Origin of the sequence: Cerasicoccus sp. TK19100 (assembly GCF_027257155.1) — a bacterium.
Taxonomy (GTDB): Bacteria; Verrucomicrobiota; Verrucomicrobiia; order Opitutales; family Cerasicoccaceae; genus Cerasicoccus; species Cerasicoccus fimbriatus.
The window spans coordinates 685,962-743,632 of record NZ_JAPWDU010000002.1; the positions used below are offsets into that span (position 1 = coordinate 685,962).

The window sequence follows — 57,671 nt, forward strand, 5'->3', positions numbered from 1 at the left end:
GCAAACTCCTCCACGGTGAGCCCATCATCGAGGCCGACAAGCAGCTCAAGCTCAAGGCCGACGCCCGCAAACAGCCGAACTACTTCCAGTGCGATGGCAAACCACTCGGCGAGCGCAACCCCAAGTGGCTCAACGATGACTACGTAAAGTTCATTCGCTTTGCCCAATGGCGCATCGACCGCACCGGAGAGGGCGTCGTCGGCTACATCACCAACCACGGGTATCTGGACAACCCCACCTTCCGCGGCATGCGCCAGGCCCTCATGCAATCATTCGACGAAATCTACGTCCTCGACCTCCACGGCAACGACCGCAAAAAAGAAAAGGCACCCGACGGCTCGCGCGACGAGAACGTATTCGACATCCAGCAGGGCGTAGCGATCCTTCTCGCCGTCAAAAAGCCCGCCGACCCAAACAAAAAGCAAAACTGCCGGGTCTTTCACGCCGACCTTTGGGGTAAACGCACCATCAACGGCGGCAAATACCGCTACCTCTATGACAACGACGTCGATTCGACGGAATGGACAGAGATTGAGCCAGAGAAACCACGCTATCATTTCTTTGTGCCCAATGAAAAGTCTGTTGAATTCAAAGACTATATGTCAGTTGACTCAATATTCATGGAAAAATCCATGGGTATGAACACACACCGAGACAGTCTCATAATTGATCCCAACAAAAAGGCGCTGTTAGGGCGCCTTGAGCATTTATTCAGTCAGCACCTTTCGGATGAGGAGGCTATCAATCGATTCAAGCTTAAGAAGACGTCGGATTTTGATCCGATTAAGGCACGCAAGGCATATCTCAATGTGGAAAACTGGTCTGATAAGATAGTTGAATGCCTATACAAGCCATTTGACCGACAATTTCTTTTCTATGCAGAGGAGTTTATCGATAGACCAAGAAAGAAACTGAATGACCAACTACTAAACAGGAACCTTTCACTGCTTACAACTAAGCAAACAAAGGAAGACTTTGCGTGCTTATGCAGTGATAAGATTGCCGGACAGCATAAAATTTGCGCTCGCTACGACGGTAGCTTGTTCTTCCCCCTCTACCTCTACGACGACCCAAGCAACCCCGAGGCGCGGCGGCCCAACTTCAGCGAAGAATTCCTCAAAACCTTGGCCAGTCGACTCAAGCTGCCGCGCGTGGATACCCCCCAGCCGGAAAACCTTGCTATCGTCGGCATGTTGCCGCCCAACGCGGCGGACTCAAAATCCTCTGCCTCCACCGAGCCGACCGCCCCGCAATACGCAGGCATGCCCGAGGGCATCTCGCCGGAGGATGTGTTCCACTACGCCTACGCCGTCTTCCATTCGCCGACCTACCGCACGCGCTACGCGGAGTTCCTCAAGATCGACTTCCCCCGCCTGCCGCTCACACGCTCCATCCGCCGCTTCCGCGCACTGGCCGACTTGGGCGCACAGCTGACCGCGCTGCATTTGCTGGACGCCGACGCCGCCCCCGCGCTCGCCCAGGCCGCCTCACGCCACCCCTACCCAGAGTCCGGCAGCGGCCTCATCGAAAAGCCGGTCTTCAAGCCGTCCAAAGAGAAGGACCAGCCGGGCCGCGTCTACATCAACGCACACCAGTATTTTGACCACGTGCCATCAGCTGTCTGGCAGTTCCGCGTAGGCGGCTACCAGCCCGCCGAAAAGTGGCTCAAGGACCGCAAACTGCGCACCCTCACGCACGAAGACGTCGCCCACTACCAAAAGATGCTCGTCGCCATGGCCGAAACCCAGCGCCTCATGCCCGAAGTCGATACCCTCATCGGCGAATGGCCCATAAAGTAGCCGCCAAGTCGCTGCCTATCAGCCGTAAACCATGACTTTACGCCTTCTTGATAAGCCACGTCGTCATGTAGGGCTCGCGCTTGCGCGACGCCGCTTCTGCTTAAGCTGCGTTGCCTAATCCATATGCTGGGCCACCTAATGCGGCATCGCGCAAGCGCGAGCCCTTCAGCAGGACGCATTCTCCACATTATTAGAATGATAGTCCTCAACCATCCAAGTTTCATCATGCCACATTTATAACCGCAACGGACGGTTACAACCAATGACTTTGCGCCTTCTTGATAGGCCACGTCGTCATGTAGGGCTCGCGCTTGCGCGACGCCGCTTCCGCTCAAGCTGCGTTGCCTAATCCACTCGCCGAGCCACCTAATGCGGCATCGCGCAAGCGCGAGCCCTACAGCAGGACGCATTCACCACATAATCGGGGCGGTTGCCCTCAAGCATTCACGTTTCAGTTAGCTGGCAAAAGGTAGGGCACCAGCCTGTCCCGCCAAGCGGTGATCTCTAGATAAGCCGCCCGCGTCCAGTTGGATACCATAATGCCGACTCAACGCAATTACCACTCTACTGTTGCGGCTTGTCTGGAGACTGCGCCCTACCTCTAAAACGAATGCAGGACTTGTCTTCGCGATCTTCGCGTGCTTCGTGGTTAAAAGATACATCGGACATGCGGTTGGATAGAGTAGTCATGCGCTTGGGTGGCTAGTTGATTAGAAATGCTTAACGACAAAGGATACTGAGCAGACAAAGCAGCTCATAAAATTTTAATAAACCTCACTCTCAGTTATCTACGGGTAACTGGGTGATGCATACAACTGCGTGGTTGAGGCATCTTTTTAACTAAATGTGCTCTGCGGCTTACTGGATGTGCCTTATAGCTAAGTGGACGAGTCATAAATCCAACAAGACCCGCTATAAATCCAAAAATACGTGCCATAAATCCAACAAGACACGCAATAAATCTGACCCGACGAGCCATAAATGCGCATACTTATGCGGGTTGGGCGGCGATTGTTCATTTTTAACCATCTGTGCGCTCACTGCGGACGGCCCATTATATTATAGGGGTTAAAATTAGGTTACAGCAGGCGTTTTTAATTGTCTCTTACTCGTATTCTGTATTTTACAATGAGACATGGCAATTAGCGGTCCCAGCTCATACATTCCTACGACTAACGAATTCATTGCCCATTGGGAGTCGGTGAACGCCGATCTCGGCGTGGGCAACGAAGTAACCCTGGCTGGCGGCGTGGGGATTGCGGATTTGACCGCCTTGCGCAACAGTTTGCAGGCCCAGCGCGACGCCGTGGAGGGCACGCTCAACGGGCAGGAGATTGCGAGCGCCACAATCAAGCAGCAAAAAGGCTCGTTGATTGAGCGGTTCCAGCAGCTTGCCGCCAATGTGCGCGCGCTTTATGGCGGGCAGCCCTTTGAGGCCGCCCTCCCCGACCAGCCGGGCCCGTCGGACGCTGAGTCGAAGTTTCTCAAGCCCATGGTCGACGCCCTCAACCTGTGGACGCGCATCAATGCCAGCGGCACGCCCATTACACTCGTCGATACCTATGACGATGGCGACTTCTCGGACGCAATCGACGCCTTGCGCGTGGAATACATCACCTGGACCAAGGCTGGCAGTGACTTGAAGATCGCCCGCGCCCAGCGCAACAAGCTGCAGGACGAAATTTATCCGATTCTCAAGCAATACCGCCAGATCATCCCCGGCAAGTTCGCCGCGGGCAGCGTGTTTATCGAGACCTTGCCGCGCCTGTCGCCCCTGCCCGGCGCGACGCCCAAGGCCGTCAACGCCTCCGGCGTCTGGGATGCCGCCGAGGCGAAGGCCCGCCTCACCTGGGAGGCCAGCGACAACGCCGACCTCAAGGAATACCAGGTGCGCTACACCCCCGGCGACGACTACGACGAGGACGACGAAGCCGTCGTGGCGACCATTTTACCCGGCTCACCGCTGGAGCTGCTGACCGACGCCGGTCTCACCCAGCCCGGCGCGAGCTCATCCTTCAAGGTCTACGTGATCGTCAACACCGGTAACGAAAAAGGCAGCGCCACGATGGTGATCACCCGCCCGGTGGAAGAGTGAGGGAGTTGATGGCGCAAGCGGGCGGACGGAGAAACGATCGCGAAAGGATCGCGAATTTCCACATTCGCATAAAATCCTTCACTTTTTCCATCCAACTGAGTCGATTTTAGATCGTTAGAAGCGAATGTGGAAATTCGCGATCCGCCATAGCAATGCAGCATTCCGCCGTGGCAGCGCTAAGCTACCCTTAGCCCAGGCGGTCCGTCGCCACGTGGTATTGCGGGTCTTCGGACATGTTGACCTCCACCATGTCGCCGGCTTTGTCGAGGAGTTTACGGCATTCGGGCGAGAGGTGCGTCAGGTGGAGGGTCTTGCCGAGGCTGCGGTATTTTTCGGCGAGGCCGTTGATCGCCTCGAGGCCCGACTGGTCGTAAACGCGGGTGAAGTAGAAGTCGATGACGACGTCGTCCGGGTCGTTGCGCGGGTCGAAGAGTTCCTTAAACGACTGCACCGAGGCGAAGAACAGCGGGCCGTGGAGCTGGTAGGTCTTGCTGCCCTTTTCGTTGATGTATTCCTCGGCGCCGAGGTGCGTGGCGTGCTGCCAGGCAAAGACGAGGGCCGAAATAATCACGCCCAGGATCACCGCCGTGGCGAGGTCGTGCGCGAAGACCGTGTAGCCAGCGACCGTCAGCATGACGAGCACGTCGCTCTTGGGGATCTTCTTCCAGGTGTTCAGCGTGGCCCACTCGAAGGTGCCGATGACCACCATGAACATCACGCCGACCAGCGCCGCCATGGGGATCATTTCGATCCACGGTGCCAGCACGAGCACGAACAGCAGCAGGCAGACCGCCGCCGTGATGCCCGAGGCGCGCCCGCGACCGCCGGAGTTCACGTTGATCAGCGATTGGCCGATCATCGCGCAGCCGCCCATGCCGCCAAACAGGCCGCTCACGACGTTGGCCAAGCCCTGCCCCAGGCACTCCCGGTTGCCATGGCCGCGCGTTTCGGTGATCTCGTCGATCAGCGTCAGCGTCATCAGTGATTCGATCAGGCCGACGCCAGCCAGCGTCAGCGCGAAGGGTAAAATGATCCAGAGCGTTTCGAGATTCATCGGCGGGAGGAACTCGTATTGGTCATCGAGGAAGAACAGCTTGGGCAGGCCTGCGGCGATGCCGGCGTTTTCCTCGACTTCTTCCGCGACGTAGGCGTCGACGGCTTCGGGGGTGGCGTCTTCGCCCAGCTCGACCGGTGCCTCGGCGGTGGCCTTGGCAATGGTGTTCGTCTTGAGCATGTCGCCGACGGTCAGCAGAATGTTAGTCTGATTCTCGGCAGCCCAGTCGTCCGGCGCGGCTTTGTTCACCGCGATCGAGAGGCCCGTCACCACGAGAATTGCCGCGAGAGAGGCTGGCACGGCGCGGGTCAACTTCGGCAAAAGCCAGATGATGGCCATCGTCAGCGCCACAAGCGCGAGCATGATCCACAAAGCCGGGCCGCCCATGGAAACCAGCTCACCCGCATCGTTAACGGTGTTGAAGCTGCCAAACTGCGCCATGAAAATCACAATCGCCAGGCCGTTGACGAAGCCCAGCATCACGGAATGCGGCACCATGCGAATGAATTGCCCGAGCTTACCGAAGCCCGCCATTAACTGGAAAATACCGCATAGTATGATCGCCGGGAACAGATACTCCACGCCGTGGATGGCCACGAGGCCGACGACCACCACCGCCATCGCGCCGGTCGCGCCGGAGATCATACCCGGGCGGCCACCAAAGATCGCCGTGAGCAGCCCCATGAAAAAGGCAGAGTAAAGACCGATGATCGGCGACACCCCGGCCACGAACGCAAACGCGATCGCCTCCGGCACCAGCGCCAGGGCCACGGTGAGGCCCGAAAGCAGGTCGTCTTTTAAATTGGCGGTTCTTTTACGGAAAAAATTAAGCATGTCCTTCGTGCGTTGAAAGTTCGTCTCTGGGGCAGGATCGACGAAGCAAGCGAGCAACAGAAGGGGCGAAGTAGTTAAGGGAGGCTACTAGGCATGTAAAGCATTAATGGGCCTCCGCCCAAGAGCGAAGACCGATGTTGACGGCTAAAGCGCCGTTGCTGGAAGCGTTAGCCCTTCGGATAGAGCACCTGCATGACCTCGTCGTGCAGGCTGGCCTTGGCCGCAATGATGCAGCGCTCGTCGAAGGCGTCGCCGCCCTTCCACCCGGTTGCCTTGATGCCGGCACCTTCGAGGCAAGGCAGGATTGCGGCGCAGTCCCAGATTTCCATCAATGGGTCGCACATGATGTCCGTAAAGCCGGAGACGAGCAAGATGTAGCCACCGGCGTCACCCCACGAGCGGTAGAGCGCGGTCTTCGGCGGCAGGTCAGTCCACTGGGCGTTGTTTTGCCAGAGTGATTCGCGGATCGGGTCCGTGGTGCAAAGCGTGGCTTCGGCCAAGGTGCAGGCCGGGCGACCATTGACAGGTTTGCCGTTGAGCGTGGTCGTCTCACAGTCGCCGATGACCATTTGCTTGAGCACGGGCTGGTTGATGGCCCCGATCACCGGGCGGCCCTTGTGCAGCAGCGCGATCAGCGTCGCAAACAGCGGCACGCCGGAAATGAACGACTTCGTGCCGTCGACCGGATCGAGCACCCAGACAAATTCGGCGTCATCACGCTCGCGGCCATATTCCTCGCCGATGATGCCATGCTCGGGATAACGCTCGGCCAGGATTGCGCGGATGCGCTTTTCGGCGTTGCGGTCGGCCAGGGTCACGGGCGTGGCGTCCGACTTGCGCTCGATCTCGACCTGCGGGCCGTAGTGCGGCAAGATTTCCTTCGCGGCTTCGTCGCAAAGGTAGGCGATAAATTCCTTAAATTCGGCTTTCTGTTCGCTGCTCAGTTCTGACATGTCGGGTTTCCCTTAAAAATTCAAAACAGGGAAATTGGCCACACTTTCCCCACGACGCAACCGTAGATTCTCGCATCGTGATTTGTTGATAACAAATCTCCTGCCCTACTTCGCCTTTGGTGCGAGGGTGTCGGGGGGCGGGACCTGAGCGGTGGATTCGGTTTGCTCAAGTTGGGTCAGCTCGACATCGGTCACCTTGACCTTGGGGAAGTCCTTGATCGAGGTGAGGCTCTTCTTTTGCTTCTTGTAAACGAGCTGGCTCTGCACGTAGGCGACGATCATTTGCGTGACAGAGATCAGCGAGTCGATGTGGGTGCGCTCATAGCCGTGGGAGGCATCGAGGCCAAAGGTGACCAGCGCCGTGCGGATGTCGTTGCCCGCTTCCAGGGCCGAGGCGCTGTCGCAACGGTAATACTTGAAGATGTCGCGCTGGTGGTTGATGCCGTTCTTGCGGCAAAGGTTCAGCAGGTGGTGCGTCAGGTGGTAGTCGAACGGGCCGGAGGAGTCACCCATCGCGATGGTGGCCCCCTTTTCGCTGGAGTTCTGTCCCGGCGCGCAGGTGCCGTTGTCGATCGAAACCAGCTCAGCAACGTCGCCATGCAAAACCGCCGAGGCACCGGAGCCGACCTCTTCCGAAATGGTGAAGAGCAGATGGCACTCTACAGGTAGCTCGATCTGGTGGTCCTTGATGTATTTTGCCGCGGCAAGCATCGCGGCCACGCCGGCCTTGTCATCGAGGTGGCGGGAGTTCAGGTAACCGTTGCTGAGAAATTCCGCCTGCGAATCCACGCCCACGTAATCGCCAATCTGGCAACCCAGCTCGTGCAAATCATCGACTGAGGCGGAGTCCTGATCCAGGCGCAGCTCGACGTGCTCCCAGTCGGTCGGCTGGGTGTCAACTTCGTCGTTGTAAACATGCCCCGAGGCCTTGAGCGGCAGAATCGTACCGCGGTAAACGGTCTTATCCGTATAAACTGAGACGCGGGCACCCTCGGCAAAACGCGACGACCATGTGCCCAACGGCACAAGGCGCAAGCGACCGTTATCCTTAAGGCCCTTGACCATGGCACCCAGCGTGTCGACGTGGCCAACGATGGCGCGGTCGGGGCTGTAAGCGCGGCCCGGCAACGTGGCGCGCACAGCACCGCGGCGGGTCAGTTCGTATTTCAGGCCAAGCTCATCGAGTTCGTGGCAAAGCTCGCGCACGATCGGGTCCGTGTAGCCGCTGGGGCTATGGATGCTCAGCAGCTTAAGTAGCGTCTTCTGCAGGTAAACCTCATCCACAATCAAGGGTGTCGGCTTGGGCTTTTTCTCCTTGGCGGACTTGGTTTTGGCCGCAGGCTTGGCGGCTTCTTTTTCGGGTGTCTTTGCTTTGCTCATGCAGTGGGTAAGTGTTCTTCGTCGACCTGTTCAGGCGCATTGGGAATGATGCTCTGCGGGAACAGGAAATCGATAAATTTTTCCGCCGTCGGCTGCGGCTCATGGTTTGCCAGGCCGGGGCGCTCGTTGCCCTCGATGATGACATAGTCCTGCTTGTCGGGTGCCTTCACCATCAGGTCCAGACCGATGACGGGCATCTCCAGCACCGTGGCCGCACGGATCGACGCCTCGGCGAGCACCGGGTGCAGTTTGTCCGTAACATCGTGGATCGTGCCGCCGGTGTGCAGGTTGGCCGTCTTGCGCACAGCGATGATCTCCTCCTTTTCGAGGACGTCATCCATCTTGTAGCCGGCCATGCGGACGCAGCGCTCGGTCTCTTCATCGAGCGGGATTTTGCTCTCGCCCCCGGTGGCGGCTTCGCGGCGGCGGCTCAGCTTTTCAATGAGTTCGCGGACGGTATGTTCGCCGGTGCCAATGATACTCGGCGGACGCCGAATCGCAGCGGCAACGACCTCTTGGTTAATCACGATAACGCGCAGGTCGTGCCCCTCCACATATTGTTCGATGATCACCTTGTCCCCATGCTCATAGGCCTTGGCGACGGCCGCGGCCAGAGCCTCATCCGAGCGGACGTCCACGGAAATGCCCTGCCCCTGCTCACCCGCTACCGGCTTGACAACGACGCTCTTGTAGCGGTTTAGAAATTGCAGGTTCTTGCGCGCATCTTCGGCGTCGATCTGGTCGGGCACCGAGAGCCCGGCCTTGGCCAGTACCTCGTGCGTAAACTGCTTGTCTTCGGCGCGTTTGAGCGCGATGGCAGAGGTCATCGTGGTTAGCGATTCCCAACAGGTGACCGAGCGACCGCCCAGGCTTAGGCGGAAGTAATTGCGCTCGGGTGAAATCGGGTCCACGGCGATACCGCGGCGCAGAGCTTCGTTGATAATGATCGCCGCATACGGATTGTAGCCCTCGGGCGCGGGAGCCCCGACGAACAAACGCTCGTTGATGCGGTTGCGGCGCTTGGCCGCAAAGATATAGCAGCGCTCGAAGCCCATCTTCTCGTAAAGACGCTGGGCCATCTCGTTATCATGGATCACGGAAACGTCCATGAAGTCACGGCCAAGCCCCTTGTAATACTCGATAATGTGGCGACACAGGTGCGTGCCAACACCGGGCAGCTCGGCCTGCGGATCGACGCCCACGGCCCAGAGACTGCAGCTGTTGGGCATTTGCTCGCCGCAGGCCTGGTGGTCTGCGCCCATGGCAACGCCCAGCACTTCGCCAGTCTCATTCTGAATAGCAATAAAGAAGGTAAACTGCTCGGCGTGACGGTTCTCCCAGACGTAATCCGCCTTGAGCGGCACCATTTTGAGCGTTGAGTAAATGCGGTTGATTTCGTCGAGCTGTTCCTTGTGTTCCAGCTTCTTCACGGTGAAACCGACCGGCTGCTTATCCGAGGCCTGATAGTCGGCCATGTTGAGCCGGTAGGTGTTCGACGGATCGAGGAAGATTTGCTGCGGCGCGCAGTTGAGCACCAGATGCGGGTCCACGATGTAGAGGGCGATATCGCGCTGGTCTTTGTGCTCGGAGAGAATGGCGTCCGCCAGCGCTTCCGCACTGGGAAAGGTATCCGCAAAGATGAGTCGGCCCCAGCCGCATTGCAGCATGGTGCCAGGTTCGGTCTTAAGTGTTTCCATGGTAGAAATTGCTAATGGTTAACTTGATTTTCGAACGACTCTCACGGCTTTAGGATTTTTAGCGTCCATGAAAAATAAACTTCTTCCATAAAGAGCTTTCATACCAAACTCATCAAATTTGTTCGGACCCATAGGTGTCATTAATACCTCGCTTTGTGTTAATCCGTCTAAATGCCTATTTCGGATTATACCCATCTGTGGTTCTAAGTCTTTAACAATTAAAACGGTATAGGCCGGATGATTATAAAAAATCAAAATGTTTCCGTCATCCATCTGCTTCGGATTCATGTCTGGATGATATCCAAAAATATCTGCCAGAATACCATCGGCAGCATTAATTGCTTCAGCATCCGACAAGCTGTCGGGCACGATTACACAAGTGCCGTTTCCATAAACAACAAAGTCATTCTTGCCGTCCGTGTAATACTTGAATCGGTCTACGACTGCTTCTATCGTCATGTAGTTCTCAGGCTCCCAGGCGGGCACCGGTGGGAATTTTTTCTCAGGCTCTTCCTGATTGCCAAATAAACCAGTGAAAATGCCCATTACAGAAAGAATGATGATAGTGAAGTAGAGCTTGCTCATGGTGAATTAACCCACGCCATGCGTTTGCAACCACAACTCAAGCAATGCCAGTTGCCAGAGCTTGGAACCGCGCAGCGGCGTGATGTGCTTTTCTGGATCGGCGAGGAGTTTTTCCACGTAGGCGGGCTGGAAGAGGCCACGCTGCTTGGCGGTGTCATTGAGCACGGCGTCGCGCGCGAGGTCCAGGAATGGCCCGCGCAGGTATTTCAGCGCCGGCACTGGAAAGTAACCCTTGGGCCGGTCGATCACCTCGTGTGGGATCACCTTGCGCCCGGCTTCCTGCAAAATGTATTTGCCGCCGTTTTGGATCTTGAGCTCCGCGGGCACGCGGGCGGCGAACTCCACCACCTCGTGATCGAGGAACGGTACGCGCGCCTCCAGGCTGGCGGCCATGGTGTTATTGTCCACGCGCTTGACCGGATCGTCGACGAGCATTACGAGCGCGTCGATGCGCATGGCTTTGTCGATCGGCGCTTCGGCACCCGGCATCGAGAAGTGCGTCTTCACAAAGTCGCGGGCGTAATCTTCTTCCACCCACTTGCTTTGCATCAGCTCCTTGTATTCGGTGAAGTCGCGGTCGAAGAACGCCTTGCTGTAGCTGTCGAGCGGATCGGCTGCGGTCATCATCGGCGGATACCAGTGATAGCCGCCGAAAATCTCGTCGGCCCCCTGCCCGCTTTGGACCACCTTGACGTGCTGGGCAACCTTCTGACTGAGCAGGTAGAAGCCGACGTTGTCGTGGCTGACCATCGGCTCGGACATTTGCCCAATGCAATCCTTCAGCGCGGGCAGTGCTTTCTGCGAATCGATGTGCAGCTTGTGGTGGCTCGTCTTGAATCGGTCGACGATGATGTCGGAGTATTTAAACTCGTCGCCGACTTCGTCGCCCACGGTTTCAAAGCCAATGGAAAAAGTATTGATCTGCTGGCTTTCGTGCTCGGCGAGCAGGCCCACGATCAGGCTGGAATCGAGGCCGCCGGACAGCAGCACGCCGACCGGTACGTCGGCTACGAGGCGGCGTTTTACCGCGGCGCGCATGACATCGAGCGTGGCGTTTTCCCAGTCGTCCTTGGTCCAGGATTTTTGCTCTTCAGTCTGGCCGTATTCGAGCGTCCAGTAGGTAGACTGCGTCATCTCGCCATTAGGCTCGACCACGGCCACCGTGGCGGGCGGCAGCTTCTTGACGCCGTTCAGGATCGTGCGTTCGGGCGGCACGATCGAGTGGAACGTCATGTAGTAATTGAGCGACACCGGATCGAGCGACGTATCGACCTCACCCGCTTTAACCAGGCCCGGCAAGCTGGAGCACCAGCGCAAACGCTTGGCATCCTTTGTGAAGTAGAGCGGCTTAATGCCCACGCGGTCACGCGCCAAAATCAGGCGACCAGTATCGCGCTCATAAATCGCAAACGCAAACATGCCGTTGAGGTGTTTCACGCAATCAACACCCCACTCTTTGTAGGCTTTTAAAATGACTTCCGTGTCGCCATGGCTAAAGAAGCGGTAGCCCTTGGCGCTGAGCTCTTCGCGCAGTTCCGGATAGTTATAAATGGCACCGTTGTAGACAATGGTCAGGCCATTCTCGGAATCGACCATCGGCTGCTGAGCAGCCTCGGACAGGTCGATAATTTTCAGGCGCCGGTGCCCCAAGGCAACAGGCCCCCGAACCACCATACCATCGCCATCCGGTCCGCGGGGGACCATTTGGCACATCATACGGGCCACAGCCGCCGTGTCCGGTGACTGGGCATCAAAACGCATTTCTCCTGCTATTCCACACATAATGTTTTCATACCGCGCCAAGATGATTGGAGTTGGCGCAGGGTCGAAAAGACCATCATCAAAACAGTGCGGGGTGTCAAAGGCTAATGGGCTTTTTTGCCCAGTTCATTGCCCCACGTTCGCTTGAAAACAGTGAGTTAATCCAAGCAAAAAGCCCGGCATGTAGCCGGGCTTTCCGAATTAGCTTTTGGTAGTGGTGGCCTTCTTTCGGCGCTGCCATAGCAGCAAACCGAGTCCGGCAAAACCGAAAATAGCCAAGTAAATCGACGGTTCAGGAATCACCGACGCTCCCACCGTAATGCTCAGAGCTTGGTCGGACCCAGGCCCCCAGCTAACGAGCGCCAGTGGATTGACGTCAAGCGAGGTCAAATCCGTATTTGCCATGGTCATCGTACCATTAATTGTCCCGCTGGTGAAACCTGCCGGGACATAAATATCGGTGTAACCAAAGAGCTCATCAGTATACAGACCGAAACTGTCACCAGCACTCACCGCATTAGCAAAGGGCACATTAGAATTAAATAAGCGATGGAGAACCGGAAGTTCGTAATTTTGATCACCGATGTCCACCGAACGAAAGAATCCTTGATCAGCGACAGTGCTGAAGACCTGACTCACCGAGGTGGGTCCCATGAAAGAACCATAAAGCGTCAGGCCTGATACATTCAGTGTGCCTGAGGCTGAAATAACAACATCCGGTCCGACTTGCGAGAAGTTAATCACCAGAGCCCCGTTAGCCATTTGACAGGAGAAAAAACTGGTCAGTGCCAGCACAGTAGTATTGAAAGCAGCTCTCATTAGCAGTTCGATTTGCCCCAAACGAACAGGTCCGTCAAGACCTAGCGGTAAAGAATTATCAACTAGGGTGAAGTTTAGGAAAATTGCATCATAATTCTAGGGTTACGACACCAACTCGGGCGGTTAAAATTGCATAAACCCTTGCCATCACTCCCCGTGGGCGGGTATCACGCACCATGGCCTCCCCGGAACGACAACTCACCGTGCGCGCCATCGCAACCGGCGTCTTGCTGGGCGCGTTGCTGGCCCCGTGCAATATCTACACCGGTCTGAAGATTGGCTTTTCGTTCAATATGTCCATCGCTGCGGCCTTGGTCAGCTACGCCTTTTGGAACAGCCTCGCGCACTTCGGCAAGTCGCCACGCTGGGGCTTATTGGAGAACAATATCAACCAGACCGCGGCCTCGGCGGCGGCCTCGATTTTGTCTGCAGGATTGGTTGCACCGATCCCCGCGCTCCAATTGATCAGCGGAGAACCGTTTCATTATCCCATGCTGGTCGCGTGGGTGTTCGTGGTCAGCTTTGCGGGTATTATATGTGCGCTTGCCGTGCGTCGACAAATGCTCGACCGCGACGGCCTGCCCTTCCCCAACGGCGTTGCCACCGCTGAGACCATTACCGAGATATACTCACGTGGCAAGGAAGCCGCCTACCGCATCAAGCTGCTGATGGCGGCGGGCATCATCGCTGGTGGCGTCAAGCTGTGGGATGCCTTCATCTTCAAGATCACCCTCCCCCAACTCCCGGCAAGCTGGGGCTATGCCGCGCCGCCCAATGTCGTGCAAAAAGGACTGGATTTCATTAGCTGGCGCGCGATTGGGCTGAACCTTTCGCCATCGCTGTTGCTCTATGGCTTTGGCGCGATTGTCGGACCACGCGTGGGCATCTCACTGCTGCTGGGCACGATAATCGGCTGGATGATTCTCCCGCGCGAGCTGCTCGCCGAAGGCTGGATCGAGCCCGCACTCGACGGCCTTTGGTATGGCAAAATTTACGAGTGGACCATCTGGCCGGGCGTCACACTGATGGCGGCTGCGGCACTCATGTCGTTCTTCATTTCGCTGGCACGCATCTTTTGGCAAAAACAGCAGGCTGAGACCGCCGCCGAAGCGGCCGCCGTCGACGAAAACGCCGACTACGAACCCGGTGGCGAACGCCATTTCCCACGCAGCTGGTTTATTGCGGGCTGCGTCATTGCGTTGATCTTAAGCGTCATTGCGCAACAGGCGTTCTTCGATATCCCCATTTGGCTCGGCGCGGTGGCGTTTATGTTATCGTTTGTCCTGGCCATTATCGCAGGCCGCGTCTCTGGAGAAACCGGCATCCCGCCCATCGGTGCACTGGGTAAGATCACACAGGTCACCTTTGGCTTTCTGGCACCAGCCAATACTACCATCAACCTGATGGCCGCCAATGTGACCGGTGGTGCGGCGGGCCAATGCTCGGACATGCTGCACGATTTAAAGACCGGCAAGCTCATCGGTGCCAACATGAAGGCCCAGGCCATCGCCCAGGTATTTGGCATCATTTCCGGCTCTATCGCTGGTTGCGCCGCGTATAAAATCCTGATCAGCGACCCACAAAAGCAGCTCCTCACCGAAGAATGGCCGGCACCTGCCGTGGCGGCCTGGAAGACGATTGCCGAAGTGCTCGCCGAGGGCTTTCACGCCGTGCCCGAGGGCGCAACATCCGCCATGGCGATAGCAGGTGTCATTGGCATCATTTTGGCCGTCGCCGAGGCGATGTTACCCGAAAAAGCCAAAGTCTTCGTGCCCAGCGCATCATCGCTCGGCTTTGCGTTAATTATCCCGCCGTTTATTAACATAGCGATGTTCCTCGGCTCGATGATCGGCGTCATCGCCAAGCTCATTAACAAGCATTGGGCGGCAAAATACGTTATCGTGATCGCGGCCGGGCTGGTAGCTGGCGAGAGCCTTGCCGGCGTTATCGATGCGCTGGCCCAGTTCCTGGGATTGAAGGGATAAGGCCCGGATGTGTATCGGATTGCTGGGAAGGATCGCGACGAAGATGGCGCAGCAATTTCCACATTCGCTTACAATCTATCTTAATTAAGAAAGGCGGTTCTTTGGGCCACACGATAGATGCGCGGGATTTTTGAATAGTCGTAGATCGTAAGCGAATGTGGAAATTGCTGCGCCATCTTCGTCGCGATCCGTCGTCCCCGGATGCAACCGCAGGTTGCCTACTCGGCTTTGAGCTCGCGGCCCATCAGGTTTTTGACGGCTTCCACGGGGGCGGCACCTTCGTAGCAGACGCGGTAAATTTCGCCCAAGATTGGTGCATCGACGCCGGCCTTCGAGGCAATTTCTTTGACGCACTGCGCGGCCCAGTAGCCTTCGACCACCGTTTTGCGGCCTTCGAGCAACTTACTAATGCCCTGCCCCTGCGCGATGGCTTCGCCAAAGGTGCGGTTGCGGCTCCACTCGCCGTTGCAGGTGGCCACGAGGTCACCGAAGCCACTGAGCCCGTAAAAGGTTTCCGGTTTACCGCCTACGGAGGCACCCAAGCGAACGAGTTCTGCCAGCGCACGCGTCAGGAACGCGGCCTTGGCGTTGTCACCCAGCTTGAGCCCATCGCAGAGCCCCGCGCCGATCGCGTAAACATTCTTGAGGCAACCGCCGAGCTCCACACCGCGCAGATCGTTGCTGCGGTAAACGCGCAGGCTCTCACTGCTGATCGCGTGTTGGGCGTCGGTTAGCTGGTCGATATCGCCCTCGGCGGCCAGGACGATGGCCGTGGGGTTGCCCGCCGCCACTTCACCCGCAAAGGTCGGGCCCGAGAGCACAGCGGCGGTCAGCTCGGGCAGCACTTCCTGGATGATTTCTGCCGGCGCGCGCAGGCTTGAGCGCTCATAGCCCTTGCACAAAGCGATGGCCATCTTGAGCTGCACCGCGCCCGCGAGCGCAGGGCGGATTTTCTCGCAAAGCTCGCGCAATCCCGTGGACGGACAAGCCAGGATCACGTAATCGGCCTCCATGAGCACGGGGGCAATCTCGCAGCCGATCTGGATATCGTGCGGCAAGCGGTAGCCCGGCAGGTAGTCCTTGTTTTCCCGGTCGGAAGCCAATGCAAGGGCGTGCTCCATGCGGCGGGGCGCGAGGGTGACGCGCCGCCCTGCCCGGTGTAAACTAATGGCCATAGCCGTGCCCCAGGCACCGGCACCAAGTATCGCAAAATTCATGCACGGAACTAAACACGGCGAGCCTTGAGAGTCGCGCAAATTTTTTAATCGGATAAGAATTCTTACAAATCCGATGCTCCCGGCAGATTGGTCTGGAACACGCTTTAACAAATTCACACTGTGTTTCAAACGCTCTGGTTTTCATGAGTGCACACTACGACATCGCCATCGTCGGCGGCGGGATCATTGGTCTCGCCTGCGCCTACTACTTACGCCAAGCCGGGCGCGAGGTGTGCGTGGTGGACCAGGGGCGCATCGGCCGTGGCGCTTCCCACGCCAACTGCGGGCTCGTGACACCCAGCCACGCTCTGCCGCTCACTCAGCCGGGCATGGTCACGAAAGGGCTCAAGTGGATGCTCCGCGGCGACTCCCCCTTCTACATCAAGCCCGACCTCGATCTGGGCAAATTCCTCTGGCTGCTCAAGTTCGCCAATCGCTGTAACACCGGCGACATGCTGGCCGCAATGCACGGGCGCAAAGCCATCCTCGACAGTTCCCGCCAGCTTTACGACGAGCTTTTTGCCGCGCACGATATGGACTGCGAGTGGCACGACGAGGGCGTGCTCTTCGTTTTCAAGCACGCGGCGGGTATGCACGGCTATGAGCAGACCAACGCCCTGCTCGCCGAGCACAACCTCGCCGCCACGCCGCTAACCGGCACCGCGCTCCACCAGCGCGAGCCCGCACTGCTCGACGATGTTTACGGTGCCTGGCACTACCCGATGGACGCCCACTTGAAGCCGGATAAGCTCGTTAGCGAATGGCTGCGCGTTATCCGTGAAATGGGCGTCACCATCCGCGAAGACTTTCGCGTGGGCGGGATTGATCGCCACACGCTTTATGCCGCGCGGGATGAAATTCACGCCGACCGGATCATCCTCGCAACCGGTGCGTGGTCAGCCAAGCTCAACCGCGCCCTCGGCTGCCGCATCCCCATCGAGCCCGGCAAAGGCTACAGCATGACCTTTACCCAGCCGAGGCAGCCGGTGAAAATCCCCTGCCTTTTCCAAGAGGTAAAGATGGTCGCCACTCCCTTTGACACCGGTTACCGCCTTGGCGGCACCATGGAGTTTGCCGGCTTCGATGAGTCGATCAACGAGACCCGCCTCGGCGCGATCCGCCGCAGCGCCGGGCAATACCTCCGTGAGCCCGAGGGTGCCGAAATTACCGAAACCTGGCACGGCTGGCGCCCCATGACGTGGGACGGCCTCCCGATCATCGACCAGGCCCCGCGCCGACCGCACATTCTGATTGTCGCCGGGCACAACATGCTCGGCCTTAGCATGGCTCCGGCCACCGGCAAGCTCGCAGCCGAGCTGATTACGGGTGAGGCCCCTCACATCGACCGTGAGCCCTACCGCTACGCCCGCAAATTTGCCTAGGCGCCCACCGAGCCCTAGTTCCAGCAGCCTGAAGGGCTGCCAATACGTAGCGAGGGGCAACGTCCCTCGAACAAACGCCTCATCAAGCTCAAGGCTGGAGGCCTTGTCCTAATCACCCCGGCAACCCGCGCATTGGACAAGGCCTCCAGCCTTGCCAACGGCCCCAACACGTAACGAGGGGCGTTGCCCCTCGCTACGTAGGATAAGCCCGTTGGGCTTACGCCGCCCATCCGACAAACGCGCTCCCCATACGGTAGCCCGAACCCACTGTCAGCAACTCGCGCCTTTCATCCAGGCGCTCAAATGACCGCCGCTGTTTGCCGTGGACGCAAGGCCGGTATCGAAACGGCCCCCCTTTGACTTGGAAGAGGTATTTTTACCGCAAATATGGCTCGTCTGGCCGAAAATATGGCTCGTCTGGTCGAAATAATCGCTCATCTTGTTGATAAAATGGTCCGTCCACTTGCTGGAATGGATCAACTTGTTAAAAAAATGACGCAAATAGTTGATGGAAGGCTCTGTCGAGTCGCCCGCAAGGCTGATCATGTGCGTTAATGTTGCATACAATCGAGAGGATATGTTCTTCGTCGTGCTGGCGGATCGCGACGAAGATGGCGAAGCAATTTCCACATTCGCTTACTATCTATCTATTTTACACTACGTTTTGGCAGAAAGATGGAGTGGTAGGAGAGATGGATGAGCCGGTTGCCGACGAATGTGTCAGGGTGGCGTATGAGGTAGCTAATTTTTTCTAGATAGATAGTAAGCGAATGTGGAAATTGCTTCGCCATCTTCGTCGCGATCCGCCACTCCATCGCATTCCATCTACACCCGCTGTCCCCGCCGCTTGCCCAGCGCATCACCTCGATTTTTCCGGTTTCATGTAAGAGTTTCCGTTGCTATTGCGACGCAAAGGGATATTGAAAGAAAAGGTCTTACATTTCCCCCTTCGTTCACTCACTGCATTATGACACCCAAAGTCCTTATTGTCGGCGCCGGCCCGGTTGGCCTCTGTCTCGCGTGCGAGCTGGCGCGCTATAACGTGCCGTTCCGCCTGATCGAAAAACGCCCTGAGCCCTCCAAGAACAGCAAGGCGCTCGGCGTGCATGCGCGCTCGCTGGAAATGCTCGAAGACATGGGCATCGTCGAGCGCTTTATCGAGCGCGGGCTCAAGGTGCACCGAATCAATTTTTACGCCGAGGGCAAGCAGCTGACCCACGTCAACCTCAGCGAAGTGGACAGCCCGTTTAACTTCACCCTCGACATCCCCCAGAGCCAGACGGAGGGCCTTTTCATCGAGCGACTCAAGGAGCTCGGGCACGAGGTGGAGCGCTACGTGGAGCTGCAATCGCTAGAACTTTACGAGGATGGCGTCGAGGTGGAGCTGCTCAAGAAAGGCGGCGTCATCGAGAAGAAAGCCTACCCCTACGTGGTCGGCTGCGACGGCGCACACAGCGTGGTGCGACACCAGTTGGGCCTCGACTTCAAGGGTGAGGCGTATGAGGAAAATTTCGTCCTCGCCGATGTGCACATCGACTGGGGCCTGGCCCCCGACGAGATGCACATGTTCTTCCACGGCGACGGTTTCGTCATCCTCTTTCCAATGAAGGAAAAGCGCTACCGCGTCGTGGCGACCGACCGCAGCAAAACCGAGCCTGAGCTGGATGAAGCCTACTTTCAGCGCCTGCTCGATGACCGCACCAAGCACCAAAGCCACGTCAGCGAGGGCGTGTGGTTTTCCAATTTCAAGATCCACCACCGCATCGTGGAGAACTACCGGCATGGGCGGGTGTTCCTCGCCGGGGACGCCGCGCACATCCACAGCCCGGCCGGGGGCCAGGGCATGAACACCGGCATGCAGGACGCCTACAACCTCGCTTGGAAGCTCGCCCTGAAGCTGCAGGACAAGTGCGACCTGCTCGACAGCTATTCGCCCGAGCGCCTACCCGTGGGCAATGACGTCGTCGAGCTAACGGACCGGATGACCAAGGTCGCCACGCTACAAAATCCCGTGGGTGCCGCCATCCGCAACCGGCTCATGCCCATCGTCGCCAGCCTCGGCGTCGTGCAGCACAAAATGGTCGACTCCATTGAGGAGGTGAACGTCCACTACCGCGAGACAAAGTGGGTCGACGAATTCATGGGCGAGATCAACACCAGCTCGCGAGCCCCCTTTTCCCACGGTCCTCAGCCCGGTGACCGCGCGCCGGACGCCATCGTCACCCACAGCGTCAGCGGGAAGCCCATGCGACTCTATGATATCTTCAACGGCCCGCATTACACGCTACTTCTCTTTACCCACAGCGATGCCAAGGAAGAGCAGATGGTCCGCCTGAAGGCCGCCGCACAAAGCGCTGAAGACACGCTGGGCGACTGGGTGAACTGCGCCTACATCAGTGGGCGCAAGCCGCCCAAGCTGCTCAACGAGCGAAGCGTTTATCTGGACGCCCGCTCGACCGCGCACAAAAACTACGGCGTCTCCGCGTCGCAGGCACTATATCTGATCCGCCCGGACGGCTACATCGGCTTCCGCAGCATGCCGATCAACCTCGAAGCGCTCGAAGTGTATTGGAAAAAGCTTGGTCTGCGGTGAGGCTTCGACAGTAGCATGACTTGGATCGCGATATGTCTTTCCGGCTTTGGCCTATGCATCGCAATAGGCAATTACGCGGGCATCATTACAGCTATGCGCAACCAGAGACGAGGCATAGACAAAAATTTTTCCGTAACACCTTTTATAGCACTCGTATCTTGCTCGTTAGCTTTGATTTTTGCCCCAGCAGAAAACCGCTGGCTTTACTTCATACCTGCACTAATCGATCCTGCGACATATCTGATGCCGCTTGGCATATGGCACACGTTTAGGAATACTAGAAAAGACCGAGAGGATCTTTAACTAAAGTTGGCTGAAACCGTTTCTAGAACCAACCGCCGTCGCGGACCACACCGTGCTCGTCGGTGTCAGTGGAGGAACAGCCGGAACCGGCAACCAGCAAAGCGGCGGCGGTCAACAGAAGAAGGATGATGCGCTTGATCATGGTCATCAAAAGCATCGACGGCACCTGATTCGTCAATGCCGAAATGCAGGGCGGGCGTTCATTTTTCACCGGCTGCTATCCGGCGTGGCGAATCTGCCGCAGTGCCTCATAGACGACAATGCCCGCCGCTGTGGAAAGATTCAGTGAGCGGAGGTTGGACGCAAACTGCGGGATCGTAATCCGCGTGGCGTCGAGCTCGTCGTGAAGCCAGTCCGGGGCACCATGCCCCTCGTTGCCGAAGACCAGGGCGTCGCCATCGGCAAAGTCGGCGTCCCAGATCGTACGCTCAGCCTTGGTCGTGAGCAGCCAGGCCCGCGGCGGGCGGACTGTCTCCCGGAAGGCACCCCAGTCGGCGTGGTGGTGGATGTCCAGCTCGCGCCAGTAGTCCATGCCGCTGCGCTTGAGCTGCTTGTCCGTGATGACGAACCCCAGCGGATGCACCAAATGCAACCGGCTCTCCGTGATCGCACACATACGGCCAATATTGCCCGTGTTTTGCGGGATTTCAGGCTGATGCAGAACGACGTGGAGCATGCTATGGATAAAAATTATGAATGATGAAAGTCAGACCGTAGCGAAACCATCTAATTTAGCTCTGGCTGGAAATGGTCATAATTCTGCATTCATAATTACCCCGCGTTACCGACGCGAGGAAACGTAGCGGTCGGCTTCGCGCATTTGCTGCTTCTTCTTGAGCGTGTCACGCTTGTCGTGGAGCTTCTTGCCTTTGCACAAAGCGATTTCCACCTTGATCAGGGCCTGCTTGAAGTAAAGCCGGGTTGGGATCAGCGCCTGGCCACCGGCTTCCATTTCGCGTTTAATGCGGTCGATCTGCTTCTTGTGCAAGAGCAGCTTGCGCGGGCGTGTCGGGTTGTGCTTACCGGTGTTGTCGAACTGAAATTCGTCGATGTAGGCGTGGTAAAGCGTGGGCACGCCGTCGCTGTCGATCCGTACGAAGGACTCCGTGATCTGGCCCTTGCCCGCGCGGATGGACTTCACCTCGGGCCCGGTCAGCTTGACGCCGGCCTCGAACTTTTCACCCACAAAGTAATTGTGATGCGCCTTGCTGTTGCGCAACTCCTTGAGGTGATCGTCTTTGTTTTTCTTGGCCACGGTGGTAGGCGAAATAAAAAACGGATTGGCCCTGCCTGAGCCAATCCGCTGGAAAATCTTGCCGGCTCCGAATTAAAGACCGGATTCCGACGGGTGGTAAAGTTCGTAGTCGATCTTACCTTCGATGATCTCGCGCAGCGCGATGTCCTCGGGCTCGAGCTTTTCGAGGGACTCGACCAAGGGCTTCATCCCATACTTGAGCTGCTTGACCCGGCGGCTAACCAGGTTGATCAGGATGTTGGGATCTTCGACTTTTTTCTGGGCTTCGATTAAATATTCGTCGCGCATGTAACGGCTTCGGTTGATTGAAATTTACGTAAACGGTGAAAAATTGGCGTTCCCCCCTGTAAAGACAAGCAAAAACGTTCATTCCTTTGAGGCAGGAGCGGCAGCCACTTTCTTGGCTCGTAACTCCCGACTCCAAATTCCAAACGAACTACTTCGATTCAAACGGCTCCAGGTGAACCGTCACGTCGAGCAGCGACGGGAATTGCGCCACCAGATGGTCCTTTACCTCGTGTCCCAGCGCATGGCCGTCGAAGATGCTCATCGAGCCATCCACCTGCACGTGGATTTCCACGAAATAGCCCGGACCGCTTTTGCGCACCCGGCATTTTTCAATGAGGCAGACCTGCGGGTGCCGCCCCGCCTCTTCCCGCAGCGCCTTGACGAGGCTCGTGGCGACCTTGCCATCCAACGCATCGTGCAGGGACATTTTAATGATGCGGAAGGCGTTCGTGAAAATGATCACACAGGCCACGAGCGCGGCCCAATCGTCCGCAGCCGCCCACTCTTTGCCACCAATGAGCGCGATCGAAATGCCGATTGCGGCGGCGGCCGAGGTCAAGGCGTCGCTGCGGTGATGCCAGGCGTCTCCCTCCAGCGCGCGGCTGTCGAAATTTTCCTCCGTTAATCCAATTACCTTGCGAAAGAGCAGCTCTTTGGTGAAGACGACCATGATCAACACTGGCAGCGTATACCACTCCGGCACCGCGTGCGGTGAGCGAATTTCCTGGATCGAAAATACCGCAATCGCAATGGCCGCCCCCATCAAGGCCATGCCCGACAGGATGCCGACCAGTGACTCGATTTTACCGTGGCCAAACGGATGATTTTCATCGGCCGGCTTGAGCGACAGCAGGAAGCCGCCCCAGGTAACCACGGAGATAAAAATATCACTCGCCGACTCCACGCCATCGGCAATCAGCGCGTAGGAATTGCCCACGTAGCCGACGCCCAGCTTGACGAGCATCAGGACTACATTCAGCCCCAGCACCGTGATCGCCGTAGTGAGCAAGGTGGTGTTATTCGAAGAGTAGGAAACTTCGTCGCGCATGGGTTTCACCGTTATCCAGTGGAAGCACCGTCTTAAAAATCACGCTGCCGCGTGTCGATCACCAATGTGACCGGCCCGTCGTTATGTGCCTCGATCTTCATGTCGGCGGCAAACACCCCGCTGGCGACGGGCTTGCCGAGGTCCGTTGCGAGCAGCGCCTTAAACCGCTCGAAGAGATCATTGGCCTCATCCGGCGGGGCTGACTTGTTAAAGGACGGCCGGGCCCCCTTCTTCACGTTGCCAAACAGGGTGAACTGGCTGATGACCAGCGCCCCACCCTCGCTGTCGACCAGCGAGCGGTTCATCCGGCCTTGGTCATCCTCGAATACCCGGAGTGCGGCGATCTTGCGCGCGAGCCAGGCGGCGTCCTCGGCGTCATCACCCTGCCCCACACCGAGGAAGACCAACAGGCCCGGGCCAATCTCACCCGTGGTGTCCCCATCGACGCGACACGCCGCCGATGTAACCCGCTGCACGACGGCCCGCATTACTTGTCAGCGAAAAACGCTTCCACACGGGCTACAATGTCATCCACCGTGGCCAGTTTGCCCGCGCCTTCGTAACCGCAGGCGAGCATGCCGTTTTCCTGCGGCTCGATGAAGTGCGCACCGTATTCGCGAAGCTTGGCGATGTTAGCCTGCGTTGCCGGGTGGCAAAGCATCTTACCGTTCATTGCCGGAGCGATCATCACGGGGGCCGGTGTGGCTAAATAAATACTCGTTAAGAGGTCAGGAGCCAAGCCATGAGCAAAACAGCCCAATATATTAGCCGTCGCTGGGGCAATAAGTAACAAATCAGCCTTGTCGGCGAGCTCGATATGCCCCGGTTGCCAGCCCTTACCCTCGTCCCACAAATCCACGCTAACGGGATTGCGCGTCAGCGTTTGCAGGGTGATCGGGCCAATGATTTTGGCGGCCTCTGCGGTCATCACGGCAAAGACATTTGCGCCGCCCTGCGTCAGGCGCGAAGCGATGTCCGCCGCTTTATAAGCGGCAATGGAACCGGTGACACCCAGGATAATTGTTTTGCCGGAGAAGGACATCCTCTCAGACTAAATTGTCCCTGCGTGAACGCACGCTAAAAATAAGGTGCCAGTTTTTAGACATTCCGTAACGCACCTGATGCATTCGGCGACGAAAGTTTTCATTTTTAAAAGAGACTCAGGTTTCAATTGTGGCATATCATTCGCTTTTTATACAGGAAACCACCTAGAAAACGTGACGCAACAGCTCTTACTCAAGATGCACCGCCTCACACCCGCGATGCTGGGAATCGTCGCGGGTTCGTTAGCTTTTTTGGTAGTGAGCGTCTGCATCAGCCTGTTCTACTTGCTGGCCGTGCAGACCTACGACACCCGCGTGCGTGATCGCGTGGAAGACCTCGCCATGCTCGCCGCGACCGTGGTGGATGTCGAATCCCACGCCCAACTGCGTGACCCCGCCCTGACCGACAGCGAGCAGCATCGCAAGCTCCTGGAACCGCTGGTGAACATCCACCGTATCATTCCCGAGGTGCACTATCTCTACACGATGATCATTCAGGATGGGCAGCAATATTTCATCCTCGATACCGCGCAGGATAGCCGCATTGACAAACTTCCCGACACCGAAAGCTCCGCCATCATGGAGCTTTTTCCGACAAGTAACCCCCACGACTCCGAGGCGCGTCAGGCGCTGGCCAGCGGACGCCCATTCGTTTACCCGGACTACTACTTGGACGACTTCGGGCGATTCATCTCAGCGGCGGCACCGCTCATGCGGGCAGATGGCTCACTGGAAGGCTTTGTCGGCGTAGACTACCGCATCAGCGCCTACGAAGGCCAGCTTTCCCAGCTACGGCAAACGGCTCTCATTGCACTGCTGGTGGGCTTTATCGGCTCAACGCTGATCGGGGTGATTTCTGCCAATCAGCGAGCCCGCACCCAGGAACAAGTCAGGGAACGCATCCGGGCGGAAAGCGAAATGCGCCGCGCCAAAGAAAAAGCTGAGGCCGCGCTGGACGCCAAACAGGAGCTGCTCTCGATCGCGGCTCACGACTTAAAGAACCCGCTGGCAGCGATCATTGGCGTGTCCGACCTCATGCAGATGAGCCTCCAACACGTCCCCAATCGCTACATTCCTGATAACACGCGGACGCTCTTTCAGAAGATCCCCCGCTACGCCAACAACATGCTGAAAATCATCGATGAAGTCCTCAAAGCCGAGACCATCGATCGCATCGGCATGCAAGTCGCGGATAAACCCTTTAACGCAACCGAAGCGGCCAACGAAGTCGTCGAGTTCAACCGCTTTGCTTCAAAGAAGAAAAACATCACCATCCACTACGTTTGCGAGCGCAGTTACTTCGTGCTGGGCGACCGCGACCGCATCATGGAGGCGCTGGATAACCTCATCAGCAATGCCGTCAAATACTCGCCGCCAAACGCCCGCGTCGATGTGGCCATGGGCTGCGATTTAAAGCAAACAATGCTGCGCTTTTCCGTGACCGACGAAGGCCCCGGCCTTAGTGACGACGACCAGGCCAAGCTCTTCCAGAAGTTCCAAAAGCTCACGGCCAAACCTACGGGAGATGAGACCTCATCCGGCCTCGGTCTGTCCATCGTCAAGCATGTCGTGGAGGCTCACGGCGGTCGCGTTTTTTGCGAAAGCGAGGAAGGCTTCGGGGCGACGTTTATCATCGAGCTCCCCATCGTAAACAGCCAACCGCTCTACGCTTCGGTAAGCCAACAGCGCGAGCCGGAGACCCGTGCGGTCGCACTGCCCGCAGGCTAACTCCGCATCCGATCAGAAAATATAACTGACAACCGCCGCCGCGCGTGGATGCTTGCGTCCATGCCAAAATGTCTGCCCGTCATCGCCATCATCCTTGCCCTGTTTTGCAGTGGCTGCGGCCAGCGGGAAACGCCAGTCGAACAGGCCAACCGCGAGCAGATCCTGCTACGGGCCAATGGTACGGAGCCCTCGGCGCTGGACCCGCACCTCGTCACCGGCGTCACTGAACACAACATCCTGGTGGCCCTGCTGGAGGGGCTCGTACGGCCGGACCCCAAAACACTGAAGCCGCTGCCCGGCGTGGCCGAGCGGTGGGACATTTCTGACGATGGCCGCGTATACACCTTTCACCTGCGGGATGACGCCAAGTGGTCCAACGACGACCCTGTTACGGCGGCGGATTTCGCCTTTGCCTACGAGCGTATTTTGTCGCCTCGACTCGCTGCGGAATACGCCTCCCTGCTCTACCCGATGGTCAACGCCGAGGCGTTCAATACCGGCAAGCTCACTGACTTCTCGCAGGTCGGCGTAAAGGCCATCGATGAGCGGACGTTAGAGATCACGCTCAACGAAGCGACGCCTTATTTTTTATCCCTGCTGACGCACTACACGTGGTTCCCCGTGCATCCGCCTACCATCTTGGCCCACGGAGCCATCGACCAGCGCGAATCCCGCTGGACGCGTCCGGGAAACTTCGTGGGCAACGGCCCCTTCACCCTGGAAGAATGGCGTGTGCATGACCGCATCGAGACCAAAAAGAATCCGCTCTACTGGGGCCGCGACGACATCCTCCTCAACGGCGTGCATTTCCTGCCGTTTTCAAACCTCAATGCCGAGGAGCGTGCTTTTCGCTCCGAGCAGATCCACATCTCCTACGCGATTCCGACGCACAAAATACCGCCCTATCAGGCAGCCGAGGACGACGCACTGCGCATCTCACCTTATCTGGGCACCTACTATTACGGGTTCAACACCGAGAAAGCGCCCTTGGATGACGCCCGTGTCCGACGCGCTTTGAGCCTGGCCATCGACCGCGAAGGCATCACAGAAAACATCACCAAGGCCGGACAAATTCCCGCCAGTCACTTTACTCCACCGGACACGGCGGGCTACACCGCCGAGGCCACCATGAGCCTAGACCTGCAAGCCAACATCGCCGAAGCTCAGCGCCTGCTCGCCGAGGCTGGCTACCCCAATGGCGAGGGCCTGCGCGAACTGGAACTGCTCTACAACACCTCGGAGAGCCATAAGGCCATCGCCGAGGCTATCCAGTATTTCTGGCAAACCCACCTGGGCGTCCGCGTCAAGCTGATCAACCAGGATTGGAAGGTGTATCTGATTAACCGCCGCGAAGGCAATTTTGACATCGTTCGCGCCGGCTGGATCGGCGATTACAACGACCCGAGCACCTTTCTGGACCTCATGTCGAGTTGGTCCGGCACGAACAGCTCACGCTGGAAAAACGACGACTACGACGCACTGATCCGACAAGCGGCCAAGGCGAGCAACCCCGAGGAGCGGCTGGCGCTCTTTCAGCAGGCTGAGGCCATTCTCATGGCAGAAATGCCGGTAGCACCGATCTATTTTTACGTGAGCGCCTACCTAGTCAATCCAGCGGTTCAGGGTTGGTATCCCAACATTCTCGACCAGCATCCGTTTCAGGGCATTTACCTCGACCCCGACGCGGAGTAATTACTTCTCATCACGCAGCCAGGCCAGCAGCTCTTCCGGCTCATCCACGATGGTGGCCGGTTCCTGCTTCTGCAGCACATGGCGCAGGTTGAATCCCCACGTTACGCCGACCGCGCTGACCTCCGCCTTCGCGGCTGCCTTCAAGTCCCGGCATTCGTCGCCAATATAGACGAGTTCATCCGGTTCCAGGGTGAAGGTTTTCATGATTGCCCTCAGGTTCTTGGCCTTGCCCGCCAGCTTGGTCGTCGTGCTGATAAAGTCAAAGAATGCGATGTCCTCTTTCGCCAGGAAGGCCTCGACGTTCAGCTTAGCGTTCGAAGTTAGGATACCGAGTGTCTTCACGTGAGGCCGTAGCTCGCGCAAAATCTGTGGCATGCCGTGGATCGGCTTCACTTCGCTAATGCGCTTGCCGAAAATGCGCCGCCCCTCGCGAACCATCGACGGAATCTTCATCCGCGGTATATCGTAAGCGCGGATGAACTGCTTCATCGTCATGTTCCGCGCTGCGGGCAGATTCTCCGGTGTTACCTGCCGGTAACCATAGACCGGAGCCAGGCGATTATACAGCCGCACCGCATCGTTAAACGAATCGGCAATGGTCCCGTCGAAATCGAAGACGACAGCAGTGGGTAATCGCTTTACCTTGGCGGTCATAGTAGCGTGCAGCATTGCTCCTGACTGCCTGATGGCAAATGCAAAGCGCCGCTAATGCCTCGAATTTACAATACTGCAATAAGCCTGTTTTCACGTGCAATCCTGGCCCAAAAATGCATTAATCCAACCCATGGAGTTAAGCGAAGCAGACTTGGCCCTCATTGAGAAATACTCACGCCCCGGCCCCCGCTATACCAGCTACCCACCGGCCAACCATTTTGCCCCGGTGGAAGATGCGCAGGCCGTGCTGGCTGCGACGGAGACCTCCACCGCGCCGCTTTCGCTGTATTTCCATCTGCCGTTTTGCGAAACGCTGTGCTGGTTCTGCGGATGCCACACGATCACCACGCTCAACCATGACCGCGCGGATGACTATCTGGACCTCCTGGAGCAAGAGTTGGCACTGTTTACCCGCCATCTCCAGCCTGGCCGAAGCGTCACCCAAATGCATTTCGGCGGAGGCACGCCCAACTTCTTTACCGCCGCGCAACTGGACCGCCTGGGCGAAATGATTCACGCCCACTTTGCCTTTACCGACGATGCGGAAATCTCGGTAGAGCTCGACCCGCGTCGATTAGACGAATCCCACATCGCCGCGTTTGCCCGCATGGGGGCCACGCGCGCCTCCTTCGGTGTTCAGGATTGCAATGAAGATGTGCAAAAAGCGATTCATCGCGAGCAACCGCACGAGCAGAACATCGCCGCGATGGAACTGCTTCGCAAGCATGGCTACACCTCAGCCAACATCGACCTCATATATGGCTTACCACTGCAAAACCCGGAGAGCTTCAACGCCACGCTCGACGCCGTGCTCGGCCTGAAGCCGGACCGCTTTGCTATCTTCAATTACGCGCATGTGCCATGGATCAAGCCCGCGCAAAAAATCCTCGAACGCCACCCCCTGCCCACACCACGCGAGAAGTTAAAACTACTCCAGCTTTGCATCGCAAAGTTAACGAGTGCCGGCTATGAATACATCGGCCTTGACCACTTTGCCCTGCCTGATGACGAGCTGGTCATTGCGCAAAAGAACAAATCGCTTCAACGCAATTTCCAAGGCTACAGCACCAAGGCCGGCGTCGAAATTTGCGGCTTCGGCATCTCGGCGATTTCGCAATCTGCTGGCGCGTTTCGACAGAACGAAAAAGACCTGACCGCCTACCGTGACGCGCTGGCCAAGGGTCGCCTGCCCATTACCCGGGGCTACCAGTTAACTGATGAGGACAAGCTGCGCGGCAACGTCATCATGCGCCTCATGTGCGACCTCTCGCTCGACTTCGACGCGCTCTCCACACAATGGAACATTGACGCCCGCGAGCATTTCGCCAGCGCCATTGCCCAACTGGAAGAACCCGCCAAAGACGGGCTCATCATCTGGACAGATTACGGATTCGACGTCACCGAACTGGGGCGCTTGTTTATCCGCAATCTGGCAATGTGCTTCGACGCCTACCTCCAGCCCGTGAACGAGCAGCGCTACTCGTCCACGGTGTAAGAGTCTTTAAGGTAGGGACGCACCTCCGGGGCGTCCGCGTTGCAGTAAGTATCATTGAACACCACCTAATGGGCGGACGCCCCGGAGGTGCGTCCCGACCAATTTTCATACAGGTTTAAAGGAACTCGTTGACCAGGTTTTCCAGCATTTCCTGACGGCCGCTTTTGAGCAGTGGCTCACTGTTGCCGAGCGCGAATTGCTCCAGTTCGGAAAAGCTGCATTTACCGGCTTCTATCTTTCGACCAAGCTCGCTGTCGAAGCTGCTGTAGCGCTCCTTCACAAAGTTGGCCAATCGGCCGTCTTCACGAATAGCCGCGGCAATTTTTAAACCGCGAGCAAAAGCATCCATGCCGCCAATGTGGGCATACATGAGGTCCATCGGCTCATGAGACTCACGGCGGCGCTTGGCGTCAAAGTTCAAACCACCGGTAGTGAAGCCGCCCATCTCCAGCACCTTGAGCATGACCTGCGTCGTGCCGTAAATGTCCGTCGGGAATTGGTCGGTATCCCAGCCAATGAGCGTATCGCCGCGGTTGGCATCGATACTGCCCAGCATACCGGCATTGATGGCCACCGTCAGCTCGTGCTCCATCGTGTGGCCGGCCAGCGTGGCGTGGTTGGTTTCCAAATTGAGGCGGAAGCGGTCCATCAGCCCGTACTCGCGGAGGAAATTCAGGCAGGCTGCCGCATCGCTGTCGTATTGGTGCGTGGAGGGCTCGCGCGGCTTGGGCTCGATGTAGAACGGGCCATCGAAGCCGATCTCGTTGGCGTGATCCACTGCCATGTGCAGGAACGCCGCCTGGTGATCAAGCTCACGCTTCATGTTGGTATTCAGCAGCGTGGCATACCCCTCGCGACCGCCCCAGAAAGTATAGCCCAAGCCATCCAACTCCTTGGTGCACGAGATCGCTTTTTTCACCTGAGCCGCAGCGTAGGCGTAGACATTCATGTCCGGCGAAGTCGCGGCACCGTGCGCATAGCGTGGGTGGCTGAACAAGCAGGCCGTGCCCCAAAGCAGTTGCACGCCGGTCTCGGTCTGCTTTTCCTTCAGCTTGGCGACAACGGCATCCAGCGCTTCATTCGACTTGGCCAGATCGCCTAGTTCCGGCGCGATATCGCGATCATGCCAGCAATAGAATTCGATGCCGATTTTCTGCAAAAATTCAAAGAAAACGTCCACGCGGTTCAGAGCGTTTTCGATGGAGTCAGAGCCGTCGTCCCAAGGCATCAACGCCGTGCCACCGCCAAAGGGATCGCCCAGCACATTGCGCATCACATGCCAGTAAGGTGCGGCAAAGCGCAGGTGGTCCTTCATCGGTTTTCCGGCGACAAGCTCGTCCGGATTGTAGTGCTTGAAGGCTAGCGGGTTCTTCGAGCTCGGGCCCTCGTAGCCAATTTTATCGCAGTCGAAATATTGAATCATGTTTCACGGGGTTAGGGTTATGCGTTTAAGAACTTTAACTGCGGAAAGTATAACAAATCGAGCATCGAAATAGAATTGCATTGGCTGGCAATTACTTTGCACTTTCAGTCATCTACAGACGTGACATGCAACTACCGGACTCAATACACGAAGGAGCACTCGATGCAGTCATTTCCCTGTTTGAAGACGTCCAGGACATCCTTTTTTGGATTAAAGACCGTGATTTACGCATTGTTCGGCTGAACCAGGCATTTGCCGATCGCGTCAAACTCCCTCAAGCCGACATCATCGGTAAAACGGATGCCGAACTGTATTTCCCCGAGCTGGCGCGTGTCTTTATGGCCGATGACCAGCAGGTCATGCAGACCGGTCAAGCAATTCGCCGAAAGGTCGAGCTGCTCACCAATCGCTGGGGTGGCGTCGAATGGCGATCCACCACCAAACTGCCCATTTTCGACAACCACGGCATGGTAACCGCAACCACCGGGATCTCCCGCCCGTTAACGGATGCGACCGAGAAACTACCGCCCGAATACCGGGCATTCAGCCGCCTCGTCGATTACTGCCGCGCAAACTTAACGGACAGCATCGATGTGGAGCAAATCGCCCGCCATGCCGGCATGTCACTAGCCACCTTAACGCGGCGTTTCCGCAGGCACTTGGGCATTAGCCCGGGTGAGTTTTTGAGCCAGCTTCGTCTCTCCCGCGCCTGCCAGCTGCTCAGCGATTCACCACTCAATATTACCGAAATAGCCTTGGAGTGCGGCTACGATAGCCCGGCCGCATTTTCACGGGCGTTCCGGCGCCAAATGAACATGGCTCCGCGCGACTACCAACAGAAGACGAGGTAAAAGCGAGCCGTTTACTCGACGTAAGTTAGCCAGAAATGCCCCGGCTCGGGCTCGCCGTACTCCATAATCTCCTGCTCCATGTAGGTATGTCGCATGCCCGTGGGGGAGTAAATGATCACCGCGGTCATCATTTGCTCCGGACGCAAGGCGATGACGCCATCATAAAGCATACGCCAGCCGTCTTGGGTTTTCTCCCCAACTTTCGCAATTACGCGATGCTTGGCATCTGGGTTAAGCTTTAAAAGCGTGGTACTGCCCGCAGCGAGTTGTGCCTTGGCATCGCCAATGACAATCGCCGTGTCCGCAACACCGAGGTTAAAAATCCTGAGTGACTGCGGTGTCTTATCCTCGCTGCCAGTTTCCAAAATAACGTAATCGTAGCCGCTCGCATTGGATGTATCCGGCTGGACCACGACAAGCGCAGACTTGCCTTGTTTCGGCGCATTCAGCGTCAGTATTTTTTGACGCGCATCATTCTTGCGGGAGCTCTTGGCCCGCAGGATTTCCAAAGGCTGACCAAGCGAAACCTTAACCGGTTGACTGATCGAATACGGTGCCGCACTCACCCGTTTTTCCCCGCCTTCCTGCTTTAAGAAATAGGCACCTCGCGATTCATCAAGGAACAGAAAACGCAACTGCATCGTCTCACGCTCCTGCCCAAACAAGGAGCAAGCGCTAAAGATCAGAATCAAAGTCAGCCAACTGACTGGAGATAAACGCATCATATTTCGTCGGGGGTTAACCAGCGGAAGGAAATGATTTCATACTTACGGCCAAAGCGTTGGTTCGTCGCATCCGTTGGGGATTCGTAAGGTGCATTACCGATCCCGCCCTCACGCGGGATCACATAGTCCGGCATACGCTGCACAATGGCTTCACACCATGCCTCAGACTCTACCTGATCCGTAAGCGGGTTCACGACATTGCCATAAGCGCGGATACGAAAGGTGTCCGAACGCGCCGTCAAGTGGGCACCCAGTGAGGACAACACATCGCCTTGCAAGAGGTATCCCGGAAAGCCGCTGATCGCAGTCGGCATTTGAAAGTCCGGATCAACCAGCAGCGATGAATTTGTACTACTCTCGACATCGAACGGCGAAAGAACGTCGCCCTCCTGGTTAACCACTGCGTCGAGCGCCGACTGCAAGGCACCGCTGACGCCCAAGTCGTTCGGGTCATCATCCTTGTTGATAAGCCGGCGATTCACAAAGTCAGCCATCGAGGTGAATGGCCCCCGCAGCCGGACCTGTCTTACCATTTCCTCGGCCAGCGCATCCACCTCGTCTTCACTCAGATTGCGGAAACCACGCCAGGCATTTGCGTGAATACCGGTCTTGGCTCCCTCTGCCCCACCACTTGGTTGGAACGTGCGCGAGAATGGCGCTGTAAGATTGTCCGCATCGGTTTCCGATCCTAAATCAACGCCGCGCAAGCTGGAGAACAACGCTTTCCACGCCTCTTTGGAAGTCGAGTTGATATTGAAAGCACCGTCGGCCATGAGGTTCGTTGCCGCCATTCGTCCGTTGTTCGACGAGGCTGGATTTCCATCGCCCCGAAAGTGCGATTCCTCATTCCAAGGCACTTCGTTTGGCGCACGAAATGGGCGGTAACGCTCGTTAACCAATGTATCACCGCTAGCACCGAAATCAAACTCACCCTGCGTAGGATAGGTTGAAAAATAGAAGCGATCCCAAAGCACATCATTCCACAAATACGAGCCATCGTAGTGATACCCGGAGAACGGACGGGAGTCGAACAAGCGGTCGCGATCGATGCGCGGATGCGCGTAGGAATTGCCAATCGGATAATTCATTTGCCAGGCCTGAACCGTGGTAGCACGCGCCGCGCTGCCGCCATTGGACGAACTCGACCAACTGGTGCGATCAATGATGGGCGTCGTATTGAAATGCTGTAGCTGCCCCAATGACGAGAGCGGCACGTCAGGGCGCGGAATGTCGTAAAGCAAGTTTTCAAAACCAACTTCCGTCCCGGAGATTTCCGACGGAGTGACGGACTGGTAATTGGCAGTGCCAGTATGCAGCGGCCCCCAACGCACCTTGGTTAGGCTGCTGGAATCGCGGAGCAGGTTCGCACCAAAATACTGATCATTACCCGCCTCACCTTTTTTCGTTAAAGTCTTTGCCCATTCCAGTGGATGCGATTTGGCCGTGTAGCCATGGAAATACACCACAGAGCTACGGTAATTCAGCTGATAAAACATCGACTGTTGCAGCGAGTCCGTCACATCGAAAATAGTGAAACCAATGCCACCGCCCACCTGGAGCCCCGAAGAAACCGGATACACAAAAAACACTTCGTGCTGGTCGGACGTATTGGGCTTTGCCGTTAAGTATTGAATCAACTTGCGGTCACCGTCGCTACTATGTGAGGCCGGATCGTAGTCGAGGTAAAGCCGTGAGACAATCTTGGTGCTCGTGCAATAAAGCGCCGCATATTCATAACGACCACTGATAGTTTTGCCCGTATCCAAACGTAGCGCGGCCAGTGGATCGTAGTCGTTAACCATCTCGGCGCGGATTCCCTTTTGCGCATTGGAGTTGGTGGGAATATTATAATTACCATCCAACGTGAAAATCTGCGCTTCACCCGCTGCCAAGCCATCACTCACCACCACGAGCTCGATCTCGCCCGCTCCCGCTTGCGTCACGGAATAGACGGAGTCATCCTTCGTGAATGAGCTTTTAACGCCGGAGTCGTTGTCCTTATTAATGACCTTTGGGTCATAGGGGTCGACAGGATCATCAGGATTGGTATTATCGCCCCCGAGGCGGACTTGGAGAGAAGGGCGAACAAAATTCAGCGTGTATTCTGCCGGGCCTAAATCCACCGCATAAGGGTTGGCCAAAACGATGAGCGGCTTGGTCTCCACATAAATTTTTCCGCTCGAATCGACATCCAAATTGTAGAAGAGCTTTGCCTGCATTTGAATCGGATGCAGGCCATGTTGAGTGGGTGTGGTGCGCTGCGGGATTGCCCGGCCAAGATCATCATAAACTCCGGCCGGTGTATCCGTTTGCTGGTTGCCCATGTTGTGAAATGACCACAACTGTTCCCAGGTCGGCGTGTAAGCGAGGATGCCCGGATTGTCGTCAAAATCATGACCCGACCCCGAGATGTTGGACGGCACCGTGGCATAAAGCGAAGCCTCTTCGGTCAAAACGCGATTACTGGTAACCTCGATCGCAACGTCGTCCTCGTAAGCATGGTTGAGCGCCGTGCGCATCGACTCCAAATCGGGCTGCCCAAGAATGTAAGACAGGTCATGCTTCAGGCCACCGTGCTTGACGTCTGCCAGCACGCCGCGCGAGTGCGCCGTGATGTCATGGAGCCGGTTGTCGAGAGCACGAATATATGCGTTGTCCAAATTCAACAAAGCCAAATCCTGTGCCTCGGCAATTGTCCCAAAACGCTCGTGATTGGCCTCATAAAAATTCTGCAACCCAGTGTCATCCGGTGCGAGGTCCGCATTCGCCGTCATGGCTTCGATTCCCATTCTCTGCGCTGATGTTAGCCGCTTAATCGCATCAACTGCTTCGGCTGAGTTCTCAAACTCGTCCACGAGATCGACGCGCGCCTTAACGCCCTCATCACCGACCCACCAGGCATAATTACCGACGTCGATGTTGTCTTTGCTCACCGGAAGCAGTGGTGCCGTCACGGCGCGAATGGTCGAATCGGCACCTGCACCGGGGCTAACCAAAAGCTGATGCCGCACGCCATTGGCATCCACCAAAGTGGCCTGCGAATCGGTACTGGGAGTGAGGCCGGTAATGCTGTCTTCCGGCGAAAGGCTCAAGCCCTGATCATAGCCACTGACTAGCCACGCGAGATGCGTGGGCTGAGCGTTGTAGGCAACGACATCGTCCGCATCGTATTCCGATTCGTTGGCGTTGCGCCAAACACCGGTCCAGTGCGCATTGCGTGCAGCGCTCCAGTAGTCATGCACTTGCTCACCGCTCAGGCTCGTGTCGTCGTTGGGAAAAAGCAAGTCTGCCTGCCCTGTTACGCGCTGGTCTGGGCCGGTATGTTTCTGCACCTCTCCGAGCGCCACCATCAGCCCGAACAAGGCATTCTGGCGCGCTTCATTACTATCATCCTTAGAATGAATCGTGGACATCTCCACCTGCGTCACCGTGGCAACGGATAGCAAGAGAAGGAAAATGAAACCCATCAACATGAGCGCAATGACTAAGGCAAAGCCACGCTCTCGTTTCTGGCTGGTGTTAAAATACATACTGGGGTCGGGGTTGGTGTCGCTGAATAACAGCATTACATATCCACCACCGAATACAACTCACGCCCAACGCAATAGATTGCGCCGCATGGTGCATCAGCAATACGGGAGACACCACTTTTTCATTGTCCTATACTAGGGTATACATCGGAATGTTCAAGTCAGTGGTTTCACAAAGAATCAACCTTCTCGAACTAAAGAGAAAGGACAAACAAACCGCAGCTGGCGCAACCGCCCGACACAAAAAAAGCCCATACGTTTCAGCAACGCATGGGCTTTCGATAAATGTCTTTCGCGACTAAGAACGGCGGCGGCGGTAAACCACACCGACTACTGCCACGCCCAGTAACAACGCATACGTGCTTGGCTCCGGGATGGTGTAAGAGAGCACGCCAGTACCCTCCGAGAAGGTCAAGCCGCTGTCGCTGTCATACGTCCAGATACCGCCATCTTCCGTGAAGCTGGCGATATTGAATGTGCCACCAAAAGTTTCGTTGAGCGCAGCTACATCGACGATTAACCAACTGTTACCATCGGTCAGATCCGCACCAGTCAAATCGAAAATGAATTCGCCATTCAAGTTCGTCGTAGTGTTGTTTACGCCATCACCAATGATGGAGTTGTTAACGCCGTCGCCCAAAATAGTGAAGGTCATGGAGCTGGTATCATCCAGCGTGAAGCTACCCGTGCCCGAAGAGCGCATATTAAGCTGTTCGCCAATGCTACCGCTGAAGGTGACGTTCTTATTATCACCGCCCACGTCCAAAATCGAGCCAGCGCCGCCAGACAAGGAACCCGCACCGGACAGAAAACCGACTCTTTGCGTCAGTCCTGCGCTGAGAGATAAGGACCCACCCGCATTCACAGTCACGCTACGCTTGGAGCCATCGAATGCATTGCCCGTCAATTGCAGTGAGCCAGTGTCATTGATCACCGTGTTCTTCAGCTTGGCGCTCACGGCACCAGTATAAATAACCGTGCCTTGATTGATGGTGAGGCTGGCGTCGAGGCGGTTAAAAGTTGCCGTGCCCGCACCGGTCTTAGACATCGAACTGCCACCATTAATCGAATTAGCAAAAAAGTCGCCCTCAATGTTGAAATCCGCATTCAGGCTAGCTGGAGAATTCAGCGTGCCAGTGGCACCGCTGTTAACGGTGATCAGGATACGCCCATCGCCATCATCGTCGATGGTGCTGCCATCAACGACGACTGAGCCATTCTTGAAGGTAAGGCTTGAAACCTGTTGGGTGCCTGAAACGGTAACGAAGCCGGTGGCGGCATCCGTTCCGGCGGAGAATACCACATCGCTACCGGCGGAATAGGCACCCGTTGCAATGGAGCCTGTGGAGTCCGTGCTCCAGTTCAGGATGGTGTCATCCCAGGTTCCGTCCGCGGGGTTACCCGCGCCGGGAGTCGCGCCATTGGTGTCCCAGTATAAAGTTTGTGCCGAGAGCACGCCGCTGAGCGTCAGCGCAATGCTGGTCGCCAGGAATCGTTGATTGGTTTTTTTCATGATGAGATAGGGGGTGGGATATTAGTTCGATTTGATTAGGGGGTTCAGAGGAATCATGTATTCCGCACTGAATTAAACCCTCACTAAATATAGCATACATCACAAGAGACCGATTGCGCAACTAGTTGCGCAACGGCACCTTTTTTGCCTGAACCAGTGAACACGTTCCGCTTTAAGCTAACAGCAGGCTCTGCCCCGGGTGCCAAACTCCCTCGACCATGGTCGTCAGCGGAACCTCGGGCACACCACGTTCGCCGCGCTGAATGGCCCCAATCATCATGTCCATTGCAGATGCGGCGACATCGCCCGGGCGCTGGTCAACACCCGATATTTCCGGATGCTCCGCCTCCCAATTGAGCGTGGCAAAGTCGACATCGCCAGGAACGTTGATACCTGCCGCCTGGAGCTCATGCATGACTACGAGATTATCGCTGATCACGACTTGCAGCTTGTTGCGCTGGCACCACTCTGGCGCGCTGTGCAGCGTCTCGTCGTTGAACAAATAACGCGCCACCTTCATCTTGCGCTTCTTGCCGTTTATCTCGTGGCGACGCTCATTGGCGACGAGTGCGGCGGACAACCACAAGTCGTCCACGCGGCGGCTCGTTTCGCCAAACAAGCACAGCCCCACACGCTCATAGCCGGCGGCAAATACCTGACGCAATGCCTCCTGCATCCCATGAAAGTGGTGAGGTGCGCTGCGGTGCAGATTTGGCGTCATGAAGGAGTAGCCAACGGTCACGGAGCTGAAGTGCTCCCAGTCCATATCAATGTGTTGGCGCACTTCTTGAATTGGGGCCATAAACAGTCCCAGGATACCGCGGCTATAAAGAATTTTGCTAAGCCGCGCGGCAGTCATCCCTTTTTCGCCGAGCCAGAAATGCTCCAGCTTGTAGCCCATGTCCTTCAGGCGCTTGGCAGCACCGGCATGGCACTTGGCGTAAAAAGGATTATCCCGCCATTCGTCGCGCTGAGAGAAGTTCGTTAAGTAGGCGATCGTCGTGATATCCGACTCCCGCGATCGCCCCCGGCGGCGCGAGGCAAAGGCCGACAGCAATGGGTCCGGCCGATAGCCCATAGTCTCCGCCACTTGCTTGATCCGCTTGCGCGTCGTTTCCGGGATTTGCGGGTTCGAGCTGAGCGCACGGCAAACAGTCGACGCGGACACCCCCGCCCGTTCGGCGATGTCCTTCATTGTTACTCGTTCCAGGGAGGTTTGAGAATCCGGGGTACTCACAGAGCGTGAGTTAACGCGCTTTCGGCTCATTCAGCAAGTGATAAAGAAGAAATCAGGCAGTCGTCAGCGCGGCCTCCATTAGCGCACGGTAAGACAACTTTGGTTCGCCATGTTGGTCCAGCAGACCCCAGGCCGTCTCAGCCGGACACGCCTCCTCCTTGCACTGCCAGCAGTAAGTTGCATCGCGCCAGTTGTAGTAAATCGCACCGAGCACGTAAGGCTTCTCGCGGTAGATTTTCATGACCTCGCGAATGTATTCCGCCTGCATTTCCTGGCTATGCTCACCGCGCCAGGCGAACTTCCATTTCTTAATGTCGCAGGGATAATGACCGGCCGCGATCTCAGCCTCGTTCATCACACCACCCGCAGAGGCGTAGCCAAATTCCATGATCACGATCGGCTTGCCGGTCAGTTCGTAGAAGCCCTCCAGATACTCCGCCCAGACTTCGGGCCCTCCCTCACGCCAGCTGCCCGGATAGCTATCGAAGCCCGCATAATCCACCGGCAGCGTATCATCACCATAGATGCCGCGCGCCAAGGCCAGACCTTCGGAAGCCTCGGTGTTGCCATCAATCACGCCAGGCATATCCGGAAACAGTGTGATGTTGATGCCGACTTTTAACTGCGGGGCCTCGTCCTTCATTGCGAGAATGCCCACCTTTAAAAACTCAATGGACTGCGCCATATCGAGCGTGTCGCGGAAAATCCAGATATCGAGTTCGTTGGCGACCTGCCACCACTGAATCAAATCGCCAAACTCCTGCGCAAAGAAGCGGCTCACGCGGTCATAGGCGTCGTAGTAAGATGCACTACCGGGTTCCAGTCCGAGTTTTGCCATCTCACGAGGTCCGGGCGTGATGCCAATCAGCTCAAAGCCCGCCTCCCGCAGATCACGTAAACGCTGTGTGGCCGAGTAAAATTCTTTCGGCTGCTTGCGGCCTTCCAGAAAGGCCAAGGGGTCAAATTGAAAATCGCCAAAGCGCAGCCAGCCAATGCCGGCGTCTTTCATCATTCGAAAATCACGGTCGCTCAGCTCGGTATATCGAGCGGCCACGCCCATCATAAATTCGTTGGTGTCTTGCATATGAGGTTAAGCAATAAGGATTCAAATATTCGCCTATCAGCGTAACCAACAGTTTGTTACAAACACATCCGCAGCAGCAACGACGGCAACGTGCAATTAGTTGCGTAGGGCCGCAATCAATTGCGCGCAGAAGGCTTTGAGGATGCCAGCGGCACACGATTAGTTGCTGTTATCCCTACCCCGGTTGTTTTCATTCCCCTGAATGCCGCGTGCGTTCTCAACCCCAACCCCCACAATAAGCATGATGCACCGAATACTACCCGTGCCCCGGGCCCTATTGGCCGGAGGCTGCTTACTCACTGCGATCTGCGGCCATGCCGCGATTACCCTCGACAACTGGTCGTCCTCCCCCTGGCAGTTAACCGGTGGCGATGTCGACTTCTCCGCTACCTTAACCGACCCCGTCTACCAGGGCGGCACGAGCGCCAGCTTCGTCTTCGCCACCCCGAAAACCGGTGTCGACGTGTCCACGCAATCCACGCCGGATGACTCCGTGGCATCGGCGTCTGTCTTTGGCGTCGAAGGCACCGGCTTTGGCGTTAGTGAAACTTACGTAGGCCGCTTTAATCGCGGCGAAAGCTTCACGCTACAAGTCGATCACGCCTTCCAGCTCAATGGCATTCGCTGGGCCGAATACCAAGGCGACGAGGCCATCCACATCGCCTGGACCAGTGGCGGCGCTACGATGAGCCAGGTCTTCGATCTGCCTGCCGGTTCGTTCTACACCACCACGAACTTCAATGATATCATCATCGACGCCAATACGCTGGTGACGATTACCAACGTCAGCGATACCAGCGCGAGCGCGAGCGGCCGCCTCCGTATTAACCAAATCTACACCGAGTTGGTCGATGCCGTCACGCTGCCGGAAATCGGTGAGACACACCTGCTGAACAACTGGAGCAGCGCCCCATGGAGCCTGACTTCAGGGCAGACCACATTCTCTGCCAATATCAGCGACACCGTCCTTGGGGACGTGCTCGTGAGCTTCTACGATCCGGTGACGGGTGCCGATATATCCGACCCACAGGCACCAGACTTTAGCAGCGCCAGTTCCTCGACCTTTGGCGTAGAGGGAACGGGGTTTGGTGTGGGCAACTCCGGCACCGGGCGCTTTGATCGCGGTGAAAGCTTCATCCTTGAAGCCGATGAAAGCTTTGAATTGCAAAGCATTCGTTGGGTCGAGTATTCAGGCGATGAAAGCGTTCACTTTGCATGGCAAAGTAATGGCGTGCCGATGAGCACGGTGATCGATCTACCCGCCGGTTCGTTCTACACCGAGACCGAGCTCAGCGGCATCTTCCCCGACGCCAACACCCCACTGGAGATCACCAACGTCAGCAGTAGCGGTGCCTACCTAAACGGACGCCTGCGCATCAACCACGTCGAGCTGGCCTTCCTCTCCAACGCCCCCGTCACCGGCAGCACCGCTGGTGCCTACATCTTCCTGCGGGACTGGCAGCAGTGGCCATGGGATGCATCCCCCGGCGACTCCACAATTAGCGGCACGCTCTGGGCACCGGAGAATGGCGGCAGTAACATTGCCTTCAACTTCCTCGCCTATGCGAACGTAGATGTGGACACGCCCAGTGCGCCGGACTTTACCAACGCCACCGCTTCGGTCTTTGGCTTTGAATCAACCGGTTTTGGCGTGGGCGAGACCAACGTGGGCCGCTTCAACCGCGGTGAAAGCTTCACCGTCACCGCCGGACACGACTTGCAGATCGATACCATTCGCTGGCGCGAAGTCCAGGGCGACGAGCAGGTACATATCTCTTGGGTGAACAACGGCACCGCGCAATCTGTCGTGCTTGATGTGACTAGTAGCACCTCGGATCTGACTGACGTGATTGCCGACGCCAACACCGCCATCGTCATCACCAACGTCAGCCCCACCACCTCATCCCTCAATGGCCGCTTGCGTGTGCAAGACTTCAAGGCGCGCGCCGTTTACGCCACAGCGCCGACCTACGATCACTCCGGCCCGGACGGCTTTGTCCAGATGATGGGGGTCAACCTGGCGGGTGCCGAGTTTAGCGGATTCGCCTTTTGGCAGGACAACCCGCAAGAGTGGGATTACTACCATAGCAAAGGGCTCGACCTGATCCGCATCCCCTTCAAATGGGAACGCCTGCAGCCCACACTCTACGGTGCGGTGGACTTCACCGACCTCGATGCCATCGTCGCCCTCGCCGATGCGCGCGGCATGAAAGTCGTCCTCGATATGCACAACTACGCCCGCTACAATGGCAACGTTATTGGCACGACCAATGTGCCCAACGCCGCCTTTGCCGATGTATGGCGCAAGCTCGCCGACCACTATAAAAACGAGTCCGCGATCTATGGCTACGGCATCATGAACGAGCCGCACGGCACTGGTGGACTCTGGCCCGCCGCCGCCCAAGCCGCCGCCGATGGCATTCGCGATGTGGACAGCAATACGTGGATCATCGTCGCGGGTGAAAACTATAGCAGCGCATCGACCTGGCGCACCAGTAACCCCAACCTCGACGTGCAGGATGCCTCCGGAAAAACCATGTATGAGGCCCACATCTACTTCGACCAAAGCTGGCCCGCCGGTGACGGCAGCTACAGCTCGTTTGACAACGAGAACCCGGAAGACGACCGAGGCGTGCGCCTGGTCCACCCGTTCCTGCTTTGGCTGCAAGAGAAGAACGCCCGCGGCTTCATTGGTGAGTTCGGCGTGCCCAACAACGACGCACGCTGGAACGTGCTGCTCGACGAGTTCATGGCCCACATCTCCGCCTACGGCATGAGCGGCACCTACTGGGCCGGCGGCGAGAACTGGGGCAACTACGCTCTGGATATCTCCCCTACCAACAGCTACACGACGGACGCCATTCCGATGCAGGTGTTGGAAAATTACGCCTTCTAGGCATGGTTTCTTTCTAAACCATCAAGGCCGCCAATTCGTTGGCGGCCTTTTTTATGCCCTGCTGGCAGTCAATCGCTGGCGCAAATCTGCTGCCCGGAGTTTCCGTATAGGCAAACTGGCAGTTTGCCCATACCCTTCGCGACAGTTTAACTATACCTTTCGTGACCGTTTAACGATACCCTTCGCAACAGTTTGCCCCTAGTTAAATGGTCACGAAACCTAGGGGCAAACAGGCACGAAACCTCTAGGTTTCGTGCCGCCAAGGTAGGGACGCACCTCCGGGGCGTCCGCCCAACAGATGGGTAATATCATAAATAGCATATCAATGCGGTCCAGCAATATGCTAGGCGGACGCCCCGGAGGTGCGTCCCTACCCCATACAAAAGCCCGGCAAACGCTTGGCTCGCCGGGCTTGGTGGGAAACTTACTTTGTATCGCAGAGTTTAGCGCATGGCCTTCATCTCGAACTGCTTGCCAGCGAGCGCTTCTTTGGCTGGTTCACCCCAGAATGGCGTGGGCGTGTAGTCCCAGTCGACCAGCATACGCGGTGTGGCACGCGGGTGAAAGCACCAGCCGGTCCAGTTGATTTTATGCTTTTGGATAAAGCCCAGCATGTCCGGCACCCACGTTGCGGGATCTTCCTGAATTTCAGACGGGATGAACTCCATCTTCTTCGGGTCGGCACCGACCTCACCCAGGAAAATCGGGTACTTCTCGGCGGCGGGCAGAACTTTCTCTTCCCAGTTGTCGTGCCAGTTGTAGGTGTGCCAGGAATACATGATACCGTTGCCGCCCTTGTCATCGAGCGCATAGCCGTTGACCACGCCTGTCAGGTCGTTACACCAGAACAAACCGCCGGCGATGATGATGTTCTTCGCGCCCGTCGAGCGAACGGCGTCCACGAGGCCCTGCATGCCCACGGACTCAAAGCCCATGTTCTTCTTCTTCTCTTCATCGGTGAGGAAGCCGGATTCGTCGGTGCCCTTCTTCGTGCCAACAAAGCCGCCATTACGCCAGACCTCCCAAGAGATGTCATGCGGCTCGTTCATCACGTCGAACAGCACTGCCGGGTGGTCCTTGTAGAGGGCGGCAAACTCTTTCCAAAAATCCGCATGTTCCTGCTTGGGAGCACGGTAACGGTGGAGATCGATCACGATGTAGGCACCACGATTGGCCGCGAGGGTGATCATCTTGTCAATGATGTCGCGATAGCCTTGGCCGCCATCTTTTTGGTAATGGCTCTTGCCCCACCAGAACTCTTCCTTCATCGGCACGCGCACGCAGTTGGAGTTCCACTCGTCGATGGCAACGACCAGCGACTTAACCGGCTGCTCGTCCATCGGCAGGGTTTCCAAGCCACCGGCATTGACGCCCTGCAGCCACACTTCGTTGCCATCGGTGTCGTGCAAGCGGTTGCCAACGACCTTCAGCATCTTCGGCCATTTGCTTGGGTCGGGCTCCTCGGCAGGGACAAACTTCGCGGCCTGTTGGCGCTCCCTGGCTGCCTTGCGTTCCAGCACGGGCGCGGGGTCAATCGGCTTCAGCACAAAGTCGTCCAGCTCGTAGGTCCCGGCCTTCACGTTGAACAGCGCAGGCATCAGAACGAGCGTAGCCGCGTTCTCTGGGACGAGGAAATCTTTGCTCTTTTCCACCCAGCCCTGGGTGTCCTTTTGCGAATAAGAGGGAGACGGATTACCGCCGATCTTCTTACCGTTAGCGTCCTTCCACTCCAGCATGATGCGCGCGTCAAACCACGGTTTCTCGCCCTTCTGAAGACCGGTCACATTTTGCTTCCAGCTCAGCTCAAGCGCTTCGGTATTAGCCGGAATATCGACCTCTCGGTAGTCGTTGACCATCTTACCCGGCTCCGTGCTGACCAGTTGCAGGTAGTGGTTGCCGTCTTTTTCGACGATATTTTTCTTGTTCGCCCAGCGGCCCTCGTGGTCCCACCCCGGAACCAGCGAACCAGTCTGGGCAAGCTGCTTGGCGGCCTTCTCCTGGCGGCTGGCCAGCTTGGCACGTTCCTTCTCTTCGCGTTCCAAGCGGGCCTGCTCGGCCGCAGCGCGCAGAGGCTCCGGATCAGTAGGCATCAACACGAGATCATCGATGTCGAACGTGCCCGCCTTGACCTGAAACAGGCACGGCATAAACTTGAGCGTCTTGGCTTCCGGCGGGACGATGAAGGCCGTCTTTTTCTCGACCCAGCCAGCCGTGTCGCGGCGGGTGGAGGGAGCCTTGGGCGTCGGCCCGATCTTAGAGCGATCCTCCGTGAGGAATTCCATCAAGATGCGCGCGTCGAACCACGACTTTTCGCCGACTTCGAGCCCGGTTACGCGCTGCTTCCAGGTCATCTCAATCGCCTCGACGCCATAAGGAATCGGAATCTCCTGGTAGAGCATGACCATGGCACCAGGCTCGGTGCTGCTCAAGCGGATGAAGTGGTTGCCCTCCTCGACCTCCCAACTGCCGCCGGTTTTGAGCTTAGCCCAGTTGTCTGGCCAGCTGTCCAGATCAGCATCGGTTTCGAAACCGGTATTGGATACTAGGGGCTCAGCGTGAATGACAGCCACGGAAGCGCAAAGCGCGATGAGGCGTAAAAAGGTGCGGGATAATTTGTTCATGTTGCCAATGGGGGTTCATGAATCGGCTTACAGTATAATCGGCCGAATCGTTCTTTAACCACAGTGAAATTTAGTTTTCTGCTCAAGGGGACCCCAGCGCAATATGTTGCGTTATATGGGTGTTTACAGGTTGAAGGTGAGTGTTTTCAAGCAGCTCAAACCGATTGGCGAGAGCGCTTGCCGGTTGTCAATGGGCAGCAAAAGCCGATCAGGTTTCGTCGGCCTGCAATTTTAAAAAGCAAGGCGTCGCGCCGGACACCTTGACCCGCCAACGCTTGAGCGCCGCGCTGCCATCGCCGTCCGGATCGGCTTGCAGGGTTTCCTCGATTACGTTGACGCCATCTGGCGAAAGCGCGGTCCAGGAACTCGGCAGCAAATCCTCGCTGCGGAGCACCGAATACTGGATGCCGGTGGCGAGTTGATTCGTGCGAAAGTCAAAGGTCAGCCACGGGCCATCGGCCGTATCGGAGTCGGTGCTGAAGGTGGCCGTCTTGCCCGCAAGGTTGTCCAGCGGCGGAAGATCGAGCGCGTAGGCGAACCAGTTGGAAACGCCGTCGTGGTTGGGATCGGCCTCCGGGCTGGAGTCCTCGGCACCCCAGTCGATGGCATCCGACCAGTCGAGGTAGCTCAGTGTTTCGTTGGCTGCGAGAATGGCCTCAAACGCGGCTCTTAGCGGAACGGCGGCCAACGCATAACCCTGGCCATTGGGGTGCGTGCCGTCTTTGGTCGCATAGTCGTTGGCACCGGTCGTCACCCAATAATGATCGTCAGTGGGGTCCGCCACCGGCGTTAGCGTATCGACGAGCACGTCGATCAAGCCCTGCGAAAGTGCGGTCTCCAAATGGGCGTTTAGCTGATCGCGCTCACCGCCCTCGCCCCAACCGTTGTTGGGCGTTTGGTCGGCCAGGCTGGTCCAGTTACCAGAGGCCGATGTCGTGCGCGGCATGAGTTTGGTCCGCAGAACTTTTTCCACGCCAGCGTCGCGCGCAAGTTGCCAGATCGCCTGGAGGCGCGTATAAATTACGTCGGCATCTCCCGTCCCGTTGGACCCGATGTCGTTCGTGCCGTATTCTTCGACCACCACATTGGCAAAAGGCAGGAACACTTCGCGCATCGCATGGGAGTTGACAAAGGTATTCGCGGATTCACCGTGGCGCGCCAGGCTAAGCATGCCGACTGCGTTCTCGCCATCGCTGTCCAGGGCCGCGCGATCCAGAAAGCCGCTCCCTGAGATGACGGGCGTCGGGTTCGTCGCGTCGCCGGAGCCGTGGAGAATGCTGTCGCCCAAGCCAATCACCGACAGGTAACCCGGCCCCGTGAAGCGCCCGCCAAACATGACGGCGAGGCCGTTAGTACGTTGATTTTTACCCGTGATGTTTGGCACGGCACCCGCAGTATCCACCGTCCCCGGATCATTGGCCGGATCGTAAAAAAGAAACTTCGAGCCGCTGTAGGTCGCATAAACGCCGAGGCAGGCTTTGCCGTCTGTCGCTGGCACACTGCCCTTCACGTGCAGCCAGAAAACTTCGTCGCGTTGCGGCGTGCCACCCGTCCAGACCGAGGAGTCCACGGGGTCCGCCATGTAGTAAGGCTCGGCGACACCGCCCAACAGCACCACCTCACGTTCGCCGTCGAAAGTCAGCGGCACGATCTGGCCATCGCTGTCGCGCTCCAACCAGGCATAGCTGATCGTAACGTCGCTGCTGTTAATGACCTCGCCACTGTAGCCGACGGCCCAGTTCATAAAGGCGATATCGATCTCTGCCACCGGTCCGCCGAGCTTGTGTGGCGTGCGTTGCCAGAACGCAGTGTTCGTCGCCCCGGGCGAATAGGTAAACGGTGACATGCGGCTATTCGTGCCAACCACACGCATCGGCTGCACGTCGGCCATCGTGGACAAGGTTGGGACTAACACCGAGGCCAGTAAAAGGAACCGGCGAATTTTGAGGATGAAGCAATAAGACATTGGGGATTCGTAAATGTTTTCAGATCGCATTGTGCCGGGTTTGTGCCTTCAGTCCGAAACGTTCGCGGCACAACGAATTGCGTGCGTGAGAAAATTGAAAAAAAAGTCGCTAACGCGGAGTTATTCACCCCGCTTGAATCTAAAAAGCTTGTCTCGTAACTAGCGCTTCTGGGACCGGCGTCGCACCGCAAACCCCAAGGCCGCGCATGCAAAAATCGCGGCATAAAGGCCAGGCTCGGGCACCACCGTCAGGGTGTTATCGTGCGTGATGTTGTCGAAATACAGCGTATTGTCATCGGCGCTGAAGGAGCGGATCAGGAAAGAATTCACCAGCTTATCACTCGTGTGGTCGTAGATCCCCGCTGCGATAACGGTAGTGGAAACCGTGTCATAGAAATAGAGCGCAGTCTGGCCTGCCCCCAGCGTAGCGCCGGTGCCGGCAATCGTCTCCGATGCGCCCGAGCCGTTATGGACAATGTAAGTCACGTAAGCGCGATCCAGCTCCAAGGTGGGCAATGAGCCGGATACGAGGGAAGTGTTGTTGATCGCGGTCAGCACGCCATTGTTAATACTCCATGCGGCGTAGGCGTTGGCATTGACGTCTCCCTGCCCGATGCCAAAGCGCGTAATGCTGGACTGCCCTGTTGTGGGCTCAAACAGGTCAAAGCTATACGTCATCAACGTGCTCACGGAGGCCACGCGTACGAACGAAGAACCGCCATCGAGATAACCAAACTGGTTGGGCGATCCAAAGGGAGTTGCCGTTGTCTGGTCGGCCACGCCAAAGCCGGAGTAAATCTTGCCGCCACCACTGGTCGACTGATCGTTGGCCACCGGGTAGGATTCGAAGTCATCAAAGAAAACCACTGAGCCATTCAAGGCGGTCAGGCAAAGGCAGCCAGCGAGGCTGGCGAGAAGGGGCGTAATATTCATTAGGGTATGCTGGGTTTGGGTTAACAAATTAATTGCTGATAAGTAAATCAACCCAGAGTACGAATGACAAACTCCGCGAATTTAAACGCGTTTAAGTGCTGGATTAGTGAGGAATTAGCGCCATCATGGATTGTAAGAAATGTCCGACGCATCCCCAACCATTCGAGACATCGCCCATGCACTGAAAATCAGCCCGGCAACTGTGTCACTCGCTCTGCGCAACGACCAGCGCATCGCCAAGCAAACACGGGAGCGGGTCATTTCGACTGCCCGGCAAATGGGCTATCAACTCAACCCCGCCATCGCCTCACTGATGTCCCAGGTGAGGACTCAACGCAGCATCACTTACCAGGAAACCATTGCCTGGCTAAACTTCTGGGAAGATCGCGACACCTACCAGAAAACCGGCGTCGAGTTTCAGCGCCGCATGTGGCAGGGAGCCCTCCGGCAGGCGACGGAGCTCGGCTACAGTTTGCAGAATTTCTGGATGCACGAGAAAGGCATGACCCATCATCGCATTAATGAAATTCTCCAAGCACGCGGGATTCGCGCCATAGTGATTCCACCGCTGCCGGAGTCGGCTGGTATTCCGAATTTTGATTGGTCCAACTTCTGTGGAATCTGCACGTCTTACACGATTACCGAACCACACTTCGACCGCGTCACACCAAACCATTTTCATAACATTCAACTCATCCTGAATAACCTGCGTCAACGCGGCTACCAGCGGCCGGGTCTGCTCCTGCCCCAAGGTTACGATGAGCGAACCGGCCATCGTTGCCTGGCGGCTTACTACCTGATGCAGCAAGCCATGCCGAAAAAGAACCGTATACCAGCCCACATCTGCGACCCCATACGCATCGACGACGCGATCATTAATTGGCTCAAGAAATACCAACCCGATGCCGTCATCATGATGGGCACCCATAAGGACATTAAGAAAGCATCCGCATTAAGCGCAGACTATTTGGCGCGTCTTGGCATTGTCCTGATGAGTAATGCCAGCAGCGACGCCGGATTCTGCGGCATTGATGAAAACCCGGACATCATCGGCGCAACGGGGGTCGAGCTGCTTGCCCTGGCGCTACAGCGAAATCTCTCAGGGACTCCGGAGCATCCCCGGTTGATTCAAATTGACGGCCACTGGGTGGAGGGCCAGTCAGCCCCTGCGCTGGTTAATTAACCGCACGCAAGTCCACCGAGACATCGATTTGCTCCACATGCCCGTCGAAAAAGAGCGTGTTACGGTAGTTACCGTGGACCGGCTTTTCCGGCAGAAACTTCGACCACCCCGCCGTGGGAACGAGAACGGCATCGGCCTCGGTATACATCGGCGCTTTGCTGGGGTCTTGAAGCAGCAAGTAAGATTTCCCCCAAGGCGGTTGGCTGGCGTAGTCCTCGCTATTGGTTAGCTTAACGGGCCAGTTACCAATCAGGCTTGGCCCGGGGCCACGGCGATTCGCTGACCAGCCAGACCATGCCAGGGTGGCGTCGTAAGTCATTTTGTCTTCGCTCGTGCTCCAGGTGTCCGATGCCGGTACATCCAAATAGGAACCAAACAGTGTCTGTATTCGTCGCGGGTCCCGATTGTAATACGGGCCCTGTCCGCTGAAGGGCGTGCCGAGATGGGAAGTCGGCAGCAGGTTGTTATTGTCCTGCAAATACATTTGGAACGCCGCTCCAATCTGCCGTATCTGCGAGGAGCACTGTGCCGAGCTGGCGCGGGTTTTCACCCCGGATAGCACCGGGATTAAGATCGCCGCCAAAACACCAACGATGGCAATGACGGTTAACAACTCGATCAACGTAAAGCCGCGTCGAGATTGATGGGGTAAAGAACAAATGCGGGGCAACATAGATGAATTTTGCTTATAAAATTGAGTAATGGCAACGCCGTCTTTACGCAACTAGTTGCGCCCTCTCGCTCGCAGATTAGCGATACAGCCAAACGAGGTGAAATTGGACCAAGGCCGAAAGCTTGTCCGCCCCAAACCGGCTATCGCAGCGATTCATCCTGGGCGCGTGCATGAATCTTCTTGAGCAAATAAAAATATCTCTGGTAGGCTTAATTTTTGCTTACTTTGCGATCCTTGCCAGATTTCTTGCATATCGCTTTTAACGACACATCAAACATTGGCTTTAACCGATATCCGCGCCGGTACACATGAACTTATACACGGACTACATCAACGAGATCGAAGAACGTAAAAATCAAGGCTTGCACCCCAAGCCCATTGACGACGGTGCACTGCTCGCCGAGATCATTGAGCAAATCAAAGACCTCGGTCATGAACACCGGGAAGACTCCCTCAAGTTCTTCATCTACAACACGTTGCCCGGCACCACCAGCGCGGCTGGCGTGAAAGCCCAATTCCTCAAGCAAATCATTCTGGGCGAAGCGGTCGTCGCAGAAATTTCACCTGAGTTTGCCTTTGAGCTGCTGTCCCACATGAAGGGTGGACCGTCCGTAGAAGTGCTTCTCGACTTGGCGCTGGGCAACGACGAAGCGATCGCCAAGAGCGCGGCCGACGTCCTCAAAACGCAGGTTTTCCTCTACGACGCCGACAGTGATCGCCTCGCCGACGCCTACAAAGCTGGCAATGCGGTCGCCAAGGACATTCTCGAAAGCTATGCCAAGGCCGAGTTCTTCACTAAACTGCCCGATGTCGAAGAAGAGATCGACGTGGTGTGCTACATTGCCGCCGAGGGTGACATTTCCACCGACCTCCTTTCACCTGGCAATCAGGCACACTCCCGCTCCGACCGCGAGCTCCACGGCAAGTGCATGATCTCCGAAGCCGCGCAAAACGAAATCCGCGAGCTCCAGGCAAAGCATCCCGGCAAGCGCGTCATGCTGATTGCCGAAAAGGGTACCATGGGCGTAGGCTCGTCCCGCATGTCCGGCGTCAACAACGTCGCGCTCTGGACCGGCAAGCAGGCCAGCCCCTATGTCCCGTTCGTGAACATCGCTCCCATCGTAGCGGGCACCAATGGCATTTCTCCAATCTTTTTGACCACCGTCGGCGTGACGGGTGGCATCGGCCTCGACCTCAAAAACTGGAAGAAGAAGCTCGATGAAAACGGCAATCCGATTCTCGATGACAACGACGACCCCGTGCTTGAGCAGGCGTATTCCGTCGCCACGGGCACCGTTCTCACGATCAACACCAAGAAGAAAAAACTCTTCAATGGCGACCAGGAGCTGACGGATATTTCTTCCGCGCTCACGCCGCAAAAGGTGGAATTCATCAAGGCTGGTGGCTCCTATGCCATTGTCTTCGGCAAGAAGCTCCAAACCTTCGCCGCGAAAACCTTGGGCGTGGAACAAGCGCCGGTCTTTGCGCCGTCCAAGGAAATTTCACACCCCGGCCAGGGCCTCACCGCTGTTGAGAAGATCTTTAACAAGAATGCCGTGGGCGTAACCGATGGCCTCACCTTGCATGCGGGCTCGGACGTCCGCGTGAAGGTTAACATCGTCGGTTCTCAGGACACCACCGGGCTGATGACCATGCAAGAGCTGGAAGCCATGGCCGCCACCGTGGTATCGCCGACGGTTGATGGTGCCTATCAGTCGGGCTGCCACACGGCGTCGGTTTGGGATAAAAAGGCGCAGGCCAATATCCCGCGCCTGATGCAGTTCATGAACAATTTTGGCCTGATCACCGCGCGTGACCCTAAGGGTGTTTATCACGCGATGACGGACGTCATCCACAAGGTGCTCAACGACCTGACGGTGGACGAATGGGCGATCATCATTGGCGGCGACTCCCACACCCGCATGTCCAAGGGCGTAGCCTTTGGCGCGGACTCCGGCACCGTCGCGCTCGCGTTGGCCACCGGTGAGGCCACCATGCCGATCCCGGAATCCGTCAAGGTGACTTTCAAGGGCGACCTCAAGGACCACATGGACTTCCGCGACGTCGTCCACGCCACCCAGGCGCAGATGCTGCAGAAGTTTGGCGAAAACGTCTTCCAGGGCCGCATCATCGAGGTCCACATTGGCACCCTGCCCGCCGACCAGGCCTTTACCTTTACTGACTGGACCGCCGAAATGAAGGCCAAGGCCTCCATCTGCATTTCCCAGGACGAGACGCTCATCGAATCACTGGAGATCGCCAAGAGCCGCATCCAGATCATGATCGACAAGGGCATGGATAACGATGCCCAGGTCCTCCAGGGCTTGATCGACAAGGCCAACAACCGCATTAGCGAAATCCGGACCGGCGTGAAGCCCGCGCTGACACCCGACGCCAACGCCAAGTACTTTGCCGAGTTCGTCGTCGACCTTGATCAAATCGTCGAGCCGATGATCGCCGACCCGGACGTCAACAACGAGGACGTTTCCAAGCGCTACACCCACGACACCATCCGCGCCCTCTCCTATTACGAAGGTGCGAAGCACGTGGACTTGGGCTTTGTCGGATCCTGCATGGTCCACAAGGGCGACTTAAAGATTGTTTCGCAGATGCTGAAGAATCTCGAAGCCCAACAAGGCAAGGTCGAGTTCCAAGCGCCATTGGTAGTCGCCGCGCCGACCTACAACATCATTGACGAGCTCAAGGAAGAAGGCGACTGGGACATGCTCCAGAAATATTCCGGCTTCGTCTTCAATGACGATGCCCCGAAAAATGCCGCGCGCACCGAATACGAGAACATGATGTATCTGGAGCGCCCCGGCTGTAACCTCTGCATGGGTAACCAGGAAAAGGCCGCCAAGGGCGACACCGTCATGGCGACCTCGACGCGCCTCTTCCAGGGACGCGTGGTGGAAGACTCCGAACGCAAAAAGGGTGAATCCTTGCTCGCATCGACGCCCGTCGTGGTGCTGTCCGCGATCCTTGGCCGCACGCCAAACTTCGAGGAATACAAGGCCGCCGTTGAAGGCATCAATCTGACCAAGTTCGCTCCGCCGATGAGCGCTATGAGTAGCTAACTGCTACCATAGCCGCTCGGATTGGGCGCATACATCAGGCGGGCACCACCCGCTCAAGGTTCAATCAACCGTAAGTGTGAAAGCTCGTTCTGCTTATTCCGCAGCATGAGCTAGTCCGATACTGCATTAAAATCACCATGGACTAAGACCAAACCTCTTAGAGTAGTGCTGCGTCTACGGGCGCCGTGGTGACGGGCCCAAAGTATCGCGCAGGACTAGTTCACAACGCAGTGATGAATATTGAGGCGGCTCTTCGGTATGCTCCATCCGGGTTTTCAGCATCCGCATAACCTCATTGGCCAACGCCGTGCGATCCGTACGAATCGTCGAGAGGCCAATTAATTTCGCCTCTGCAACATCGTCACTACCGAGCAATGAAAAGTCCTTCGGGATCGATAAGCCACGATAACGTGCCTCATAATAAATCGACCCCGCCGTATAGTCGTTGTACGCCACGATCGCAGTCGGGTAACTACCGAGTCGCTTCCAGCGGTCCATGGCCACGGAACCAGCCTCTTGGCCATCCACGTCGAACACCGAATGCTTTTCATCAAACTGCATGTCCACCGCCTCCAGTTGACGCAGCAGCACACTATACTTACCCAGCGGTTTCGCTCCGGGCGGAATCTGGCCGACATACGCCACGGACTGGTGGCCGACATCGCGCAGATATTTCAGCGCCTGCGCCATGCTGTTGTCGTATTCAAAACCGATCCCGTCAAAATCACCGCCCAGATTACCATAGAGAAACAGCAACGGATAACCCCACGATTTCACTTTCTGATAAATATCCAGATTCGTATTCGCGCGAATGGGATTAATGACCATGGCATCGGTCTCCCCGGCTGACCAGTGTAGGATCGTGTTCGCCTCGGTCTCCATATCGTCGTGCGTAAGCGCGAGAATTGAAGAAGACCCGCTGGCGGAAATGGCGCGATCCAACTGCTCATAAAGCTCGGAGTAATTCGTGTTGCGCAAGTTCGGCAAAATGATGCCAACACGCCCACTGTAGCCACGCTTGAAGTTTCTCGCCGATGGATTCGGATGGTAGCCGATCTCACGCGCCGCTTTCAGAATTCGCTCCTTGGTTGCGGTGCTGATCCCCTTCTGTCCGTTGAAGGCTCGGGAAATCGCTCCATGGGAGAATCCCGTCTTCTTGATCAGATCTTTGAGTGTAGGTCGCTTCTCGGGCATTGGATGTCAGTGAATATACTAATAGCTAATCGATGCAACCGATTGGCACAAAGCGAGTCAAGTCGTGAACGTAAACTCAGGCACAACGTCCAGGGCTGCGTCGATGTCCCGAAAATCAGCGGCACCGTCATCAAGCTAGATCGATGAGCGCCCAGCCTTAGCAAAAGCGCCCGGGCGCTTTTTTGTGTCGCGGGCGGAAATCACTTGTCCATGCGAAAGTGAACGTTATACCTCGATGGTTCAATCCTCCAACAACGAACCCCCGATCCGCTTAACACGATGAATTCATTCAATGGCCTCGGCCTTCATTTGGGCAATCTGTCCCTACTTTCCAAAGCCAAAACGCGCTCAATTTCTCCCGAGAACCCAAATGGTGAAGTCTCCGGTGGTGGACGCGCCGTGCCCGAGCTCGATGAGCAAGGCAAACCCGCCGGGCCCGCTCGCTACCTGGGCAAAGGTTGGAAGGTCCGCCCATTCATCGAGATCCAACCCGGCGAAACCGCCGAGATCGCTAACATCGAAGGCCCGGGTGCCATTCAGCAGATTTGGATGACCCCGACCGGCGTCAATCGTACCTCTATAATCCGTTTTTACTGGGATGACCAGGAGTTGCCGTCCGTCGAGTGCCCGGTGGGTGATTTCTTTGCCAGCCCCTACACGAGCTTCAACGTTTTCGCGCAAGTTACCTCGCTGCCAGTCTGCGTGAACCCGGGCAATGCGTTCAACTGCTATTGGGAAATGCCATTCCGCAAACGGTGCCGCATCACGATCGAAAATCGGGACGTCAATACGCCGATCAAGGTCTATTACCAGATCAACTACACCCTGACCGACGTTCCGGAAAACGCCGCGTATTTCCATGCGCAGTTCCGCCGCAGCCGCCCCGTGATGGAAGGCGAAGTTCACACGATCCTCGACAACATCTCCGGCGCGGGCCACTACGTCGGCACCGTGATGGCCTGGCAGGTCAACCACAATGGCTGGTGGGGCGAAGGCGAAATCAAGTTTTACCTCGATGGCGACGCGAAGCCGGAAGTCTCCAACGGCGAGGTCGTGGGTGGCTCCACGGGCTACCCGACCATCTGCGGCACAGGCGCGGAAGACTACTTCTGCGGCTCCTACAATTTTGAGAACAAAGAGACCAAGCAATACCAGGAGTTTACCACGCCCTACGCCGGCATGCCACATGTCGTGCGCCCGGACGGTGTCTACAACGCCAACACCCGCTTTGCGCTCTACCGCTGGCACGTGATGGACCCCATCCGTTTTGAAGAGGACATCAAGGTAACGATCCAATCCCTCGGCTGGACTCGCCGCGGCGACTTCCTACAGCGCCTCGACGACATTGCCTCGGTCGCATTCTGGTATCAAACCCTCCCGACCCCAGCCACCTTCCCCGAGCTGCCCAAAGGCATCGCAATCGACAATATCTAACGCGACGCCTTTTAACTGAGCACAGCAGCCACCAGCCACATGGCTGACCATAACGATCCGAATTAGCTTAGCTGGCGGATAACGCATTGTCTCCGCCAGCATTCTGCTGGATCGGTTGGATATGGATCGTGTGCATGTGAGGTCCCCAACAAAGCGGCGCATTCACCGATCAAAAAAAGCCCCTGCCGACACGGCTACACTCAACGCGCTACCTCGCCTTTAGCCACACGATGCTATACGGGTAAATCATCAAAGCTTTAGACGTGGGGAACACGGTCGGCTATGAAGGGATTTGTTACCACCCTTCACCCCAACCCCACTCCATCATGTATGTGTCTAAGCTCTCGTTGACTGTCTCGTGTACTAATCGCACACGCAGAACCCACCACTCATGCAAACGGCTCCTCGTAGCGTTATTCCTGAGCGCGCTCTTGGCCATATCGCACACTGCTCAGGCCAATATCTTGGAAACCTTCGATTTCGAAACCGGAGATTTGTCGCAGGTCGGCTCCACCGAAACCGAGGGGGCCAGCGCGAGCGTCTCAGCCAGCTCCGCCCAAGCGCGTCAGGGGACTTACTCGATGCGCTCCTACATGCAGAATCAGGACAAGCGCGCAGAAATCGTCAGCAGTCGGCGCGGAACCGTGGGCGGCGAGCATTGGTATGGCTGGAGCATCTATCTTCCCGCCAATGCCGGAGACACCACCCAGGACATCATTTCCCAGTTTCACGATTGGCATTCATCGCAGCCGTCATGGGCTAAAGACGGCGTTGCACCCACGTGCATTGTCGCCAAAACCAACGGCCATTTGCAGATGGATTTGAAGTTTCAAAAGATCGGGCTCAACGAAACTGAGCACGATTACTTCGACCTCGGAGCATTCACACCCAACGCGTGGAATGACATCGTGATCCACGTCAAATGGACGCATGAGACGACCGGCTTCATGAAAATCTGGGTCAACGGCGTGCTGCAAATGGACTACACCGGGCCTACCTATCTCGACTACGGTCCTGGCAACGGCCCCTACTTCAAAATGGGCAACTACAAGGGCGTTTATCATTGGTCCGGTGATTCGCCACGCACCTACTACATGGACGAATATCGCATGGGCGACGCCTACGCTAGCTACGCGGATGTCAATCCCGCCCGCAGCATGCATGACGCGGCGCTTATTGCCTACGAGGGCTTCGACTACGCAGTGGGCTCCGTGGACGGCGCAAATGGCGGCATCGGCTGGGCGTCAGCCTGGAGCGAATGGGGTAACGGCGGCGACGCCTCCACCATCGCCGATTCTTTCAGCTATGCCTCACTCGCCAGCACGGGCAATCGCTTTCGCGTTTACGACACGGACGGCAACCGGCAGGGCATTGTCCGCACCTTGTCCACAACCCTCGGCGCAACCGAAGGCACTTACTGGATATCCTTTATCGCCAAAAAGAATCACTCCGGGCGCGAAGCCTACATCGAATTTGGCGACATGGCTTTACGCGCTTACCAGAGCAACGATTGGGAAATTAAAACGCCGGACACCAGCTACACCACGCTCACCGGCGCGGGCTACGCCGCCCAGCATTTGTTCCTGATCCGCGTCGATGCCGGTGCCGTTAATGACACCGTCTCTGCGTGGGTCGATCCCGACCTGGCCAGCGGTGAGCCGTCCACGGGCA

At 57.0% G+C, this 57,671-nt stretch carries 43 protein-coding genes (2 of these 43 cut by a window edge); 14 read left to right on the top strand and 29 right to left on the bottom strand.

Annotated elements, in window-relative coordinates; translation table 11 throughout:
• On the top strand, positions 1 to 1,799 hold the 3' portion of the coding sequence (locus tag O3S85_RS06365; protein WP_269538975.1) for a type ISP restriction/modification enzyme. 1,591 nt of this gene lie to the left of the window's left edge; only the last 1,799 of its 3,390 coding nucleotides appear in the window; the start codon falls outside the window, past its left edge; the stop codon is at positions 1,797 to 1,799.
• A 564-nt stretch (positions 1,800 to 2,363) separates the two neighbouring features.
• Here the strand turns inward: O3S85_RS06365 and O3S85_RS06370 are convergent.
• Positions 2,364 to 2,489 (bottom strand): hypothetical protein, encoded by a 126-nt coding sequence (locus O3S85_RS06370; RefSeq protein WP_269538976.1) that lies wholly within the window; start codon positions 2,487 to 2,489, stop codon positions 2,364 to 2,366.
• Between the two features lie 445 nt (positions 2,490 to 2,934).
• On the opposite strand from O3S85_RS06370, the gene O3S85_RS06375 reads away from it, so the two are divergent.
• Positions 2,935 to 3,894 carry a hypothetical protein gene (locus O3S85_RS06375; RefSeq protein ID WP_269538977.1) on the top strand — a complete coding sequence of 320 codons (960 nt, stop codon included), beginning with the start codon at positions 2,935 to 2,937 and terminating at the stop codon, positions 3,892 to 3,894.
• Between the two features lie 187 nt (positions 3,895 to 4,081).
• Here O3S85_RS06375 and O3S85_RS06380 read toward each other — a convergent pair whose 3' ends face one another.
• The 7 genes from O3S85_RS06380 to O3S85_RS06410 all read right to left on the bottom strand — a co-directional run bounded on the left by O3S85_RS06380 (position 4,082) and on the right by O3S85_RS06410 (position 12,953).
• Positions 4,082 to 5,782 carry a SulP family inorganic anion transporter gene (locus O3S85_RS06380; RefSeq protein ID WP_269538978.1) on the bottom strand — a complete coding sequence of 567 codons (1,701 nt, stop codon included), beginning with the start codon at positions 5,780 to 5,782 and terminating at the stop codon, positions 4,082 to 4,084.
• Between the two features lie 167 nt (positions 5,783 to 5,949).
• A complete protein-coding gene (locus tag O3S85_RS06385) occupies positions 5,950 to 6,735 on the bottom strand; it encodes an inositol monophosphatase family protein (RefSeq protein WP_269538979.1) in 786 nt (261 codons plus the stop codon).
• Between the two features lie 105 nt (positions 6,736 to 6,840).
• Positions 6,841 to 8,115: an osmoprotectant NAGGN system M42 family peptidase gene (locus tag O3S85_RS06390; protein WP_269538980.1), complete on the bottom strand. Its 1,275-nt coding sequence runs from the start codon at positions 8,113 to 8,115 to the stop codon at positions 6,841 to 6,843.
• Entirely contained in the window at positions 8,112 to 9,812 is a 1,701-nt protein-coding gene (gene ngg / locus O3S85_RS06395) for an N-acetylglutaminylglutamine synthetase (protein WP_269538981.1), read from the bottom strand. Before ngg ends, O3S85_RS06390 begins: the two co-directional genes overlap by 4 nt.
• 18 nt (positions 9,813 to 9,830) lie before the next feature.
• The gene (locus tag O3S85_RS06400; protein WP_269538982.1) at positions 9,831 to 10,397 is read right to left on the bottom strand and encodes a hypothetical protein; all 567 of its coding nucleotides are present in this window, start codon (positions 10,395 to 10,397) and stop codon (positions 9,831 to 9,833) included.
• Positions 10,398 to 10,403: 6 nt separating this feature from the next.
• A complete protein-coding gene (locus tag O3S85_RS06405) occupies positions 10,404 to 12,179 on the bottom strand; it encodes an N-acetylglutaminylglutamine amidotransferase (RefSeq protein ID WP_269538983.1) in 1,776 nt (591 codons plus the stop codon).
• A 180-nt stretch (positions 12,180 to 12,359) separates the two neighbouring features.
• Positions 12,360 to 12,953: a PEP-CTERM sorting domain-containing protein gene (locus tag O3S85_RS06410; RefSeq protein ID WP_269538984.1), complete on the bottom strand. Its 594-nt coding sequence runs from the start codon at positions 12,951 to 12,953 to the stop codon at positions 12,360 to 12,362.
• Between the two features lie 200 nt (positions 12,954 to 13,153).
• On the opposite strand from O3S85_RS06410, the gene O3S85_RS06415 reads away from it, so the two are divergent.
• Positions 13,154 to 14,962 carry an OPT family oligopeptide transporter gene (locus tag O3S85_RS06415; protein WP_269538985.1) on the top strand — a complete coding sequence of 603 codons (1,809 nt, stop codon included), beginning with the start codon at positions 13,154 to 13,156 and terminating at the stop codon, positions 14,960 to 14,962.
• A 218-nt stretch (positions 14,963 to 15,180) separates the two neighbouring features.
• On the opposite strand, the gene O3S85_RS06420 is transcribed toward O3S85_RS06415, so the two are convergent.
• Positions 15,181 to 16,179 carry an NAD(P)H-dependent glycerol-3-phosphate dehydrogenase gene (locus O3S85_RS06420; RefSeq protein WP_269538986.1) on the bottom strand — a complete coding sequence of 333 codons (999 nt, stop codon included), beginning with the start codon at positions 16,177 to 16,179 and terminating at the stop codon, positions 15,181 to 15,183.
• 143 nt (positions 16,180 to 16,322) lie between these two features.
• On the opposite strand from O3S85_RS06420, the gene O3S85_RS06425 reads away from it, so the two are divergent.
• The gene (locus tag O3S85_RS06425) at positions 16,323 to 17,561 is read left to right on the top strand and encodes an NAD(P)/FAD-dependent oxidoreductase (protein ID WP_269538987.1); all 1,239 of its coding nucleotides are present in this window, start codon (positions 16,323 to 16,325) and stop codon (positions 17,559 to 17,561) included.
• 270 nt (positions 17,562 to 17,831) lie between these two features.
• On the opposite strand, the gene O3S85_RS06430 is transcribed toward O3S85_RS06425, so the two are convergent.
• Complete coding sequence (locus tag O3S85_RS06430) at positions 17,832 to 18,107, bottom strand: hypothetical protein (RefSeq protein WP_269538988.1); 276 nt, start codon at positions 18,105 to 18,107, stop codon at positions 17,832 to 17,834.
• Positions 18,108 to 18,528: 421 nt separating this feature from the next.
• Between O3S85_RS06430 and O3S85_RS06435 the strand changes: the two genes are divergently transcribed.
• Positions 18,529 to 20,154, top strand: coding sequence for an FAD-dependent monooxygenase (locus O3S85_RS06435; protein WP_269538989.1), 1,626 nt, complete (start codon positions 18,529 to 18,531; stop codon positions 20,152 to 20,154).
• A gap of 325 nt (positions 20,155 to 20,479) precedes the next feature.
• Here O3S85_RS06435 and O3S85_RS06440 read toward each other — a convergent pair whose 3' ends face one another.
• The 7 genes from O3S85_RS06440 to O3S85_RS06470 all read right to left on the bottom strand — a co-directional run bounded on the left by O3S85_RS06440 (position 20,480) and on the right by O3S85_RS06470 (position 24,090).
• A complete protein-coding gene (locus tag O3S85_RS06440) occupies positions 20,480 to 20,668 on the bottom strand; it encodes a hypothetical protein (protein WP_269538990.1) in 189 nt (62 codons plus the stop codon).
• Between the two features lie 6 nt (positions 20,669 to 20,674).
• Complete coding sequence (locus tag O3S85_RS06445) at positions 20,675 to 21,133, bottom strand: tRNA (cytidine(34)-2'-O)-methyltransferase (RefSeq protein WP_269538991.1); 459 nt, start codon at positions 21,131 to 21,133, stop codon at positions 20,675 to 20,677.
• Positions 21,134 to 21,238: 105 nt separating this feature from the next.
• Positions 21,239 to 21,712: an SsrA-binding protein SmpB gene (smpB, locus tag O3S85_RS06450; protein ID WP_269538992.1), complete on the bottom strand. Its 474-nt coding sequence runs from the start codon at positions 21,710 to 21,712 to the stop codon at positions 21,239 to 21,241.
• A gap of 72 nt (positions 21,713 to 21,784) precedes the next feature.
• Positions 21,785 to 22,000 (bottom strand): DNA-directed RNA polymerase subunit omega, encoded by a 216-nt coding sequence (locus O3S85_RS06455; RefSeq protein ID WP_269538993.1) that lies wholly within the window; start codon positions 21,998 to 22,000, stop codon positions 21,785 to 21,787.
• 148 nt (positions 22,001 to 22,148) lie between these two features.
• Complete coding sequence (locus O3S85_RS06460) at positions 22,149 to 23,048, bottom strand: cation diffusion facilitator family transporter (RefSeq protein ID WP_269538994.1); 900 nt, start codon at positions 23,046 to 23,048, stop codon at positions 22,149 to 22,151.
• A gap of 32 nt (positions 23,049 to 23,080) precedes the next feature.
• Positions 23,081 to 23,536, bottom strand: coding sequence for a D-aminoacyl-tRNA deacylase (gene dtd, locus O3S85_RS06465; protein ID WP_269538995.1), 456 nt, complete (start codon positions 23,534 to 23,536; stop codon positions 23,081 to 23,083).
• Positions 23,536 to 24,090 carry a flavoprotein gene (locus O3S85_RS06470; RefSeq protein ID WP_269538996.1) on the bottom strand — a complete coding sequence of 185 codons (555 nt, stop codon included), beginning with the start codon at positions 24,088 to 24,090 and terminating at the stop codon, positions 23,536 to 23,538. The genes dtd and O3S85_RS06470 overlap by 1 nt, the downstream gene beginning before the upstream one ends.
• Before the next feature lie 175 nt (positions 24,091 to 24,265).
• On the opposite strand from O3S85_RS06470, the gene O3S85_RS06475 reads away from it, so the two are divergent.
• Together O3S85_RS06475 and O3S85_RS06480 are read left to right on the top strand one after the other, a co-directional pair.
• Positions 24,266 to 25,819, top strand: a complete 1,554-nt coding sequence (locus O3S85_RS06475; RefSeq protein ID WP_269538997.1) for a sensor histidine kinase — start codon at positions 24,266 to 24,268, stop codon at positions 25,817 to 25,819.
• A gap of 60 nt (positions 25,820 to 25,879) precedes the next feature.
• Entirely contained in the window at positions 25,880 to 27,511 is a 1,632-nt protein-coding gene (locus tag O3S85_RS06480) for a peptide ABC transporter substrate-binding protein (RefSeq protein ID WP_269538999.1), read from the top strand.
• On the opposite strand, the gene O3S85_RS06485 is transcribed toward O3S85_RS06480, so the two are convergent.
• Positions 27,512 to 28,180, bottom strand: a complete 669-nt coding sequence (locus O3S85_RS06485; protein WP_269539001.1) for an HAD hydrolase-like protein — start codon at positions 28,178 to 28,180, stop codon at positions 27,512 to 27,514. It abuts the gene before it with no gap.
• A 115-nt stretch (positions 28,181 to 28,295) separates the two neighbouring features.
• On the opposite strand from O3S85_RS06485, the gene hemN reads away from it, so the two are divergent.
• Positions 28,296 to 29,660, top strand: coding sequence for an oxygen-independent coproporphyrinogen III oxidase (gene hemN, locus O3S85_RS06490; RefSeq protein WP_269539003.1), 1,365 nt, complete (start codon positions 28,296 to 28,298; stop codon positions 29,658 to 29,660).
• 115 nt (positions 29,661 to 29,775) lie between these two features.
• Here the strand turns inward: hemN and xylA are convergent, their stop codons facing one another.
• The gene (gene xylA / locus O3S85_RS06495; protein ID WP_269539005.1) at positions 29,776 to 31,083 is read right to left on the bottom strand and encodes a xylose isomerase; all 1,308 of its coding nucleotides are present in this window, start codon (positions 31,081 to 31,083) and stop codon (positions 29,776 to 29,778) included.
• A 125-nt stretch (positions 31,084 to 31,208) separates the two neighbouring features.
• Here xylA and O3S85_RS06500 point away from each other — a divergent pair, with 125 nt between their 5' ends.
• Positions 31,209 to 31,934 (top strand): AraC family transcriptional regulator, encoded by a 726-nt coding sequence (locus O3S85_RS06500; RefSeq protein ID WP_269539007.1) that lies wholly within the window; start codon positions 31,209 to 31,211, stop codon positions 31,932 to 31,934.
• 11 nt (positions 31,935 to 31,945) lie between these two features.
• Here the strand turns inward: O3S85_RS06500 and O3S85_RS06505 are convergent, their stop codons facing one another.
• The 5 genes from O3S85_RS06505 to O3S85_RS06525 form a co-directional block, all read right to left on the bottom strand.
• Positions 31,946 to 32,659 (bottom strand): hypothetical protein, encoded by a 714-nt coding sequence (locus O3S85_RS06505; protein ID WP_269539009.1) that lies wholly within the window; start codon positions 32,657 to 32,659, stop codon positions 31,946 to 31,948.
• Positions 32,656 to 36,225, bottom strand: a complete 3,570-nt coding sequence (locus O3S85_RS06510; RefSeq protein ID WP_269539011.1) for a hypothetical protein — start codon at positions 36,223 to 36,225, stop codon at positions 32,656 to 32,658. The genes O3S85_RS06505 and O3S85_RS06510 overlap by 4 nt, the downstream gene beginning before the upstream one ends.
• Before the next feature lie 262 nt (positions 36,226 to 36,487).
• Positions 36,488 to 37,702 (bottom strand): PEP-CTERM sorting domain-containing protein, encoded by a 1,215-nt coding sequence (locus O3S85_RS06515; protein WP_269539013.1) that lies wholly within the window; start codon positions 37,700 to 37,702, stop codon positions 36,488 to 36,490.
• A 172-nt stretch (positions 37,703 to 37,874) separates the two neighbouring features.
• Complete coding sequence (locus tag O3S85_RS06520) at positions 37,875 to 38,897, bottom strand: LacI family DNA-binding transcriptional regulator (protein WP_269539015.1); 1,023 nt, start codon at positions 38,895 to 38,897, stop codon at positions 37,875 to 37,877.
• Between the two features lie 94 nt (positions 38,898 to 38,991).
• Positions 38,992 to 40,023 carry a glycoside hydrolase 5 family protein gene (locus O3S85_RS06525; protein WP_269539017.1) on the bottom strand — a complete coding sequence of 344 codons (1,032 nt, stop codon included), beginning with the start codon at positions 40,021 to 40,023 and terminating at the stop codon, positions 38,992 to 38,994.
• A gap of 262 nt (positions 40,024 to 40,285) precedes the next feature.
• Between O3S85_RS06525 and O3S85_RS06530 the strand changes: the two genes are divergently transcribed.
• Positions 40,286 to 42,919, top strand: coding sequence for a glycoside hydrolase family 5 protein (locus O3S85_RS06530; RefSeq protein ID WP_269539018.1), 2,634 nt, complete (start codon positions 40,286 to 40,288; stop codon positions 42,917 to 42,919).
• A 443-nt stretch (positions 42,920 to 43,362) separates the two neighbouring features.
• Here the strand turns inward: O3S85_RS06530 and O3S85_RS06535 are convergent, their stop codons facing one another.
• The 3 genes from O3S85_RS06535 to O3S85_RS06545 form a co-directional block, all read right to left on the bottom strand.
• A complete protein-coding gene (locus tag O3S85_RS06535) occupies positions 43,363 to 45,540 on the bottom strand; it encodes a glycoside hydrolase family 5 protein (protein WP_269539020.1) in 2,178 nt (725 codons plus the stop codon).
• A gap of 208 nt (positions 45,541 to 45,748) precedes the next feature.
• On the bottom strand, positions 45,749 to 47,506 hold the full coding sequence (locus O3S85_RS06540; protein ID WP_269539021.1) for an SGNH/GDSL hydrolase family protein: 1,758 nt from the start codon (positions 47,504 to 47,506) through the stop codon (positions 45,749 to 45,751).
• Positions 47,507 to 47,665: 159 nt separating this feature from the next.
• On the bottom strand, positions 47,666 to 48,439 hold the full coding sequence (locus O3S85_RS06545) for a hypothetical protein (RefSeq protein ID WP_269539023.1): 774 nt from the start codon (positions 48,437 to 48,439) through the stop codon (positions 47,666 to 47,668).
• Positions 48,440 to 48,578: 139 nt separating this feature from the next.
• On the opposite strand from O3S85_RS06545, the gene O3S85_RS06550 reads away from it, so the two are divergent.
• On the top strand, positions 48,579 to 49,622 hold the full coding sequence (locus tag O3S85_RS06550; protein WP_269539024.1) for a LacI family DNA-binding transcriptional regulator: 1,044 nt from the start codon (positions 48,579 to 48,581) through the stop codon (positions 49,620 to 49,622).
• Here the strand turns inward: O3S85_RS06550 and O3S85_RS06555 are convergent.
• Positions 49,615 to 50,244 carry a prepilin-type N-terminal cleavage/methylation domain-containing protein gene (locus O3S85_RS06555; RefSeq protein ID WP_425499847.1) on the bottom strand — a complete coding sequence of 210 codons (630 nt, stop codon included), beginning with the start codon at positions 50,242 to 50,244 and terminating at the stop codon, positions 49,615 to 49,617. The two genes, O3S85_RS06550 and O3S85_RS06555, sit on opposite strands and share 8 nt — an antisense overlap.
• Positions 50,245 to 50,603: 359 nt before the next feature.
• Here O3S85_RS06555 and O3S85_RS06560 point away from each other — a divergent pair, with 359 nt between their 5' ends.
• Positions 50,604 to 53,372: a bifunctional aconitate hydratase 2/2-methylisocitrate dehydratase gene (locus O3S85_RS06560; protein WP_269539027.1), complete on the top strand. Its 2,769-nt coding sequence runs from the start codon at positions 50,604 to 50,606 to the stop codon at positions 53,370 to 53,372.
• A 174-nt stretch (positions 53,373 to 53,546) separates the two neighbouring features.
• On the opposite strand, the gene O3S85_RS06565 is transcribed toward O3S85_RS06560, so the two are convergent.
• Positions 53,547 to 54,566 (bottom strand): LacI family DNA-binding transcriptional regulator, encoded by a 1,020-nt coding sequence (locus tag O3S85_RS06565; RefSeq protein WP_269539029.1) that lies wholly within the window; start codon positions 54,564 to 54,566, stop codon positions 53,547 to 53,549.
• Between the two features lie 279 nt (positions 54,567 to 54,845).
• On the opposite strand from O3S85_RS06565, the gene O3S85_RS06570 reads away from it, so the two are divergent.
• Positions 54,846 to 56,000, top strand: a complete 1,155-nt coding sequence (locus tag O3S85_RS06570) for a glycoside hydrolase family 172 protein (protein WP_269539031.1) — start codon at positions 54,846 to 54,848, stop codon at positions 55,998 to 56,000.
• A 431-nt stretch (positions 56,001 to 56,431) separates the two neighbouring features.
• On the top strand, positions 56,432 to 57,671 hold the 5' end (the start) of the coding sequence (locus O3S85_RS06575) for a CBM96 family carbohydrate-binding protein (protein WP_269539033.1). 1,304 nt of this gene lie beyond the right edge of the window; 1,240 of the gene's 2,544 nt are visible here — the first part of the coding sequence; its start codon is at positions 56,432 to 56,434; its stop codon lies beyond the right edge, outside the window.

Bases quoted from the DNA above. Each gene is read 5' to 3' on its own strand.
- O3S85_RS06560 (WP_269539027.1), top strand. From the start codon at position 50,604: ATGAACTTATACACGGACTACATCAACGAGATCGAAGAACGTAAAAAT.
- O3S85_RS06505 (WP_269539009.1), bottom strand. From the start codon at position 32,659: ATGATGCGTTTATCTCCAGTCAGTTGGCTGACTTTGATTCTGATCTTT.
- O3S85_RS06470 (WP_269538996.1), bottom strand. From the start codon at position 24,090: ATGTCCTTCTCCGGCAAAACAATTATCCTGGGTGTCACCGGTTCCATT.
- O3S85_RS06565 (WP_269539029.1), bottom strand. From the start codon at position 54,566: ATGCCCGAGAAGCGACCTACACTCAAAGATCTGATCAAGAAGACGGGA.
- O3S85_RS06455 (WP_269538993.1), bottom strand. From the start codon at position 22,000: ATGCGCGACGAATATTTAATCGAAGCCCAGAAAAAAGTCGAAGATCCC.
- O3S85_RS06435 (WP_269538989.1), top strand. From the start codon at position 18,529: ATGACACCCAAAGTCCTTATTGTCGGCGCCGGCCCGGTTGGCCTCTGT.
- O3S85_RS06570 (WP_269539031.1), top strand. From the start codon at position 54,846: ATGAATTCATTCAATGGCCTCGGCCTTCATTTGGGCAATCTGTCCCTA.
- O3S85_RS06540 (WP_269539021.1), bottom strand. From the start codon at position 47,506: ATGTCTTATTGCTTCATCCTCAAAATTCGCCGGTTCCTTTTACTGGCC.
- hemN (WP_269539003.1), top strand. From the start codon at position 28,296: ATGGAGTTAAGCGAAGCAGACTTGGCCCTCATTGAGAAATACTCACGC.
- O3S85_RS06485 (WP_269539001.1), bottom strand. From the start codon at position 28,180: ATGCTGCACGCTACTATGACCGCCAAGGTAAAGCGATTACCCACTGCT.
- O3S85_RS06480 (WP_269538999.1), top strand. From the start codon at position 25,880: ATGCCAAAATGTCTGCCCGTCATCGCCATCATCCTTGCCCTGTTTTGC.
- O3S85_RS06370 (WP_269538976.1), bottom strand. From the start codon at position 2,489: ATGACTACTCTATCCAACCGCATGTCCGATGTATCTTTTAACCACGAA.
- O3S85_RS06425 (WP_269538987.1), top strand. From the start codon at position 16,323: ATGAGTGCACACTACGACATCGCCATCGTCGGCGGCGGGATCATTGGT.
- O3S85_RS06545 (WP_269539023.1), bottom strand. From the start codon at position 48,439: ATGAATATTACGCCCCTTCTCGCCAGCCTCGCTGGCTGCCTTTGCCTG.
- O3S85_RS06415 (WP_269538985.1), top strand. From the start codon at position 13,154: ATGGCCTCCCCGGAACGACAACTCACCGTGCGCGCCATCGCAACCGGC.
- O3S85_RS06380 (WP_269538978.1), bottom strand. From the start codon at position 5,782: ATGCTTAATTTTTTCCGTAAAAGAACCGCCAATTTAAAAGACGACCTG.
- O3S85_RS06460 (WP_269538994.1), bottom strand. From the start codon at position 23,048: ATGCGCGACGAAGTTTCCTACTCTTCGAATAACACCACCTTGCTCACT.
- dtd (WP_269538995.1), bottom strand. From the start codon at position 23,536: ATGCGGGCCGTCGTGCAGCGGGTTACATCGGCGGCGTGTCGCGTCGAT.
- O3S85_RS06500 (WP_269539007.1), top strand. From the start codon at position 31,209: ATGCAACTACCGGACTCAATACACGAAGGAGCACTCGATGCAGTCATT.
- O3S85_RS06535 (WP_269539020.1), bottom strand. From the start codon at position 45,540: ATGAACAAATTATCCCGCACCTTTTTACGCCTCATCGCGCTTTGCGCT.
- O3S85_RS06390 (WP_269538980.1), bottom strand. From the start codon at position 8,115: ATGAGCAAAGCAAAGACACCCGAAAAAGAAGCCGCCAAGCCTGCGGCC.
- O3S85_RS06525 (WP_269539017.1), bottom strand. From the start codon at position 40,023: ATGCAAGACACCAACGAATTTATGATGGGCGTGGCCGCTCGATATACC.
- O3S85_RS06375 (WP_269538977.1), top strand. From the start codon at position 2,935: ATGGCAATTAGCGGTCCCAGCTCATACATTCCTACGACTAACGAATTC.
- O3S85_RS06520 (WP_269539015.1), bottom strand. From the start codon at position 38,897: ATGAAGGACATCGCCGAACGGGCGGGGGTGTCCGCGTCGACTGTTTGC.
- xylA (WP_269539005.1), bottom strand. From the start codon at position 31,083: ATGATTCAATATTTCGACTGCGATAAAATTGGCTACGAGGGCCCGAGC.
- O3S85_RS06400 (WP_269538982.1), bottom strand. From the start codon at position 10,397: ATGAGCAAGCTCTACTTCACTATCATCATTCTTTCTGTAATGGGCATT.
- O3S85_RS06385 (WP_269538979.1), bottom strand. From the start codon at position 6,735: ATGTCAGAACTGAGCAGCGAACAGAAAGCCGAATTTAAGGAATTTATC.
- O3S85_RS06430 (WP_269538988.1), bottom strand. From the start codon at position 18,107: ATGATCAGCCTTGCGGGCGACTCGACAGAGCCTTCCATCAACTATTTG.
- O3S85_RS06420 (WP_269538986.1), bottom strand. From the start codon at position 16,179: ATGAATTTTGCGATACTTGGTGCCGGTGCCTGGGGCACGGCTATGGCC.
- O3S85_RS06445 (WP_269538991.1), bottom strand. From the start codon at position 21,133: ATGCTCCACGTCGTTCTGCATCAGCCTGAAATCCCGCAAAACACGGGC.
- O3S85_RS06405 (WP_269538983.1), bottom strand. From the start codon at position 12,179: ATGTGTGGAATAGCAGGAGAAATGCGTTTTGATGCCCAGTCACCGGAC.
- O3S85_RS06550 (WP_269539024.1), top strand. From the start codon at position 48,579: ATGTCCGACGCATCCCCAACCATTCGAGACATCGCCCATGCACTGAAA.
- O3S85_RS06510 (WP_269539011.1), bottom strand. From the start codon at position 36,225: ATGCTGTTATTCAGCGACACCAACCCCGACCCCAGTATGTATTTTAAC.
- O3S85_RS06515 (WP_269539013.1), bottom strand. From the start codon at position 37,702: ATGAAAAAAACCAATCAACGATTCCTGGCGACCAGCATTGCGCTGACG.
- ngg (WP_269538981.1), bottom strand. From the start codon at position 9,812: ATGGAAACACTTAAGACCGAACCTGGCACCATGCTGCAATGCGGCTGG.